The organism is Brevibacillus sp. MS2.2, assembly GCF_013284345.1.
In the GTDB taxonomy this organism is placed as follows: domain Bacteria; phylum Bacillota; class Bacilli; order Brevibacillales; family Brevibacillaceae; genus Brevibacillus; species Brevibacillus brevis_C.
The window spans coordinates 57672-115342 of record NZ_JABSUZ010000012.1; the positions used below are offsets into that span (position 1 = coordinate 57672).

54 protein-coding genes and 1 pseudogene (2 of these 55 cut by a window edge) are annotated in these 57671 nt (G+C 48.2%); 16 read left to right on the forward strand and 39 right to left on the reverse strand.

Annotated elements, in window-relative coordinates:
• A protein-coding gene (locus HP568_RS13410) for an MFS transporter (RefSeq protein WP_173629326.1) crosses the window boundary here: on the forward strand, positions 1-128 show its end. It extends 1156 nt beyond the left edge of the window; only the last 128 of its 1284 coding nucleotides appear in the window; the start codon falls outside the window, past its left edge; it ends in the stop codon at positions 126-128.
• 110 nt (positions 129-238) lie between these two features.
• Here HP568_RS13410 and HP568_RS13415 read toward each other — a convergent pair whose 3' ends face one another.
• Positions 239-739: a C40 family peptidase gene (locus HP568_RS13415; protein WP_173629327.1), complete on the reverse strand. Its 501-nt coding sequence runs from the start codon at positions 737-739 to the stop codon at positions 239-241.
• A 450-nt stretch (positions 740-1189) separates the two neighbouring features.
• Between HP568_RS13415 and trmB the strand changes: the two genes are divergently transcribed.
• On the forward strand, positions 1190-1834 hold the full coding sequence (gene trmB, locus HP568_RS13420) for a tRNA (guanosine(46)-N7)-methyltransferase TrmB (protein WP_048034100.1): 645 nt from the start codon (positions 1190-1192) through the stop codon (positions 1832-1834).
• Between the two features lie 370 nt (positions 1835-2204).
• Here the strand turns inward: trmB and HP568_RS13425 are convergent, their stop codons facing one another.
• The 8 genes from HP568_RS13425 to HP568_RS13460 form a co-directional block, all read right to left on the reverse strand.
• On the reverse strand, positions 2205-2903 hold the full coding sequence (locus HP568_RS13425; RefSeq protein ID WP_173629328.1) for a DUF977 family protein: 699 nt from the start codon (positions 2901-2903) through the stop codon (positions 2205-2207).
• Entirely contained in the window at positions 2881-4512 is a 1632-nt protein-coding gene (locus HP568_RS13430) for an ATP-binding protein (RefSeq protein WP_483862128.1), read from the reverse strand. The genes HP568_RS13425 and HP568_RS13430 overlap by 23 nt, the downstream gene beginning before the upstream one ends.
• Before the next feature lie 102 nt (positions 4513-4614).
• Entirely contained in the window at positions 4615-5940 is a 1326-nt protein-coding gene (locus tag HP568_RS13435) for a CitMHS family transporter (protein WP_173629330.1), read from the reverse strand.
• 276 nt (positions 5941-6216) lie between these two features.
• Entirely contained in the window at positions 6217-7083 is an 867-nt protein-coding gene (locus tag HP568_RS13440) for an ABC transporter permease subunit (protein ID WP_173629331.1), read from the reverse strand.
• The gene (locus tag HP568_RS13445; protein ID WP_173629332.1) at positions 7055-8017 is read right to left on the reverse strand and encodes an ABC transporter ATP-binding protein; all 963 of its coding nucleotides are present in this window, start codon (positions 8015-8017) and stop codon (positions 7055-7057) included. Before HP568_RS13445 ends, HP568_RS13440 begins: the two co-directional genes overlap by 29 nt.
• 89 nt (positions 8018-8106) lie before the next feature.
• Positions 8107-9282 (reverse strand): anti-sigma factor family protein, encoded by a 1176-nt coding sequence (locus tag HP568_RS13450; RefSeq protein WP_173629333.1) that lies wholly within the window; start codon positions 9280-9282, stop codon positions 8107-8109.
• On the reverse strand, positions 9279-9827 hold the full coding sequence (locus HP568_RS13455; protein WP_173629334.1) for an RNA polymerase sigma factor SigX: 549 nt from the start codon (positions 9825-9827) through the stop codon (positions 9279-9281). Before HP568_RS13455 ends, HP568_RS13450 begins: the two co-directional genes overlap by 4 nt.
• A gap of 101 nt (positions 9828-9928) precedes the next feature.
• Entirely contained in the window at positions 9929-10639 is a 711-nt protein-coding gene (locus tag HP568_RS13460; RefSeq protein WP_048034107.1) for an AAA family ATPase, read from the reverse strand.
• A gap of 96 nt (positions 10640-10735) precedes the next feature.
• Between HP568_RS13460 and HP568_RS13465 the strand changes: the two genes are divergently transcribed.
• Positions 10736-12160, forward strand: a complete 1425-nt coding sequence (locus tag HP568_RS13465) for a L,D-transpeptidase family protein (protein WP_173629335.1) — start codon at positions 10736-10738, stop codon at positions 12158-12160.
• Between the two features lie 143 nt (positions 12161-12303).
• Here the strand turns inward: HP568_RS13465 and HP568_RS13470 are convergent, their stop codons facing one another.
• The 4 genes from HP568_RS13470 to tkt all read right to left on the reverse strand — a co-directional run bounded on the left by HP568_RS13470 (position 12304) and on the right by tkt (position 21078).
• Positions 12304-15621: a collagenase gene (locus tag HP568_RS13470; protein ID WP_173629336.1), complete on the reverse strand. Its 3318-nt coding sequence runs from the start codon at positions 15619-15621 to the stop codon at positions 12304-12306.
• Positions 15622-15926: 305 nt separating this feature from the next.
• Entirely contained in the window at positions 15927-16277 is a 351-nt protein-coding gene (locus HP568_RS13475; RefSeq protein ID WP_007721499.1) for a hypothetical protein, read from the reverse strand.
• Positions 16278-16378: 101 nt separating this feature from the next.
• The gene (locus HP568_RS13480) at positions 16379-18901 is read right to left on the reverse strand and encodes a PBP1A family penicillin-binding protein (RefSeq protein ID WP_048034110.1); all 2523 of its coding nucleotides are present in this window, start codon (positions 18899-18901) and stop codon (positions 16379-16381) included.
• A gap of 170 nt (positions 18902-19071) precedes the next feature.
• Positions 19072-21078 (reverse strand): transketolase, encoded by a 2007-nt coding sequence (tkt, locus tag HP568_RS13485; protein ID WP_048034111.1) that lies wholly within the window; start codon positions 21076-21078, stop codon positions 19072-19074.
• 129 nt (positions 21079-21207) lie between these two features.
• Between tkt and HP568_RS13490 the strand changes: the two genes are divergently transcribed.
• Positions 21208-21363: a hypothetical protein gene (locus tag HP568_RS13490; RefSeq protein ID WP_235617525.1), complete on the forward strand. Its 156-nt coding sequence runs from the start codon at positions 21208-21210 to the stop codon at positions 21361-21363.
• A 15-nt stretch (positions 21364-21378) separates the two neighbouring features.
• Positions 21379-21837 (forward strand): NUDIX hydrolase, encoded by a 459-nt coding sequence (locus tag HP568_RS13495; protein ID WP_173629337.1) that lies wholly within the window; start codon positions 21379-21381, stop codon positions 21835-21837.
• A gap of 63 nt (positions 21838-21900) precedes the next feature.
• Here HP568_RS13495 and HP568_RS13500 read toward each other — a convergent pair whose 3' ends face one another.
• The 13 genes and pseudogenes from HP568_RS13500 to HP568_RS13555 form a co-directional block, all read right to left on the reverse strand.
• The gene (locus HP568_RS13500) at positions 21901-23421 is read right to left on the reverse strand and encodes an FGGY family carbohydrate kinase (protein ID WP_173629338.1); all 1521 of its coding nucleotides are present in this window, start codon (positions 23419-23421) and stop codon (positions 21901-21903) included.
• Positions 23422-23445: 24 nt separating this feature from the next.
• Complete coding sequence (locus HP568_RS13505) at positions 23446-24915, reverse strand: amino acid permease (protein WP_048034115.1); 1470 nt, start codon at positions 24913-24915, stop codon at positions 23446-23448.
• Positions 24916-24939: 24 nt separating this feature from the next.
• On the reverse strand, positions 24940-25710 hold the full coding sequence (locus HP568_RS13510) for a DeoR/GlpR family DNA-binding transcription regulator (protein WP_048034116.1): 771 nt from the start codon (positions 25708-25710) through the stop codon (positions 24940-24942).
• A 19-nt stretch (positions 25711-25729) separates the two neighbouring features.
• Positions 25730-26194, reverse strand: coding sequence for an SRPBCC family protein (locus HP568_RS13515; protein ID WP_056489603.1), 465 nt, complete (start codon positions 26192-26194; stop codon positions 25730-25732).
• 27 nt (positions 26195-26221) lie between these two features.
• A complete protein-coding gene (locus tag HP568_RS13520; protein ID WP_173629339.1) occupies positions 26222-27061 on the reverse strand; it encodes an NAD(P)/FAD-dependent oxidoreductase in 840 nt (279 codons plus the stop codon).
• Entirely contained in the window at positions 27058-28473 is a 1416-nt protein-coding gene (locus HP568_RS13525; protein WP_173629340.1) for an NAD(P)/FAD-dependent oxidoreductase, read from the reverse strand. The genes HP568_RS13520 and HP568_RS13525 overlap by 4 nt, the downstream gene beginning before the upstream one ends.
• 166 nt (positions 28474-28639) lie before the next feature.
• Positions 28640-30682, reverse strand: coding sequence for a methyl-accepting chemotaxis protein (locus HP568_RS13530; RefSeq protein WP_173629341.1), 2043 nt, complete (start codon positions 30680-30682; stop codon positions 28640-28642).
• 213 nt (positions 30683-30895) lie between these two features.
• The gene (locus tag HP568_RS13535; RefSeq protein ID WP_173629342.1) at positions 30896-31483 is read right to left on the reverse strand and encodes a DedA family protein; all 588 of its coding nucleotides are present in this window, start codon (positions 31481-31483) and stop codon (positions 30896-30898) included.
• A 188-nt stretch (positions 31484-31671) separates the two neighbouring features.
• Positions 31672-32403, reverse strand: coding sequence for a hypothetical protein (locus HP568_RS13540; protein WP_173629343.1), 732 nt, complete (start codon positions 32401-32403; stop codon positions 31672-31674).
• Positions 32404-32416: 13 nt separating this feature from the next.
• Complete coding sequence (locus HP568_RS30170) at positions 32417-33217, reverse strand: EndoU domain-containing protein (RefSeq protein WP_309142222.1); 801 nt, start codon at positions 33215-33217, stop codon at positions 32417-32419.
• Between the two features lie 102 nt (positions 33218-33319).
• Positions 33320-33739 (reverse strand): annotated as a pseudogene (locus HP568_RS29775) (DUF4280 domain-containing protein); the annotation flags it as partial.
• Positions 33740-33990: 251 nt separating this feature from the next.
• The gene (locus HP568_RS13550; protein ID WP_015892550.1) at positions 33991-34197 is read right to left on the reverse strand and encodes a YqgQ family protein; all 207 of its coding nucleotides are present in this window, start codon (positions 34195-34197) and stop codon (positions 33991-33993) included.
• On the reverse strand, positions 34194-34592 hold the full coding sequence (locus tag HP568_RS13555; protein WP_048034123.1) for a hypothetical protein: 399 nt from the start codon (positions 34590-34592) through the stop codon (positions 34194-34196). The genes HP568_RS13550 and HP568_RS13555 overlap by 4 nt, the downstream gene beginning before the upstream one ends.
• 22 nt (positions 34593-34614) lie before the next feature.
• Here HP568_RS13555 and HP568_RS13560 point away from each other — a divergent pair, with 22 nt between their 5' ends.
• Positions 34615-35952, forward strand: coding sequence for an MFS transporter (locus HP568_RS13560; RefSeq protein ID WP_173629388.1), 1338 nt, complete (start codon positions 34615-34617; stop codon positions 35950-35952).
• 54 nt (positions 35953-36006) lie between these two features.
• Here HP568_RS13560 and abc-f read toward each other — a convergent pair whose 3' ends face one another.
• The 4 genes from abc-f to HP568_RS13580 form a co-directional block, all read right to left on the reverse strand.
• Positions 36007-37932 (reverse strand): ribosomal protection-like ABC-F family protein, encoded by a 1926-nt coding sequence (abc-f, locus tag HP568_RS13565; protein ID WP_048034125.1) that lies wholly within the window; start codon positions 37930-37932, stop codon positions 36007-36009.
• A gap of 456 nt (positions 37933-38388) precedes the next feature.
• Positions 38389-39186, reverse strand: a complete 798-nt coding sequence (locus HP568_RS13570; RefSeq protein WP_048034126.1) for a stalk domain-containing protein — start codon at positions 39184-39186, stop codon at positions 38389-38391.
• A 100-nt stretch (positions 39187-39286) separates the two neighbouring features.
• Positions 39287-40225 (reverse strand): AEC family transporter, encoded by a 939-nt coding sequence (locus HP568_RS13575; protein ID WP_048034127.1) that lies wholly within the window; start codon positions 40223-40225, stop codon positions 39287-39289.
• A 13-nt stretch (positions 40226-40238) separates the two neighbouring features.
• A complete protein-coding gene (locus HP568_RS13580) occupies positions 40239-40640 on the reverse strand; it encodes a hypothetical protein (protein ID WP_056489624.1) in 402 nt (133 codons plus the stop codon).
• A gap of 816 nt (positions 40641-41456) precedes the next feature.
• Here HP568_RS13580 and HP568_RS13585 point away from each other — a divergent pair.
• From HP568_RS13585 to HP568_RS13605, 5 genes are all read left to right on the forward strand, one after another.
• Entirely contained in the window at positions 41457-42284 is an 828-nt protein-coding gene (locus HP568_RS13585) for an amino acid ABC transporter substrate-binding protein (RefSeq protein ID WP_173629345.1), read from the forward strand.
• A gap of 80 nt (positions 42285-42364) precedes the next feature.
• Complete coding sequence (locus HP568_RS13590; RefSeq protein ID WP_048034129.1) at positions 42365-43198, forward strand: amino acid ABC transporter substrate-binding protein; 834 nt, start codon at positions 42365-42367, stop codon at positions 43196-43198.
• Complete coding sequence (locus HP568_RS13595; protein ID WP_048034130.1) at positions 43185-43880, forward strand: amino acid ABC transporter permease; 696 nt, start codon at positions 43185-43187, stop codon at positions 43878-43880. The genes HP568_RS13590 and HP568_RS13595 overlap by 14 nt, the downstream gene beginning before the upstream one ends.
• Before the next feature lie 17 nt (positions 43881-43897).
• Positions 43898-44632 (forward strand): amino acid ABC transporter ATP-binding protein, encoded by a 735-nt coding sequence (locus tag HP568_RS13600; protein ID WP_048034131.1) that lies wholly within the window; start codon positions 43898-43900, stop codon positions 44630-44632.
• Between the two features lie 526 nt (positions 44633-45158).
• Positions 45159-45533 carry a YybH family protein gene (locus HP568_RS13605; protein WP_048034132.1) on the forward strand — a complete coding sequence of 125 codons (375 nt, stop codon included), beginning with the start codon at positions 45159-45161 and terminating at the stop codon, positions 45531-45533.
• Between the two features lie 91 nt (positions 45534-45624).
• Here HP568_RS13605 and HP568_RS13610 read toward each other — a convergent pair whose 3' ends face one another.
• Complete coding sequence (locus HP568_RS13610; RefSeq protein WP_173629346.1) at positions 45625-46395, reverse strand: ANT(4')-I family aminoglycoside nucleotidyltransferase; 771 nt, start codon at positions 46393-46395, stop codon at positions 45625-45627.
• A 165-nt stretch (positions 46396-46560) separates the two neighbouring features.
• Positions 46561-47484: a LysR family transcriptional regulator gene (locus HP568_RS13615; protein WP_056489638.1), complete on the reverse strand. Its 924-nt coding sequence runs from the start codon at positions 47482-47484 to the stop codon at positions 46561-46563.
• Positions 47485-47629: 145 nt separating this feature from the next.
• On the opposite strand from HP568_RS13615, the gene HP568_RS13620 reads away from it, so the two are divergent.
• On the forward strand, positions 47630-48109 hold the full coding sequence (locus HP568_RS13620) for a DinB family protein (protein WP_173629347.1): 480 nt from the start codon (positions 47630-47632) through the stop codon (positions 48107-48109).
• A gap of 40 nt (positions 48110-48149) precedes the next feature.
• Here HP568_RS13620 and HP568_RS13625 read toward each other — a convergent pair whose 3' ends face one another.
• Both HP568_RS13625 and HP568_RS13630 read right to left on the reverse strand, forming a co-directional pair.
• Positions 48150-48665 carry a DUF3841 domain-containing protein gene (locus HP568_RS13625; RefSeq protein ID WP_173629348.1) on the reverse strand — a complete coding sequence of 172 codons (516 nt, stop codon included), beginning with the start codon at positions 48663-48665 and terminating at the stop codon, positions 48150-48152.
• Positions 48666-48787: 122 nt separating this feature from the next.
• On the reverse strand, positions 48788-49339 hold the full coding sequence (locus HP568_RS13630) for a nitroreductase family protein (RefSeq protein ID WP_173629349.1): 552 nt from the start codon (positions 49337-49339) through the stop codon (positions 48788-48790).
• 157 nt (positions 49340-49496) lie between these two features.
• Between HP568_RS13630 and HP568_RS13635 the strand changes: the two genes are divergently transcribed.
• Positions 49497-50213 (forward strand): GDSL-type esterase/lipase family protein, encoded by a 717-nt coding sequence (locus HP568_RS13635; protein WP_173629350.1) that lies wholly within the window; start codon positions 49497-49499, stop codon positions 50211-50213.
• A gap of 45 nt (positions 50214-50258) precedes the next feature.
• On the opposite strand, the gene HP568_RS13640 is transcribed toward HP568_RS13635, so the two are convergent.
• Positions 50259-51041 (reverse strand): SagB/ThcOx family dehydrogenase, encoded by a 783-nt coding sequence (locus tag HP568_RS13640; protein WP_048034139.1) that lies wholly within the window; start codon positions 51039-51041, stop codon positions 50259-50261.
• A gap of 125 nt (positions 51042-51166) precedes the next feature.
• Between HP568_RS13640 and HP568_RS13645 the strand changes: the two genes are divergently transcribed.
• Entirely contained in the window at positions 51167-52048 is an 882-nt protein-coding gene (locus HP568_RS13645; RefSeq protein ID WP_173629351.1) for a LysR family transcriptional regulator, read from the forward strand.
• Positions 52049-52069: 21 nt separating this feature from the next.
• On the opposite strand, the gene HP568_RS13650 is transcribed toward HP568_RS13645, so the two are convergent.
• On the reverse strand, positions 52070-52849 hold the full coding sequence (locus HP568_RS13650) for a GNAT family N-acetyltransferase (protein ID WP_173629352.1): 780 nt from the start codon (positions 52847-52849) through the stop codon (positions 52070-52072).
• A 29-nt stretch (positions 52850-52878) separates the two neighbouring features.
• Entirely contained in the window at positions 52879-54306 is a 1428-nt protein-coding gene (locus HP568_RS13655; RefSeq protein ID WP_048034146.1) for an aminotransferase-like domain-containing protein, read from the reverse strand.
• A 164-nt stretch (positions 54307-54470) separates the two neighbouring features.
• Here HP568_RS13655 and HP568_RS13660 point away from each other — a divergent pair, with 164 nt between their 5' ends.
• Positions 54471-55373: a DMT family transporter gene (locus HP568_RS13660; protein WP_173629353.1), complete on the forward strand. Its 903-nt coding sequence runs from the start codon at positions 54471-54473 to the stop codon at positions 55371-55373.
• Here HP568_RS13660 and HP568_RS13665 read toward each other — a convergent pair.
• Positions 55338-56192, reverse strand: a complete 855-nt coding sequence (locus tag HP568_RS13665) for an alpha/beta fold hydrolase (protein WP_254551215.1) — start codon at positions 56190-56192, stop codon at positions 55338-55340. The two genes, HP568_RS13660 and HP568_RS13665, sit on opposite strands and share 36 nt — an antisense overlap.
• A 54-nt stretch (positions 56193-56246) precedes the next feature.
• Here HP568_RS13665 and HP568_RS13670 point away from each other — a divergent pair, with 54 nt between their 5' ends.
• Entirely contained in the window at positions 56247-57173 is a 927-nt protein-coding gene (locus HP568_RS13670; protein ID WP_173629355.1) for a helix-turn-helix transcriptional regulator, read from the forward strand.
• Positions 57174-57271: 98 nt separating this feature from the next.
• Here the strand turns inward: HP568_RS13670 and HP568_RS13675 are convergent, their stop codons facing one another.
• On the reverse strand, positions 57272-57671 hold the final stretch of the coding sequence (locus HP568_RS13675; RefSeq protein ID WP_173629356.1) for a glycoside hydrolase family 15 protein. It continues 677 nt past the right edge of the window; the window shows 400 of its 1077 coding nt (coding positions 678-1077); the start codon falls outside the window, past its right edge; it ends in the stop codon at positions 57272-57274.

Sequence of the window (57671 nt, forward strand, 5' to 3'; positions counted from 1 at the left end):
CCAAGGAGGTTATGCTGCTTGCCTCCATCCCTCTCTTCATTGCTTCCTGTTTCTTTTATTGGCGGCAAAAGTACGCACGGCCTGCAAAGAGATCCGATTGCGTTTTGCGCGAAAGCAAAAAGGGATGATCTGCAATGGATCATCCCTTTTCTTTCGTATTTACAAGACTTTCCTGTTCACTCATCGCAACTTTACCGCGTGCGAGACGTATTAGTAAGTAGAGAGCCAGACGAGTAGTTTACAAGACTCGCCGTGCCGAAACGAAGCGTTTCTCCCAGGTCGTACCCTTAAAGGTCGAATACGTCACTCCCGGTTTTCCATATGTATGTAAGAGTTTGTTGTTGCCTGCATAAATCGCCACGTGTGTAATCCGTTTGGACGTCGTCGTTGTACTCGCCTTGAAGAACACCAGGTCTCCTTTTTTCAAGTTCGACTTGGACACACTCGTTCCTACCTTGGCTTGATCGCGAGAAGTGCGTGGCAAGCTCTTGCCGACTGCGACTTTAAAAACGCGCTTTGTAAAGGAAGAGCAATCAAATACGGCTGTGGTATTACTGCTCGCACCGAATTTATAAGGAGTACCCATATACTTTCTTCCCGTGGCAATGACCTTGTCCGCCTTGGATTGCGTCCACGCTGCCTCGGCTACATTTTGCTCTCCCGGCAGTGGAGCGACAATCGTTGTGACTCCCAATGCTACTCCCATTACGATTCCTATGAGGGCTTTTTGTAATTTCATGCTGTTCATCCTCCCTTTTCTTTTGAAAAAAGATCCCTGCTCAACAAGGGACCATTTTATGCAAAGTTTGGCTGACCTCTCACTTGTTCTCTACTTTACCAAAGCTCACACTCTATGAAATTACCAAAAACTTACCAAAAACTATTTTTCCAACTGGATACGATTACCGCTTGACGCCTTCACGCTTGATTTAACAGGCATTCCTCAAATTTTCAGTCTATTTCCTTACCAGAATGTCCCTCGCAAATTGGCAAAATTTATCCAGCCCCCATTTGTTAAAACCCGCGTTCCATGCGACTTTTGTCCTAGATCCATTTACAAAAATCCCCTTTTGCCTCCCTTTTCACGTAATCTGCATTTGGAATCTCGCTTCCCTTTCTTCTCTCTCTACTTGCAACTAGCAGGGAGTCATCGTAAAGTAGATAGGAGTTCGTTTTGAAGGAGGCACATATGCGACTGCGTAACATTCCAGGTGCCGAAGCGGCCCTGAGAGAATATCCGACGTTCGTAGACAATCCCCTTTCCTATAAAGGAAATTGGAAGGAACGCTTCGGGAATAACAATCCGATTCACGTGGAGATCGGCTGCGGAAAAGGACGTTTCATTAATACATTGGCCGAGCGTCACCCTGACATCAATTTCATTGCGGTTGAACTGAAGGCGGAGGTCGTTCTGCGCGCTGTCCAGCGTACGGAGTACAAAGCTGTTCCGAATCTGGCTTTTGTCCAGTTCGACGCTTCCAAGTTGACCGAGTTGTTTGCCGATCACGAAATTTCTCGCATCTATCTGAACTTTAGTGATCCGTGGCCAAAAACCCGTCATGCGAAACGCCGTCTTACTTACAAAAGCTTCTTGAACACCTATCGTCAGGTGCTTGTGGCAGACGGTGAGCTTCATATGAAGACAGATAATGAGAACCTTTTTGAGTTTTCACTCAACCAATTCGCTGCGGAGCGCTTCCAGATGCGCAATATCACCTTTGACCTGCACCAGTCCAAGCTGGCAGCGGATAATGTGATGACGGAGTATGAGGAGCGCTTTTCTTCTCGTGGGCAACGCATTTATCGGGTGGAAGCGAGCTGTGTGATTAAGTAAATCTAAAATCCTATTGGTTTGAGTCAACATAGGGGAGGAGAAGAAAAAGCACAGTTCTCTTTGACTCTGACACGCCAGCAGGGGGATTCACTGGCCGTCTCCACTTCCAAAAGGGGACCGTCGAGCCAAAGCCACCCTATGGGCGGAAGTTTCTCAAGGAAGAAGTGTTCGACAAGCGTGGTCCCCTTTTGGAAGTTCCGACTGGGTAGGCGTTGTCAAGGTCTACGAGCCCTGCGCTTTTTCTTCTCGCCAGCTTTCGTTGGTTCATCGGAACCTTTTAAATGCTTAACAGAAATCATTATTATGCATAAAAAAACCCTCCACGCTCTTAAGTAAGCTTTGGAACTTACTTGATGACGTGGAGGGTTTTTTATTCTTTTTGCCGCCCGACGCTCTTGTATACGCGCTCTGGACGGCCGACGACACCGTATGAAAGGTCTGCGATGGCGTCTCCTTTGGCTACCAGATATTCTAGGTATCGCCTTGCTGTTGAACGGCTAATGCCTGTTTCTTTGCTGACCAAATCGGTCGTGGCCTCCTGTGTCTGCATGAGAAAGCCTGAAATCTTGTCCAGAGTAATTTGGTCGATCCCTTTAATTGCCCTTGTCTCGGTAGTCTTCTTTTGGCCAGTCCGGGCAATGAGCTCATCGATTTGGGCTTGACTGATCTGATCGGTGTCTTTTTTCCAATCGCTTACCTTTTGCCTGAACTCCTGATAATTCCGTAACGTTTGTTGCAGACGCGCAAAGATAAGTGGCTTGGTAATAAAATCGAATACGCCATAGCGGATCGCCTCTACAACCGCATCCACTTCTTTGGCAGCAGTGAGCATGATGACATCTGTTGTAGGGAACTGCTCCTTTATGATCGATAAAAAATCGAGGCCGTCCATATCCGGAAAATAAATGTCGAGCAACACAAGATCAGGCTGCAAAATTTCCATTTGGTCCTTGGCTTCTTGCCCATTCGTAGCAATGCCAATCACCTGGTAACCCTCTACTTTTTCCACGAAGCGTCGGTTTACTTCTGCAATTCTCAGGTCGTCTTCAATAATGAGTACCCGTATCACCTCTAACGGCCTCCTTCCGTTCTGCCGTACGTGCATCCTTTGGTATCGTCACAGTAAAAATCGTTCCGCCTACCGGATTTCCCGTATGCGAAATACTGCCGTGTACATGTAAAACAGCATGTTTGACTAAGTGCAGTCCGTAGCCATGATTCTGCTGTTGTTTGGTAGAGAAGCCCAGTTCAAAGATTCGTTCAGCATTTTCTTCGGAGATGCCTGGTCCTCGGTCCTCTACCTCTATGAGCAAGACCTCTTCCATATTGAGCAAAAAGATCGTGATTTCTGGTGCAAAAGCGCCTGGTGCTTTTACAGCATCCATCGCATTATCTATCAAATTGCCAAGAATGACAATCAGTTGCGAGCGATCAATCGAGGCAGGAATGTCACGGAAGTTACTTTCCGGATCAATTTTCAATTCCACTTTGCGTTCGTTGGCTTGATTCAGCTTCCCGAGCAACAAGCCACCTATCAGCGGGTCAGGGACTTCTTGCATAATAAACGTCGTATTGTGGACATGCACATTTAGCTCAGCAGAGATCGTTTCAATGGCTTCCTGGTACGATTCAAGCTGGATGAGGCCTGATATGAGATGCAGTTTGTTGGAATACTCATGCGTCTGGGAACGAAGGACTTCCGCATACTCCTTCACTCGTGACAGCTCCTGTGTGACCTCGAACAGCTCCGACCGATTGCGAAAGCTCGCTACTGCACCCATAACATGGCGCTCCTTATCCATAATCGGGACCCGGTTCACGACTAATACATGCCCGTCCACATTTGTTTCGCGGTCAAATTCGGCTTTCCCTGTCTCAATCACCTCATGAAGGCCCAGCGAACGAACCAGCTCGTCCTGTTTGTCCATGATACTGTCTTTATCCTTCGCTTTCCCCAGCATATGGAGCGCGGTCTGATTTGCGAGCGTGATCGCTCCTTCCTTATTGACTGCCACAATGCCTTCGCGAATCGATTCCAGTACAGCTTGATTTTCCTGATACAATCGCCCGATTTGTTCAGGCTCCAAACCAAATATCGCTTTCTTTACATTTTGTGAAAGAATGAGCGTAGCCACCACACCCAAGAGCAAGGTGACGATGCCGATGACGAAGATTCGATTGCGATACGATTCGATCGTTTCATTTATATCCTCAAACAAAAATCCGACAGAAACGACCCCCATCACCTTTCCTTCCTCATCATAGATCGGAGTCTTTCCTCTGAGTCCGGGGCCAAGCGAACCGACGGTCTCCGAGATGATGGATTGCCCCTCAAATACTGCTTCGTTGTCGCCTCCCACCATCTTTTTGCCAATCTGCTCTGGATCAGGATGTGAATAGCGGATGCTTTGCAAATTTCCTACGGTGATAAATGCCGCATTCGTGTCCACACGTATTTTTTCCACGATTGGATTGATAATCTTGGCAGGATCTTCTGCGTCAAACGCCTGTTTGATCTCGGACATCTGCGCGACGGTCTTGGCGGTATGCAGTGCGCGCGTCCCGATCTCATGCTCCAATACGCCTGCCAGCATCTGTTCAAACATCGTACCGAGTATGACAATCACGCCAAAAAGGAGCGAGCAAATAATCAACATCAGCTTGCTGTGAAAACGCACATCGTTCCCTCCTCTTCTTCTCATTGTATCTCATTTCGCTTGATGACGAAAAAAGAGGCCATGAGCAGGCCTCTTTTTTTATTTCTTCCTTTTTATAGTTGACTAGAACGAGATGACTCCGGTAAGAAGAGCAAGCGCAATCATCACGATCGATGTTCCAAACGCCCATTTCAGGATGAACTTTTGGGTTTCCGCATAATCGACCCCAACCATTCCGATCAACAGGTATTGTGCTGCAAACAACGGGCTGAGTACATGCAGCGGTTGACCCAGGATGGAAGCGCGACCAATTTCCGCCGGATCGATTCCGTAAGCTGCTGCTGCATTCGCCAGGATTGGAACGATCCCGAAGTAATACGCATCGTTCGACATGAAATAGGTGAATGGCATGCTTGTCAGCGCTACGAGCAGAGGCATATGGGAGCCAAGTGAATCCGGAATCCAGGAAACGAGTGTGCTCGCCATCGCATCGATCATTTTCGTTTCGGTCAGGATACCTGTAAAGATTCCCGCAGCGAAAACCATGGACACGGTAGCCAGTGCGTTAGCTGCGTGGGCTGCAATTCGCTCTTTCTGATCTTGCATTTTCGGATAGTTAATAAACAGGGCAATGGCAAAAGCGAGCATGAACATTGTCGGCAATGGCAAGAAGCTCGTAATCAGACCGACCATCAAGGCTGCTGTCAACAACAGATTGAACCAGATCAGTCGCGGACGTTTCAGTGCAGCAGTCTCAGCAGTCTCAGCAGTCTCATCCGTCGCCGCTACTTCCTGTCCTGCAAGCGATTGCAAATCTTCATCTGGTATCTCCATAATCCCCAGACGCTTACGCTCTTGTTTGCCCAGAATACAGGCTACGATCATCACCCACGCAATTCCGCCAATCATCACAGGAATAACAGGGACAAAAATATCGGAAACATCCATATGAAGTACACTCATGACACGGGCTGTCGGTCCACCCCAAGGCGTCATGTTCATGACACCGAGTGCGAGCATCGGCATGACTGCCAAAATCATCGGTCTGATTCCCAGCTTGCGATACAAAGGCAGCATCGCCGTAACAGTAATCATATAAGTCGTGGTTCCATCTCCATCCAGTGCAACCAAGGTAGCGAGAATCGCTGTACCTACAATAACCTTCAGTGGGTCACCCTTCACAATTTTCACGATTTTCTTAATTAATGGATCAAATAGACCTGCATCCATCATGACCCCAAAGTACAGAATGGCGAACAACAGCATAATTCCCGTAGGCGCAATTTTCTTGATGCCTGCAAGCATCATGTCGCCAATTTCTGTACCAAATCCGCTAATCAACGCAAAAACAACAGGAACAACAATTAAAGCAACTAATGCCGAAAGCCGTCTCGACATAATCAAGTACATGAAAACGGCTACCATGAGAAATCCAAGTAATGCCAGCATATCCTAGTTCCCCCTTGCAAGAATGCGCTTACAATGATGTTGTAGCAACCATGACGAATGCGCTTTCATATTGTGCTGTCATTATAACAATGTTCGTAAAAATCCGAATAGAATATGCGCATAAACTGTTTTAACCGCATTTCCTCTATTAACATCATAAAAATCACGAAATGCGCATATGGTGATCTGAGCTTGCATGTACATAAAAAAGAGGCCTTTCGTGAAAGGAAGAAAAGAAAAAGAACGGCATCAATCAGCCGTTCCCTCTTGTTTTTCTTATACATCTCGCTTTTGAAACACTCGAATGGACAGCCCCAACGCTACGACGCCATAAAGAATGGTGTAGATGAGCATCGCAGTACTCGGAGGCGAAGTCGTACCGAAAATGCCTTGCGAAGCAAAGGACAGCGGATCGTCAGCCGAATCAAATAACGAAAGTGTCGCTTGCCTGAACAATGAATCTGCTGGGAAGAGCAGACTGGAAATAATCCCGATGTTGGTAAGCGAGCTATTGCTAAAGACCGCACCGAGCTGCTCAATAAAGCCGCCAACGAAGCTGATCCCGTACAGAATGATCAGGATAATACCACCCGTCACCGTGGTGGTGATACTGCTTAAAAGCATAGCTACACAGACAAGAATGATCGGCATGCTAACGAAGAAAGCAGATGCTTTCAGGATTTGGCTAGCATCCACCTGAACAGCCAGCATACCTTCCCCCACCCATTGGTTGATCGCCAATAATCCGGTAAACATCAGGAGTGCGTACAACCCCAGCATACTCGCTAACCCGAAAAATTTTCCCAGTACATATTTGTAGCGAGGGAGTGCTCGTGCCAGCCACGTATCGATTTGATGGCTTTCGATTTCAGAGGCAATGCTTCCTACACTGCTCAAAATTGCCAGGAGTGCCGTAATGACAGAGCCAAAGTACAAGCCCATGCCCAGCATCTGCGTGGAGAGAACCTGCTTTTCCAACAATCTCTCCACGCCCGCTTCCCCTAACATATCCTTCATTTCTTTAACCGCATAGCCTGTGGCAAGTCCAAACAGCAACAGGAAGGCCAGCGACATGATCAGCGTAATCGTGAAAATACGCTTGGAGATCATTTCTCTATACGTGATTTTGATGATCGGCCACATGTCGTTCCCCCTCCTTTCTTTGCACCCAGTACAGGAATACGTCTTCCAGTGATTGCTGCTTGCGCACGACTTCGTGTACCCCAGCCCCGGATGCAATCAACTGTTGCAACAGAGCGGGTACCCGATCGTCCTGATCCAGCGTCATTAACCATGTAACACGGTCTTCCTCTTGTCTTACGAGACGACTCTCTGTGACGAAGGAAGGAAGCACGTTATGAAGACCTGCACTATCCTTGTCCACTGTCAATTCAATTTGTGGTTGGACGCTGCTCAGCTTTCGCCAGTCGCCATGTACGACCAGCTCACTGCGGTGAATGATCCCGACGTAGTTGCACACGCTCTCCATTTCACTCAGTAGATGACTGTTGAGAAAAATCGTCTTTCCCTGGTCACGCAGCCGCGCAATCAGCTCGCGTACTTCTTTTCGCCCGATTGGATCCAGTGCGGAGGTCGGCTCATCGAGAAAGATCAGCTCTGGATCGGACAAGAGAGCGCAGGCAATCCCGATACGCTGCTGCATGCCTTTGGAATAGCCTCGAATACGTTCACGCTCGCGTCCAGCCATTCCAACCAGCTCAACGACATTTTTTATCACGGAATTGCTCTCGCGATGTGTTAATCCACACAACTCGGCATGATGCTCCAAGAGCTGCTGGCCCGTCAACCAATCTGGATAGCGGAACAGCTCTGGCAAGTACCCCACCTTTTTCCTTGATTCTACACTGCCAATCGGCTGCCCAAGCATAACCGCTTTGCCATTCGTTGGGTGCAGTAACCCGAGCATCGTTCGGACAAAGGTACTTTTACCCGCTCCATTTTGCCCGAGGAAACCAAATACGGAGCCGCGCGGTACTTGTAGCGTAATATTTTTGCAGCCAGCTTTCCCGTTATATTGCTTGGTCAACTCCCAGGTCTCTATCACATAATCTGACATCGCTTACCTCACTTTCTCCATTGCAAACGGGACAAAGCAGAGCCCTCCCTTTTCAGGAAAACTCTGCCATTGCCCCACTACTTGTTTACTTATTTCAGTTGATTTGCAAAATCCAACAGCCCATCCGCGTTCTTTTCGCTGCCTTCCAGCATGTGAATCTGTCCATCCTGCTGCCACATCAGATGCGCATTGTATTTACCTGTGATCAGCATTCCGTTTTGACCATTCACTTTTACTTCCTTCATCTTGCTCTCGCCGTCTACCATGTATGGCACAGGGAGGGTATGCTGCCAGTCTTCGATGCTAATCATCTGCCTTTTCACTTGATCTGGAATGAACGGCAGGGCCAAAAGTGTCTCGCGAAGCTGTGCCAGATCGATTCCCTCTGGTGCGCTTAGCTCAGGAGCGCCTACGACAAAGTAGCTAATATTATCTTTTCCGGCAAGCATCCTGACCTGCTGCATCTGTGGAATCTTCAAGGAGAAGCGTTTGCCACTCAGCTTTTCATCAAAACGCGCCTCTACCTGCAATTGCGCCAGTAGCTTGTTTGCACGATCAGCATCGATTTCCATGTACATAGTGTAAGGAGAATTGACGTCTACGCTATCCACCGTGACATCTTTCGGCAGCTCAGGCAGCTTCACTCCAGCCTTTACAGCGGCTTCTTTGCTGTTGTAATAATGGTTTCTTTGTTCGAGCTTCTCTTGATCGTTTTCATCAATCCAGATTTTCCCGATCCCATTCAGTTCGATTTCGCCCACATTTCCGTTAGCGATCCATTGTTCGATCTCTTGCAGATCCTCTTGCGTCACTTTGACGAATTCAACTTTATCCATGCGGAAAATGGACAGAAAATCGTTCGCTGCTGCTTGTACTTGGGGGAAGGACAGGGACACAGCCAATACTGCTGCTGCCGAAGCACCTGTCACCCATCTTTTTGTTTGCTTGTTCATCTGATTCCAGCTCCTTCTGATTGTTGCTCGATTGGTTATCGCTTGTCGATCTTGTGCATTCGTGTTCGTCGGTTTCTCGATTGTTTGCGAAAAACGCTGCCACGCTGCTTCCGTATTGACCCTCACATCGTTTGTCTCGGAAAAAGCATGCTCCATCTTCTCACGCGTCCAACTATCCAAAGCGGACAGTTCGTCCAGCTGTGTACGGCAGGTTTCACAGTACTCCAGATGAAGCAGGAATTGCTTACTTTCTTTTGAGCTGCTTTCACCGTCCAAGAACGCCTGGACAAAGCCTGTATCGGCACATTTCATTCCTCTTCCCCCCTCATCCGGCCATAGATGGTACGAAATTTACTTTTCGCTCTCGCGAGGAGTGTTCCCACCGAGCTGATCTGCGTGCCAGTCGCTTTCGCCAACTCCGCATAAGGAAATCCGGAATATTTCATGACCAGCAAGGTTCGCTCCCGCTCGTCTAGCTCCTCTAGCACATCACGGACGACACTCTGGGACTCTTTTGCAAGCCACATCTCTTCTGAAGAAGGGCTGACATGTTCTTGCTCAGATGCACTTCGCTCTTGTCTTGCGTACCTGCGTTTTTCTGAACGAAGATAATTGTACGCTGCGTAGAGTGCGGACTTGGACAGCCATGCCGGGATATGTTCGATCACCGTGCGATCGGTATGGTAAAAGGAGAGAAATACATCCTGTGCAATATCTTCTGCCGTCTGCTGATCTTTCACAATTCGCATGATCTGTCTGACCACAAACGGATAATAGGTCGTAAACAATTCTTGAAAGGAATCTGTATGATCCTCTACTCGAGCATGGTTCATCACCAGGTTTGCTTGCACCTCCACTGGATTCCTCCTTCCTGCGTGCGCTATTGACGAATGCCTCTACTGCTTCGTTCATCTAATAGAAACCGCCAAGGAGATTTTTGTGACAGGAAAAATGAAAATTATTTTTCATCGAAAAATAGATCGGGCTTCTCCAGGAAACGACGCGTCAATTGATAGTGCTCTGTATCCCGATATTTCACCTCTTGAGCGGGCGATTCGTCAAAATTGAGGATAGTCGCTCCGGGATAACCCAACAGAATCGGCGAATGCGTCGCAATAATGAATTGGGCGCCTTCTTCTATCAAATCACGCATGAGATAAAGAAAAGCAATCTGCCGCTTGGGTGAAAGAGCAGCCTCGGGCTCATCCAGCAGGTAGATTCCCCTGCCGTTGAAGCGATTGGCAAACAGCGCGAAAAAAGATTCTCCGTGCGACTGCTCATGCAGCGAGCGTCCACCGTAGTTTTTATAGCTTTCGGAGCCCGTCTGATCTATATGACTGGCAAACTGATAAAAGCTCTCAGCCCGTAAGAAAAAGCCATTCGTTATTTTAGGAAGCCAGGAAAGGCGTATGTAGTCACCCAGACTCGCCTCCGAGCGATGCACTTCATAAAAATTGTTACGCGATCCGCCAGCCGTATGGAAACCACATTGATAGGCAACAGCCTCAAGCAACGTAGATTTACCCGAGCCATTCTCTCCTACAAAAAAAGTGACACTGCTATCAAGCTCGATTGCTTCCAACTTGCGCAAGGAGGGCAGGTGAAAAGGATATTCTTTCGTGTTCGGAAAATCCTCTCTCAGCAGCTTGATCGTTCGTAAATAAACCATTTTTGACCTCCACTCTCATTATTTTCCCGACTCCCGCCGATACATCCTTATAAGGGCGCCTTTTTAAACGCTCATTTATTTGGGGGAGAAGTATCCGTGGACAAGGTTTCCTTTCTTCAGGAAAAAAGTACATTTCATATGAAATATCCGGATCAGAGCGACCTCGCCTTTTACCGGTGGTATACGACTCAGTATCCAAACGAAGCCATCGGCTGGTTTCACCTTGGCCAAGAACGAGAAGCACAAGGCAACTCGGAACAGGCTCTCGAAGCGTACAGACGTGGTCTCGTATCCAAGCAAGGCTCGTATTACAACGAGACGCGTGATGCTTATCAAAGACTGCTGCGGGAGCGACAGCGCAATTCCTTGGGCAATCGAACACGTTTACTCTTGGCTTCGCTCTTGTTTCTCTATTTTCAATTCGCTTTTTCGCCCGGACCGTTGAGAGATGCGTCACCCAAGACAACGCCGCAAGCTGCCAAACAGCCCGTACTGACAACAGCCCAAACGCAGCCACATGTCGAGGTCATCGCAGTCCCTCCTACACTCAGTGCCCGTGAGCTATCTGAACAGGTCCGGCGCTATGTAGAGTCCCGGCGTCCTGCTCTTACGCAGCCTTTTACGGTGATGGTTGTCCCGGAAGTACCTGGTTCGCCGTTGTTCCGTCCCTTGCTGTTTTATCAGCCGCGCGAAGTCCGAGGCATCTTGCGTTACAATCCGACGAGTCGGACTGTTCTCAGTGAAAAATGGTGGGATAAACCTGTGCAGTTGGAACGAGAACCGACACTTGCCACAGGTAAGGCAGAACTCACGGATGAGCAGCTAACCCTCCAGCATGTACTGATCTTGCGAAACGCCTTGTACCGCTATTATCAGCAAACGGGTACATTGCCTGCCCAACTGTCTGATCTGGCTGGCGCTTATCCAGGCAATTATTTGCCGCAAATTCCAGTACCACCAAAGAGACTTTTGTTAAAAAGCTATCCGTATCATCCCAAAGCCTTCTCGCCAGAGTCCGCATGGGACAGCTTGCGCAATGTGCTGCCGCTTCCCGGCTATCCGGAGCCAGTGGCGCCTTTCGAACCGTTACAGCTTCACTTGACTACCTCGACACATACGATGCAGCTCATCAGCGGTTCCCATCTGGTGCGCAGCTATCCCGTCGCCATAGGCAAAAACGGTTCAACACCCGAAGGCTACTATACCATTCAACAAAAAATCAATCAGCCCCGCGGACATGACAATATTTATGGAACGAGGGGCATGGTCTTTCAGGAGAGCGGGTATGCCATCCACGGGACAAATCATCCCGAGAGCATCGGCTCATCAGTTTCACTCGGATGTGTTCGCTTGTACAATGCCGCTGTCGAGGAGCTGTACACCTTTGTTTCATTGGGGACAGAGTTCATTATTTCCAATGCCCCGTCCTCTGCCCAGCCTTGGAGCAATCCTGTTCCATTCGTTCTCCCGGCTGGCCCTGAGGAAGAGACGCCACAAGTCATTTACAATTGGCTCCATTGATTCTTTGGTTACGTAAAGAAAAGACGTGCGGAACGCCATACCGTTACGCGCTGATTTTTACCAGACGCTTATCAAACGAAAAAAGCCCTTCTATCCCGTTTTTAAAAAAGGGGTAGAAAGGCTTTTTCCTTTGAATGGAGAGATTACTCTGCGTTCACGATCACTTTGTACGGAATCTTCGTGTTGTTATTGTTGTAGACCAACAAGTAATATTTCCCTGGTTTTGCCTCAAATTCTCCCGTCAGTTTCTTACCTGTGTTTTCGGGGTAGGCGAAATACGTTTCGAGATCATCTTCATGAAACACCACCCAGTTTAAGCCTTCGTCCTTCTCGCTGCTCACCGTAACTTGAACGATCCCTTCCTCTTCAACCTGAATGATATACGTGTCCTTGTCATCTGTACGATCGGTTTGACCACTTATCTCTTCGCCCAACTGTAGCGCATTCGCGTCATCGAATGAATTGTTCGGCTCCGTTTCGGTTGGTTCTGTTTCTTCTTCTGGCAATTCCGCGGTTACTTTGTATGGAATGGTCTCACCGTTAAAGTTGTACACGGACAAATAATAGGTACCCGGAGTTGCTTCAAACTCACCGGAAAGCGTTTTTCCTGAGGTCTTGGGGTAAGCGAAATAATTATGCAGATCATCCTCGTGGTGAACGACCCAGTTCAAACCAGTATCGTGCTCACTCGTTACGTTGATTTTCACCGTTCCGTTGCTCAATACCTTCAAGGCAAAAATGTCCTTGTCGTCTTGTTTGCTTGTTTGACCACTCAACTCCACATTGCTTTTCAACCGATTTGCCTCTGAAAAGCTGTTGTTTGGCTCTTGTTCCTTTTCCCCAATTTCTCCACCCTGCTCCTCGATCGTAATTGTAATCGATTTCGCAGTAACGGCTCCTTTGTTATCCGTTACTCGTAGCTTCACGGTATATTCTCCCTGATTTTCGTAGACATGCATAGGATTGGGATCACTGCTGCTTTTGCCATCTCCAAATTCCCACAGATAAGATACGATGCTGCCATCCGGATCGGAGCTTCCGTTACTGCTAAACGTCACTTCCTCTTTTACGGCTGCTTTTGCCGGGCCGTTCATGACAATAACAGGCGGCTGATTCTCTCCATTTCCTTGTTCTGGAAGTATCCCGTGGAACGTGACATCATATTCAAACTGATTGGACGCATTTACTCTGTAGTTGGTAAAGTAGGCGGTTACGGTTTTGTAGCCGTTCCATGGATGAGAAGTAAGCGTGGTTAAAAACTCGTCTGTGATGCGACTCATCGTCTCCCAGTCTTGCTTCTCCCCTTCTGCCTGCGTACCCGTGTACGTGCCTGTTAACGTAAAGGTTTGGAAGAACTCTGAACCGTGCCTTTTGGTAGATACATTTTGCAATCCGGTGACATCTTCAATTTCCTGAAAGATTTCTGCACTTGCTTTAAGGTCTGGCGGGACCAGATAGTCGTCCGACACCAGCGGCACGGTCAGATCAGGATAGCTGTCTACCAACGATTCCATGGTACGGTGGTAATCCCGATTCAGCTCTGAATCATTGCTGAGCGTACGGATTAACTGGTCATAACCATCCACGTTATTGGCCTCTATGTAATCCATGATATCATCGAGCTTGTTCCAGTCCTCTTTCATCATGTGATACTGCAAGGCGTATGAATACGTATAAAAGTCCCATGTGCCGTAGCGTGCGTGCAAAGTTTGAGAGGCCGTATACCAATTATTTTGTCCAAAGCGAATCAGATTGTTGACCATGGATTTTCGAGGCAGAACACCTGTTGTTCGCGTGGAGCCTGCAAAGAGCTCCGCTCCGCCTTCTTCAAACCATGACAGTCTCTCATCTCTGTAAATCGGGCCTTCATTCCACAAGCCAGGGATAGCGTAGCGCCCCTGCAAATAGTGCGTGAATTCATGGCGGAACAATTCTTCCAGTGTGTACGTACTCTGCTGCGGTGTTCGCTCGTAGGTGAAGAAGGTTCCTTTCCCCTCGATATACATGCCTCCGTTGTCCGTTTCATAGCCGTACAGGGGGTTGTTCATCTTGTACTCTGAAGGACTATTGTAAAGGACAATGGTCAAAATATCGTCGGGGTTCCCTTCCTCCATCGGTTCATCTCGTCCTGCCATCCGATGAAACTGAGCTTTTACCTCTTTTGCCGCCCAATATAACCGTTTGACTTTTTCTTCTGTGACATCACCGCCTGTTTTCATGACGACGCTCCCGTCATCAAATGTGTACTCTTTGGGCAGATACTTTTCCATCGCATCCTCACGAATCTTGTTGAACTGAATGTCCCTTCCCTGCGCATCTTTTCCGCCATAGACCGTCTGGATCAGCTTCGCTACCTGCATATACTGAAGTCCCACATACGGATAAAGCTCTAACGCTTCTGTGAGGACCTCGTTACCCTTATTCGGATTGGAATGGTATTCTCCCAAATAAGCACTGTGATAAAAACCATTGTCGAGGACCCATTCTTTCGCTTCATCTGTATCGCCATGCAAGGCGAGATTTCCCAGCTCGTTCAGATACGTATCTATTTTGCCGTAAAACTCCTGTTGCTTGGTTGGTTCATCCACTCTCCACATCAGAATATAGCTAAACTGGCTCATGATACGGAAAACAGCATCACCCGCACTCCGCTGCGTAATGAAAGTATCCATTTGTTCTTCATATTGACGGATGATCGGTGCAGCTTTCTCTACGAGGGAAGCGCTTACAAAAGTGTTTCCGATGAGTCCACCAAATGCACCTATCACCTCATTTTGAGCATCTGTCCCTAATTTGAAATTCGGATTGTCTGCAATGGCATGCAGAGCAGGGAACACTTTTTGATGCTCACTTCTCTGATTGAGATAGGATAATTCCTGATGGTAGTACCCGAGGTAATATCCAGAGCGAAGCACCTCAACCAACGTGTCAATTCCTTTAGAATCGCTGCTGGAGTATTGTGTGCCTCTGACTTGCAATGCGTCAATGATGGCCTGAACGCGCTGACGATCGTTATAAAAGGCATACGAATCGGGGGTAAAGTCGAATAGTTCAGGAATCTGCTCCCAGTTGATCTTCACCAGTACATTGACTAATTCATCGTAGCTGAGCTTGTTCAAATCTGACATCGTGTACTTTTCGACATTTGCCTTCATGCTCCGCTGCTGTTCGTTAGAAGACTCTTGCTCCTCTACACTCCAGATTGGCTCCACTGGATGCGGATATTCCCCTGCTTCATCACTGGATTGATGCTGAAACGAGGTGATTGGGTCCAGCTTCCTCTCCACAGGTTTTCCTGAAGGCGGAACGTTTTGACTCCCATCCCTAGCGAGCGCACTTGAATAATCTTTGACTGCCAAGGCTTGGACAGGAGTTCCAACCGTCCCCACTAGAAATGATGTCGAGAGAAGGACACCAGCCATTATGCGGCCTGTGTGTGCCGTGTGACGCTTTTTCTTCATGAATGAGCAAACCTCCTTTGAATGGAAACCGCATTTTCGTTTGTTGCGTGGAAGCCGTATTTGGATTGGGCAAGTTCACCTTCTCTCCATTTGGAATGTAATAAAATACACGCTGTTAGAATTGCAATTATGGTGCCAATACATATTACTGAAAAGAAGAGGGAGAATGTATACATTTTTTTACAAAAATTCATGAACATGTATGAAATGTTAGACACTGTGACTATCAAAAGTGAGTTTTGCTTCGCGCACGCAAAAAAGCGCGTTCCCGCAAGTGGGAACGCGCCATGTTTTTACGATCACATTTATTTTTCTTCTTCCAATTCTCTCATCGATTCTTCTTGTTCTTCTTCCGGGTTCCAATAATCGAGCACTTTTCCTTGCAGAACCTTGCCTTGAATGAATTCTACCTGCTGCTCACTGAAATCCTCTGTCCACTCAATACCCAATTGTTCAGCTAGACGTACGACGGTCAGCAATTCTGACCAAGCCACGTAACGTTTGTACCAGAAGAACTGTGGCTGTTCGTTCATGTATGGGTAAAGATCATCGAAATCGGTGTGTTTACAGTCAAGAGCTCGCTCAAAATTCACCTTGGTTTGGCGTAACTGTTCTTTGAAAAATGTGGGTAGATCTCTTTGTGCGTAGCCAGACATGGACTGTCCCCCCTGTCTCCCGATTTATTGGTATTGTACCACGCGAAAGAACCTGTGCAAATAGTCGAATCGGTTTTGAATCGTTCTTGCTGGGCTAATCTTTAGCCGTTTGATGCATCTGGGAACTGGTTCTGCCCCTCCTCTTGTGGAGGTGGCGGTAATTGAATTTCATTGGAGGAACCATTTGTCTGACTAGGATCTGGATTCACAATGTCCGGTGGAACCTCACCTGTTCCCGGATTTGGCGATTGCCCACCATCTCCATTATTTGTATGCTCACCAGCTTCTCCGGTACCTTGGTCAGGTGGATTTTCACCGTTTCCATTTTCGGTACCACCCGGATTCTGCCCCTGATCGTTGCCTTCCTCGTTATGACCAGGATCTCCATTAAGCATATTCTCCAGCTTTTTGGAGTCGATTGGGACTTCTTTTGAAGGTGTGCCTTCCTCGCCTTGTGCATTTCGCGGAACGACTTGATAACGATACTGTTTCGGACTATCAAGGACATCTACATAAGAGGTTTCCTTCATACCCGCAGAGATGAGCTGTCTTTCGCCGTTTTCGCTAATGCGGTACAGATCGTACGTATTGCCGTCAGCTCCACCAATCCAGCTAAGCACGACCATCAATTTATTCGTACTTGGGTCCAATGACATGTCTGCAGCCATTTGGAGCTCTGGTTCTACTTCCACCTCTTTATGTTCTACCGCTCCTGCTGGTCGAACGAAGTCCGATGACGGTACACCTTTTAACGCTGTTGCCAACACTTTGGAGAACATTTGTGCCGTCATGCTACTTCCTTGATGCATCAAATGCTGTTTGTCCTCCGGATCGAAGCCCATCCAAACGGCACCGACATATTCCGGAGTATATCCAACGAACCAAGCATCCTTGTTTGCTTTACTATCTCCTGCAATCGATTGTGTCGTACCGGTTTTACCTGCAACATGGCGGCCAGAGATACGCGCTGCCTTCCCTGTACCTTCCTGAACCGCTCTCTCCAGCATGGTGTGAATCTCCCAAGCTGCTTCCGGCTTCAGTGCCTCAGTTTGTTTAGGCTTATATTCACGGACAACACCCTCGTCCTTGTTCTCCACCTTCGTGATCGAGTGCGTCTCAGACACTACCCCTCCATTGACAAAAGGCGTGTACGCCTGAGCCATTTCCAACGGGGACGTACCTACACTCAATCCCCCAAGGGCGATTGCCAGGTTTCGATCGTTCGGAGTCAGCTCAATACCGACTTTCTTGAGGTATTCCAAGCTTTCTGGTACACCAATTTCATTTAACAGCCATACCGGCGGGATATTCGCGGAGTCGATCATCGCCCGGTTCATGCTCATTGTTTCCGTGTATCGGTTATTGTAGTTGCGCGGCTCATAGCCATTGAAGCTCTGCCTTTTGTTACTCAACTGCGAATTCGAGTTCCATTTGTTAATATCTTTATTTACCGCCGGAGCGAACACCGCAATCGGCTTAAAGCTGGAGCCCGGCTGACGCTTCATGTCTGTCGCATAGTTAAAGCCTTTTGGCGCATAGTTGCGTCCGCCCATCATCCCGGCAATTCCGCCTGTTTTCGCGTCGATGACAATCATCGATGATTCTACACCGCGCTTGGCGCCGTCTTTCGGGAAGTTTTTGGCATTGGCATATTCCTCTACCATGGCATCCTGTACTTTCGGGTCGAAGGTCGTGTAAATGTTCCAGCCCCCGCGGTACAGTTCTTCTTCTGTCACGCCGAACTTGGCTTCGGATTCTTCTACCATATTGTCAAAAAACGCGCGATAGCCTTTTTTCAAGCTCGCACCCGCTACTTCATGCGGCTCTTTCGGCAACGGCTCTGCTTGAGCTGCCTCTTTTTGCTCATCGGTAATGATTCCTTGCTCATGCATCAGTCGAATGACGGTATCTCGACGCAGTTTCGCCTTTTCTGGATTGTTAAAAGGTGAATAAGTGGTCGGTGCTTTTGGAATAGCTGCCAGCATCGCTGCTTCCGCAACGGTAAAGTTCTCATCGCTTACCGATTTACCGAAGTAGTACTGGGCAGCATCCTCTACCCCAAATTCCCCTTCGCCCAAATAAACGCGGTTCAAGTACATCTCTAAAATTTGATCCTTGGAGTACTTGCGCTCCAAGCCAATCGCGATACTCATTTCTTTTGTTTTACGCCAGAACGTTTGGTCTAGGGTGAGAAAGACGTTTCTTGCCAGCTGTTGGGTAATGGTACTTCCCCCTTCAGCTAACGATCCTTTTTTAATATCATTGACGATGGCGCCACCGATCCGAACCATATCGACGCCCTTGTGTTCGTAAAAGCGCTTATCCTCAACAGCGAGGAAAGCATTGATCAAAGTCTTTGGCATTTCATTAATCGGTTTGTATACACGGTTTTTCTGACGAATCAGACTCGTCATCTCTTTCCCGTTTTTGTCGTATATGACAGTTGGTTCTGCTTTCAAGTCCTGTAGCTTTTGTACGTTTTGCTCAATCATCCGGTCTCCCGCATACAACAGGGCGAAGTAGCCTCCGATCACACTAAGGAAAAGGAATATTGCAAACGATACGGCAATCATCAGCAAGTTGTTCTTTTTCTTCCTGACTTTCTTCTTGGCCTTTGTTGCCATTATTTACCTCCTGATTTTCTCTCTCTCCCCCACATCTTATATAGACGGTCCCATTTCAAAAAAGTTTCTGTTTTGGGTTGTAGTCTATCATTCCATACAAAATTCCGTTTGTCACTGGAAAAGCCTATCTCCTGAAACAGAAGATAGGCTTTTTCCTAAAGGTTTACGATTTATTTCAGCAGTTTTTCTGCTTCAGCCACAACATTTTCTACCGTGAAGCCGTATTCCTTCATGATGCGCTCGCCTGGTGCAGATGCGCCAAACTGATCGATTGCGATGACTGTACCGCTATCGCCAGCGTAACGCTCCCACCCCATTGGAGAGCCCATTTCTACCGCCACGCGTGCTTTTACAGCCGGTGGAATCACAGCGTCGCGATACTCTTTCGGTTGACGCTCGAACAGGTTCCAGCTCGGCATGGAAACAACGCGTGTTTCAATACCTTTCGCGAGGAGTTGCTCACGCGCCTGCATCACGAGGGATACCTCAGAACCCGTTGCCAACAGGATGAGCTGCGGGTTGCCGCTTGGCGCGTCTGCGAGAACATACGCACCTTTGCTCACGCCTTCTGCCGCTTTCTCCATGGTCTCAGGCAGAACTGGCAAGTTTTGACGAGTCAGTACCAGAACGACTGGCTCATCTGTACGGGATACAGCATATTTCCAAGCCTCGTTCGTCTCCACTGCATCAGACGGACGAAGAATGGTCAAGCCTGGCATCGCACGCAAGGAAGCGAGTTGTTCAATCGGCTCATGCGTCGGTCCGTCTTCACCAACTGCGATCGAGTCATGTGTAAATACGTAGACAACTGGCTGCTTCATCAGTGCAGAGAGGCGAATCGCCGGACGCACGTAGTCGGAGAACACGAAGAATGTACCGCCGTATACTTTAACGCCACCGTGGAGAGCCATACCGTTGAGGGCTGCACCCATCGCGAATTCGCGAACACCAAACCAAATGTTACGGCCATCGTAAGAACCTGGCAGGAAGTTGCCCGCTTCTTTAATCACTGTGTTGTTGGAATGTGCCAAGTCAGCGGATCCGCCCAGGAAGAATGGAACGCTGTTTGCCAATGCATTGATCGCATTACCGGAAGCAACGCGTGTCGCCAACTTTGCACCAGCTTCATACGTTGGCATATGGTTGTCCCAACCAGTAGGCAGATGGCCTTCTTGTGCAGTCGTAAATTGCAGTGCCAGTTCCGGATACGCTTTTGCGTAAGCTGCAAACAGGTCACGCCAAGCAGCTTCTGCTTTTTCTCCAGCGTCAGCCAAGCCAGCATAGAAATCAGTCACTTCTTGTGGTACGTGGAACTCACTTTCATGGTGCCACTCGTAGTTTGCTTTTGTCAGCTTCACTTCGTCTTTTCCAAGCGGAGCGCCGTGAGAAGAGCTGGAGCCGCCTTTGTTCGGGCTTCCGTATCCAATGACGGTTTTTACTTCAATCAAGGTAGGACGATCCAAATCTTTTTTCGCTTCTGCGATAGCCGCGTCAATAGCAGCCAGATCATTGCCGTCTTCTACGCGAATGTATTGCCAACCATACGCTTGGTAGCGACCCGCTACGTTTTCAGAGAAGGAACGGGAAAGCTCGCCATCCAGAGAGATATCGTTCGAATCATAGAGCACGATCATTTTGCCCAGTTTCAGGTGAGCAGCCAGAGAAGAAGCCTCGCTGGATACACCCTCCATCAGGTCACCGTCGCCGCAGATTACGTATGTGTAATGGTCAACGATGTCAAAATTGTCGCGGTTGTAAACAGCTGCCATGTGCTTTTCCGCCATCGCCATACCAACAGCCATGGCGATCCCTTGTCCCAAAGGACCCGTTGTCGCGTCGACACCCGCTGTGTGTCCAAACTCAGGGTGACCAGGCGTTTTGCTGCCCCATTGACGGAAGTTATGTAGGTCTTCCAGTGAAACATCGTATTTCATCAGATGCAACATCGAGTATAATAGCATAGAGCCATGTCCAGCTGAGAGGACAAAACGGTCACGGTCAATCCATTTTGGATTGCTCGGATTTACTTTCATAAAGCGGCTCCACAGTACATGTGCCATAGGAGCTGCACCCATCGGCATTCCCGGGTGACCGGAATTCGCCTTCTCAATGGCATCAATCGCCAGCGTGCGGATGGTATTAATGGATAGCTGATCAACAGACGTTTGCTGAGTCATCTCGCAAAATCCTCCCTGCGTTTTCTAGAAATTACTACCGAGAATCAAGTAAAAACACACTGTGCCATTATAGCATAGTTCCCATTCATAATCATGTTCGCTTTGCATGAATTAAGGAGGTCTTTTTCAATGAATTGGCTGTATCTTACTATCGGGATCGTTTTAGGTGTTGCTGGAATTGGTATGCTGCTCTTTGCCTTGACCAGCTCTCCGATTTTGAAAAAAAACAGAATGGAACGCCGTAGACAAGCTGCCGAGAATCATCGCCCGGAAGAATATCATTAATAGAGGAGAATTCGCATGCAAAAAGAGCGCTTCTCGATGCAGGTAGCCGTTCACCTTTTCCTGGTGAAGGATGCGCAGATCTTGTTATTACGTCGCTACAATACCGGCTACGAAGACGGCAATTACAGTGTTCCCGCTGGACATCTGGACGGGAATGAAGAAGTAAAGACTGCCGCGATCCGCGAGGCCAAAGAAGAATGCGGAATTGACATCGATCCAGCGAGCTTGGAGATGGTAGGCGTCATGCATCGCCGCTCTAATGATGAGCGTATCGATTTTTTTGTCGCTGCCACAAAATGGCACGGAGAAATAGTCAATGCCGAGCCGAATAAATGCGATGAGCTCGTATGGGTGGACATGGATAAATTACCCCCGAACATCATTCCTTATGTGAGACAAGCTCTCTCGAACTTTAGACAAAAGCAGTGGTTTGACAGCTTTGGCTGGGAGCCTGCGCTCGAGTTGAAGAAGTAAAAAAAGCAACCAATCCGCCAAAAGCATTGTGCTCGCTTTGGCAGTTGGTTGCTTTTTTTTACGTTATCCTTCGCTTACCTGTAACAGAAGGTGAACCGCCTTGTTCCAACGCCCACGCAGTCTATTCCTCACCGATTCATCAAGTGTCGGTTCATAGCGACGCCCTACCTTCATTCGCGCTTCCAATTCTTTCACCGACCACCAGCCGCACTCTTCCCCGAGTAGAAACGCAATCCCCATCGCTGTTGTTTCATTGATCTGCGGCACCTCTACCGGAACACCCAGCAGGTCTGCCTGAAACTGCATCAAATACGGATTATCCGTCAAGCCGCCATCTACCCGTAAAACGGAAATCTTTTGTCCGACTGCCTGTTCCATTGTGACAAACACATCCGCTACACGGTGAGCGATCCCTTCCAGCATCGCTTTTGCCAGTAGCGGTCGGTCAGTATGCTGGGAGAGTCCGAGAAACACCCCTCTCGCCTCCGAGTTCCAGTACGGTGTGCCGATCCCATTCAATGCCGGGATAAATAAAAGGTTGGTTGGGGCTTCTCCCTTTTGCAGTTCTTCATACCACTGCTCCGACCATCGTTGTAGCTCGTCTATACCCTGATACAGCCCAAGCTGCTCTTTTCCCCATTCGAGAGCTGACCCCGCCGCATAAACCGCGCCATCAAGCGCATAAGTATGTTGCCCCCCGCGTTTCCAGACGAGCGTCGTCAAAAGTCCGCTCTCTTTCGTAGCAGGCGGCTCGTTTCCGACGTTCATGTAAGCGAAGCAGCCCGTGCCATACGTACATTTGGACATACCCGGCTCAATGCAGAGATGACCGTAAAGGGCCGCTGGTTGATCCACCTGGCTGACGAGAATCGGTGCTTGGATGCCGCAAAATTTATCAGGATTCGTCCTACCAAAAGAACCAACTGTTGGACGAACCTGCGGTAGCCAGTCTTCCTCTATTCCCAAATACCGCAATATTTCCTCATCCCATTTCCCCTGCCGATGAGCAAACAACAGCGTTCGAGCAGCAGTGGAAGCATCGGTTACATACGAGGCGCCTCCTGTCATCTGCCAGATCAGCCAAGAGTCAAGCGTGCTGCAATAAGCCTGCCGCTGTCGGATCTTTTCTTGCACCAGAGGCACTTCCTCCATCATCCACCTGATTTTCGTCGCAGAAAAATATGGGTCAATCAAAAGTCCGGTCTTCTCGGCCACCTTCTGTGCCCATTCGCCATCCTCCTTCCAACGCTCTGCGATTTGATCGGAGCGACGGCAGGACCAGACAACAGCCGGATAAAGCGACTCTCCGCTTACCGAATCCCAAAAGAGGACCGTTTCCCCCTGATTGGCCAGGCCTACCGCTTCCACCTGCTCAGGTTCGGTACGTCCCTTGAGCAGCACGTCGGCCACTCCCATCAAGACCTTTTCCCAGATCTCCTCCGGGTTATGCTCCACCCATCCGGACTGTGGATAATATTGTGCGTGCTTCTGATAGCTTTCAGCAGCAACCCGTCCATGGTGATTTACCAGTAGCACCTTGGTCCCAGTTGTCCCCTGATCAATCGACAGCAAATACTTCTCCATACTGCAGGCTCCTTTTTCATTATTCTAGGCGGAATGATCTTCTTTTTCTTCATCAAATCCGAATGTTCTGTCTTTTATACCGATACGGCCCTCCATAATCCCTTTGCGGAACAGCAGATGATACAAAATGACACCTATAGCCAGCAAGGTAGCTGCCACGATCGCTACGCTATGGAAATTTTCCGGAATGGTCAGGATGCCAATTTCAAAGATCAGCCATGCGATCGCAAGGAAAGTGAGCGGTGTGCGCCACTTGCCCAGGTCAAAGTACTTCGATTTGGGCAGTTCCTTGCGTTTCCATGCATAAGCAGCAATCGTTGTCAGATAGAGAAGGGCTGGCAGTACCGAGGTGGCTCCTACCAGAAGGGTCAGGGAATCGGCGAATAATACAGCGAGAATACCTAGCACTAAAACGAGTAAAACGGCGTTTGTTGGTACCGAAGTCTGAGGTGATACCTTCTTGAAGATGGAGGAAGCGAAGAATACATTGTCACGTGACAACGCATAGATGAGTCGGGAAGCGGAAGCCATGATGATCAAGCCGCACGCGAAGATGGAAATGAGGCAAAGCACCAGAAAGAAGCTGGATACAGCGGAGCCAAGACTTGTTTGCAATATGTACGGAATTGGATTCGCTGCACCGAGCACAGTCGGCAGATCCGTAATGGCAACAGAAATCACGATCAACAGCAAGAAACCAATCACACCACTCAGTAATACGGATAAAATCATGGCACGAGGCACCGTTTTCTTCGCATTGATCGTCTCCTCGGAGAGATTCGCAGCAGCCTCGAAGCCTACCAATGTAAAGGAACCCATCAGGGCAGCCATGATAAAAGCGCCTAGGTACGAACCGTCCGATTGAGTCGCAGCCGTACCGATATCGGTCAGCATGCTCCAATTTGCCCCGTTGTACATCACAACTGCTCCCAGCACCACAACGATCCCAACCATACCGATCACTTCCGTGTACACGGCGATATCATTAATGCGAGTAGCCAGCTTCACTCCATAAATGTTTAATAAAGCTTGTACGACTAGCGTACCAATCACGATCCAGACCAGTGTCTTGGAGCCTGTATCCCAGCCAAACATCTCGGCAATAATGGGAGCCAGCGCATAGTCGACAGTTGGAACTACGATAACGAGAAAGCAAAAGGCAATCCAGCCAGCAAACCAACCCAGCCCCGGGTTGGCAAGACGTGTCACCCATTGATAGGAATAGCCGCTCAATGGAATTCGTCCAGCCAGCTCTGCAAAAATAATGGCTACTAACAAATGCCCAATGGTTACAATCGGCCAGGTCCAGATACCAGCCGGCCCAGCTGTACTAAGCACAAATCCATAATTGCTAAAAATGCCTGTGGTAATGGAAATAAAAGAAAACGCGACGGCAAACGAACTGAACAGTTTTAATGTCCGTCTCAATTCTTGCTTATAATGATACGTTTGCATATCTTGCGAATCATTTGCTTGTACCGATTGTTTCACCATGGATTGCCTCCCTCACCATTTGCTTTACACGGATGTCTTAGCAACGATGACTTGCAATCCTTCCTGAGCGAGTCGCCCAGCAAGAGATTGGGGTAGTTCCTCATCTGTAATGACTACGTCGATGTCGGATAACTCTGCCACCCTCATAAAAGCGGTTACATTTATTTTGGAATGATCAATCAGTACATATGTTTCTTTGGCGTTTGTAAGCATCAACTGCCTGATGTCTGCCTCGCCCACATGGTAATCCGTAAAACCAGTTTCTGCTGCCAATCCCCCCACACCAATAAACGCTTTGTCCACAAACAAGCCCTCGAGGCTTTTCCTGGCGATCGGACCGGACATGGCCAGATCCCCTGCGCGCAATTCACCTCCACTCATGATCACCTTTGCATCCGGGTGATGAGATAGTTCCAATGCCACCAGTAGCGCATTGGTTATCACCGTAATCCCCTTTTTATGATAAAGGTGTTTGGCGAACAATTGTGTCGTCGTGCCCAAATCAATATAGATTGCGTCGCCGTCCTCCACCAAGGAGGCGGCGGCGACCGCAATCGCCTCTTTCTCCGCCAAGTTTAATCCACTCCGCTTGGCATAAGGAGGCTCCACGTTGGTTTTATTCAGAATAGCGCCACCATGCACCTTCTTGAGTAGTCCCTGCTGCTCCATTTCATACAAATCCCGCCTGATTGTTTCGCGTGTCACCGTTAATCGGCTGCATAGCTCTGCAATACGAACGGATTGATTTTCTTGTAGCATTTGCAGGATCAGCTGTTGTCTTTCTTCTTGTAGCATGGATGATCACCATCTTCTCTTAATTGTATATCTCTTGACTAGACTGGAACAGGGTCTGGACGTTCGTCGCAAATTCTTCTGCCTTTTTCTTCACAGTCCCCTTCATTAGTATATCTCCTAACGATGCCAGTCGCCCTGTCATTTGCAAATCCATCTCGTATTGCACTCGCGTGGTTCCCGGCTGCTCCTCTTTTAGCTGAAGGTGCAATTGATTGCGGAACACGCCAGCCAACGCTACCGGTTGTCCGGTCATCTCCACTTGCAGCGCTTCTCCGTCTACCGCTTCTTTTAATTCCCCCGTCACTCGGAATTGAATCGTCATAAACTGTATCTTCACTTCCATGTTCGCTTCATAACGGGTGGGACTGCTCATTTTTACTTCTTTGCAGCCTGGTACGCAACCTGACAGCTTTTCAACATCCATAAAGACGGACCATACATCTGCTTTACTTGCCTGAATCGTAAACGAGTCGGATAGCTTCATCGTAAACTCTCCCTTCTGATGCTCGTTTTACAAGAGGTGCTTGGCTGTTTCTTTTGCCCATTCCATCGAATTCGTGTGATCATCGTCACCAAGGCAGGTACAACTCCCTGCTGCATAAATATCTGGCAGATTCGTTTTCCCTGTGGCATCTACGATAATCGCATCGTGATGATCTCGCTCGATCGGTGTTCCTTTCAAGAAAAACGTACAAGGCACCCGACCCTTTGCAAAAATGAGCGTATCGCACGCCACTTCGTTTATCTCATCCGTCATCCGATTCCGCAGTTGTACTCCTTCTACCCGGGACAATCCCTTGATAGAGGTAAGCTCCCAATCTGACTCAGCATATTTGACCAGATTGCTCGTCTCTTTTTCCAGAAGGGTCGCTGTACTGCGAGAGATTCTGCCATTCTCGATCAACACAATCTTGCGGCCCGGCTGATATCCTCGCTCTATTAGCTGCATCGCCATCATCGGAGTCATGACTCCTGCCGGACGTGTCCCCGGGATTTTATGCGCTTCACGCGGTTTTTCCAGTGAGCCTGAGGCGATCATTACCTTTTTTGCCTCAATAGAATAGGTGCCCATCGGCGATTGGACGTACAACTGATGCAATTGACCGTTTCCGCCTGGGAAAAAACCGACGACTGTTGATTGTTCGTGAATCTCGTAGGGTAGCGACGCGGCTTTTTCCAGAAGCTCCCGTTCTGGAGCAAACTCGTCTGAGCTCCAATACGGTAAGGTGAAGCCACCTCTTCTCTTCTGGTAATCGATCATCAGAACAGAGCTGACTCCTCCTTCCCATGCTGAAAGGGCTGCCGTCAATCCCGAGATTCCTGCTCCAATGATCACCAAATCATACCTCATGCCTGCTTCTCTCCTTGTACTACAGCTAGATAAGAGTTTCTTACTCCTTTTAAAGGCTGCTTCCCGGTGTGTTCAGGATAGGTCTCGGCCATAACATCGATAATTTTGGGAATACAGCAGTTTCCTTGGCATTCTCCTAAGGTGGCGCCCGTCCGCCGCTTTACTCCATCAATGGTCTGCGGGGTGAGGACACGCTTCAAGGAATGGACGATCTCACTCCGGGTAATGGAGCGGCACAGACAAATGATTTCTCCTGTTTCCTGCTCCTCTGAAAAAAGATCCGGCAGGGCATGCTGTGCCTGTTCGTTTACTAGCAGCTCAAGCCCGGCTTTCTGAAGAGTTTCCGCTACCAGCTCTGCGATGCCAGGAGAAGCAGAGAGTCCGGTGGAACGTATCCCGGCGGCATGAATCATGCGTGGCTGTACAGTGGATGGACGGATGACAAAATCTCCCTCGCTGCAAACTGCCCTGACCCCGGCAAACTGACGAATCGTAGAAAACTTTCGAGAGTCGGGAACCAGTTTCTCACAGCCTGCCAGTACCGTTTCCATGCCTGCCTGTGAGGTGGAACGATCCCATTTGTCTGCTTGATCCTCTGCCGTTGGCCCAAGCAGAAAACCGCCGAACACGACTGGCGAAACCAACACGCCCTTGGAGGTTTTCGTAGGAACAGGCAAGATGATTGAGGAGATGGATACCGCCTCTTCAGTCAGGATAAACTGGCCTTTACGTGGTGAAATCGAGAAGCTCTCATCTCCCACCATCCGGGCAATTTCATCGGACCATAATCCGGCCGCATTCACCGCATAACGGGTCGTAACCGTTTCACCATTTTCCAGCGTAAGGAGCAAGTCCTCTCCATCCGGTACAGTCTCGATGCGGGAGACGCCTTGCCCTAGCACAACCTCCGCACCGTTTAGCACTGCTATCTCTCCGAAGGCTCTGGTGGCCCAGAATGGATCGCAGATCGCTTCACCCGGTACTGCCAATCCGCCTGTTACGTTGGTTGTCACAGCGGGATTCATTTCCAGAATCTCCTCAGCAGACATCCAGTGAACATCTACGTCATTCGCCTTTGCATGGGGAACATAGGTGGTTTCGATGATCTGCTTTTCTTCGTCGTTTGTCGCCACCATGACGGCGCCACATGGAAGGAAGGGGATTCTCAGATTCTCAACCAACATCGGCCATAAGCTGCGGGAGCGGCGAAGGCACTCTGCCTCAACCGTGCCTGGCTTTGCATCAAACCCGGTATGAACAATCCCACTGTTCGCCTTGCTCGTCCCTTCACAAACATCAGGCTGCTTCTCGATTAAAAGCAGTCTCAGTTGATAAAACGAAAGGGCGCGTAATATGGCTGTACCGACTACTCCACCACCAATCACCACAACGTCATACTTATGGTTTTGCATTCTGTTCCACCAGCCTCGGATTTTTGTTTGCAAAATATTGCTTTAGTTTGCTTTATGTAGTATTCATTATATTCCGACTTGTATTTTTCTGTCAATAAATGAACTGCTCCCATCGGATGACAGCAGCAGTTCATCATTTTGCATTTTTTTGCAAACAAACAAGTGGTTAGAGAGTGAAACGATTGATCATTTGCTGTAATTCCTTTGCCATCTGGTTTAGCTGCTCTGCGGATGTAGAGAGCTGGTTCATCGAGATGCGTTGCTCTTCCGTTGAAGCAGCCACACTCGATGCACTTTCGGCAGATTCCTTTGCAATTGAGGACAACTGCAAAATAGATGCCGTCACCTGTTCCGTTGCCGCTGACATTTGCTCCGCAACGGAGGAAATCTCCTGAACCTGATCGGCTACATCCTGGGTAGAATCCATGATCCGGCGGAATGCTTCCCCTGTCTCATGGGCGATCTGGATTCCAGCTTCGACCTCTCGCGTTCCCTCATCCATGGCTTGTACCGCTGAAGTCGTTTCCCGTTGGATTTCGGTAATCAGGTTGGCAATTTGGTTGGCCGAGTCGTTGGACTGCTCTGCCAGCTTGCGCACTTCATCCGCTACCACTGCGAAACCTCTTCCCTGTTCACCTGCACGTGCAGCTTCAATCGCCGCATTGAGTGCCAAAAGATTCGTCTGGGAAGCGATGCTTGCGATTACTTCCACGATCTGTGAGATTTCTGCTGAGCGGCTATCCAGCGAACGAACGACATCGGCAGAATGGCTTACAGATCGGTTGATCGAATCCATCTGTCCTGACACCTTTTCTACGGATTGGTTGCCCGCCACCGCTTCGTTTGCCATATGTTTCGATGATTCGGCCATCGTGGAGGAAGCTTCGGCAATACGCTGAATACCGATCGCCATCTCTTCCATAGCCCGCGCACTTTCTTCGGCACTATGCTGTTGATTCTCCGTGCCGGTTGCTACCTCTTGGAACGACGAGGCAACCTGACCAAAGGCAATTCGTGCTTCGTGGGCCTTCGTTGCGGAGGTTTCCGAGACTGTTCCTACTTGACCGGTATAGCCGTTAATATTTTGCATCATTCCGTGCAGATCTGTAATGAATGCATTTACCGCTGTCGCTACGTCGCCAATCTCATCCTTGCGCCGGATTGGGATCGTCTGGGTTAAATCCTTTTTCTCCACCAAGTTCACGATGCCTGCTTTCAGTTGCAACAGTGGACGTGCTACCTGTCGATTGACAAACCAATACAAGAGCACGAGGAAAATACTGATGGAGACACCAAAAATAATCAGGCTGATGTAAAAATATTGGGTAATCGGTCCGTTAATCTCTGCTGCTGGCATGACAGTAGCTAGCGTCATACCTGTTTCCCCGATTGGAGCGAAGGTGACGTATTGCGTTTGTCCAGCTATGGTTGCTTGCGTCATACCCGTAGCGGTTGCTTCTGTTATGTGATTGGCAATATCCCGCAATCCCGTTTCAGACTCGTCCGTTATTTTCACCTGCAAGTTCTTTTGTGCATCGCGATGAGAAATGTAAATACCCGACTTGGAAACGATAAAACCATAACCTGTTTCGCCAACCTTCAGATTTTCGATGCTTTTGTTAAGCTCCGTAAGCCCGATATCCAATGTCGTCGTACCACTGATCTTTCCTCCCACTTTAATGGGCGCAATTGCTGTAACCATAGGAACTTTGGAAATGGGGTCGGCATACGGTTCTGTCCACACATATGGTTTGTCCACCATCCCCGCCTTGTACCAATCCTGTGCGAGATAATCATAGCTGCCGTCGCTGTAAGCCGGATCGAGCTCTACCTTGTCGTTATTGCGGATAGCATACCTGCCATACAGCTTTTGCGAGCTGTCGAAGCTGTATGGCTCCATCCAAAATCCACCGCCCACAATCAAAGGTTCAGATGCTACGACATCGACCAGCGTCCCTTCCATTTGCTTGATTGTTTCCTTGGAGCCATGCGAGACAGAATAAGTGAGTGTTTCCGAGAGCTTGCCTGTCTTGTCCAGCATCCCATTCAGATAAGCCGCCTCTTTGGCTACCTGCATTTGTAGCTTTGCTTCTACTTCGTTCGAAATAATTTGCTCAAACTGGAGAAAACCAAACACTAGCTGAAGAATAAAAATACCGATGGTGATGGCAGCCAAAATGGTTACCAACACATTTTTTATGCTCCTCATGCAAAAGCCTCCAATCACACAAATTGAAAAAATAGAAATCTATGACACGACGACATTTGGTAATCTACCCTATTATTACCATATGTAAACTTCTTCTTTACAAACTTTTAAAAACATCAGAACATAACGACAATCTATCCACATAACAAAAAGGCGCCTGCCATCCGAAAAGTTCGTGGATAGTAGACGCCGTATTCTAGTAATTCGTATCGATTACGAAACAGGTGGCTGCTTATTCGTACGAGGTTCTTTCATTCCGCCAAGACGCTGCAACTGGCGAATCATGAGGAACGAAAAACCCGCGAAACAAACAATCGTCAATGTAATTTTGCTATATTGATAAACGCCCGCAACCATTATTTCCAGTTGATCGGAGAACCAATAGCCTGCTAAAAAGTAATGCATGGTCCAAACGATACTGCTCGGCAAAAAGAATAGGAGGAACTGCCGAAACGGCATTCGGCTGGCACCGGCGAAGATTGGCACGATATGACGAATAATCGGAAGAAAGATACCAAAAGCAAGCAGCCAGCCCATTGACCCGCGTAATGCATACAGCAAATCAGCACGCAAGCCCAGCTTCCGGGCCATCCAGCCAAATGCCTTCGCTCCCAGTAAGTACCCCGTGCAAGAAACGATGAAAAAAACGGGGTATATGACGGCATATGCTGTAAAAAAGTCCGCTCCTGTATTGGCAACCTGCGCCCCCACGGTCATGACCGTAATCTCATCAGGAATGAATTTTCCCAGCAGGCCTGTAACCATCTCCCAGAATAGCTCGTAATACCCTGTAAGCTCCACCTGTGCCGCCTCCTTTCTCTCTGCACTCTATCCTAACGGGTAAACCTTTCAAAAGAAGACAGAAATCCTTAAGAAAAGGATAAGTATTTCTGAAGAATTTCTTACGAAGTACGCAAAAAAGCTCATTCCTCCAAAATGGAATGAGCCTTTTAAGTTTATCAAGTCATTTCATTGAGGAATCAGGATGATTACCCCTCATTCCAAATATAATCCATTAATTCAAGCGTCAGAGAAGAAGTGATGAAGCCTTCCTCCGCTAGTTTGTGCGCTAAAAAGCTAGTTGCTTCATTTGACCTTTTCATTGACTCTTCTTTAAACTTTATATAAAAGCCACTTCTATCATACTCATAATCTGCTATTTTTAGTTCTTTTAGTAATTCTGCCAAATGAAATCCAGAGACTCCGAATAAAAATAACTCCTCTTTGTAATTGATAAATTCTATGTTGATAGGAATTGATTGGCTGTAAATTTTAATTATGGTGTCTTTCAAATCATTGACGTTCTGTTTATCCTTCATTTTAGAATACAATTCAAAATCGTTAATGATCATAGAATCAAGTGAAATTTTCTGGCCTCTAGATAATATTTGTTTTTGGGCTTCAGGATCCGCTTCCAGGTTCTCTTTAATAATATGTGTGATCTGACTTAGCTTTAAAATAATGCTATCCATGACAATATAGTCAATATTCATGCCCTTACACATATTCTCGAATACAGGTGAAATATAGATTCCTTCAGTGTACTGCTCTATATTCAGCATTATCTTAATCGATAAGCCATTTGTATTCGCAATGAATTTCAATTGTTTTAGATTCCTAGAAGAATTCAAGTTTTTTTCGTCTATGCATATGATTTGCTCATTTTCACTACAACTTATCATATCTTTTAAATTCATTCTCGAAAAATCAAGAGTGCTCATTATATCCTCCTATTTAAGGCAATAAAGATTCATGCAATGGGTACGCAGTAATTATATCTTTTATATTCGTTCCATCACCAGCCAAATACATTTCAATGGTCATTCCGTTATCTGCTTGTCCTCTATATCTATTAGTCGGTCTACCTAGGGAATCTAATTGCCTACTCTTATGCATATGAGCCTCCATAATCTTGTCTACTACTTCATCTGGCGTATATTTATTGCTAAAAAAAGATGAATACTCCGTTTTTTCTACTCCATTAATTTTAACTCTTCCTATTTTTGTTCCATATTTATCTGCCTCTCGAACAATTTCAATAATCTCGTTTCCTGGCGAGAGAACTTCGTCGGCATAGTGCCATCCCGATGCTTTAGCGTTTTTGACTTCTCCCTTAAATATATGTTCAGCAGTATTATCTAAAAATTCATATGGCTGCCTAACTTTTGGCATTTGCCATCCATTACCATTTCCAGTCCCCTTCTTCTTTTTCTTAGCCGCATCGAGTAAATTCCCGATGTTTTTACTTCTCCCAAAAGTTAGTGCTTGCAAAGCAAGCCCACCAACCGCAAGTCCGTCCGCGAGATTGATTTTATCATCCCGCAACGTATTCAAGTCCTCCTGCATCGGCTCAATATAACCTTCCCTCACAAACACGTTAACACCCTTAGGTAAATCCTCTGCCGCCTTTTGCAAACCTTTCGGCAAATCATTTGCGGCTTTCTCCAAAGCTCCTGGCAGCTCACTTGCCGCTTTTTGCATTGCAGCAGGAACATCTCCCAGCTTTGATATTCCTTTGACGAAGTTGTCCCACATGGTTGGCTTTTCCTGTGGCTTCTCGCAAGCTGGTCCTTGTCCAAAACTGGCATCTGAAGCTCCACTGTTAGCTGACGATTGAATCCCTATCGTGACACCACCCAAATCCTGCCCATCGTCTTCAATCTTGATCAGTCCGCAATGGAAACACATATTCGTGGATTTGTTCAGCAATGCGGGGTGTCCGCCGACCATTTTGTCCGCTTTACCATCGATCCATGGCATGGTCATCACAGGTGTGCAAGGCATCGGTGTCAATACACCATTATTAGCTGAAGTGGCAGAGGCGACGGTGGGATTCTTCAAGTTGCTGCACTTTCCAAATGGCATGATATTGACGTTAGGAACGAAGTCCATGATGTTCATTTGCGGCTTCCCTTTTACAAAAACACCATGACTGAACGGCATTTTCAGCCGACTTAACTGACTTCCGCTACTGCATGATAAAATGGCGCCAACAACCACATAACTCTTGCGTTCCGCATTCGATTGTTGGACGGAGATACCTTCAATATTGGGCATACAGTCTCCTCCTCTCTGTAAGGTTCCTATACAGATGGAAGATGCTCGTGCTAATAGATGAAGACCAATATCCACTCTATATATAAAAAGGAAATAATGCCCATATGCTAGGTATCGTATACTGGACTGATAATAAAAAATAGGTATAAAGTTGCGAAATTACATTCCACGATAGGGTATCGACCACAAAAAAACGCGTTTACCATCTCCCGTATACACTCGGCTTGGTAAACACGTTCTTACTCTTTATTCTATTCTCTTCCCTCAGCCTTACGCTTGCTGCGCAACGCTGACATGGCTTCAATGAACTCTTCCTTGTCAATGACATTCAGCTCATATAGCTCCCGAATTTCATCTTCTATCAACAGCAAATCCCCTTCAGGATCGCCTGTATAAATAACCAATCCGAAACGGTGCAGAAACGCCTTCAAATCGAATTCATTCGGGTTTATTTTCAATGAGCTCCCTCCAGATCGATTTCCATCCTTGCGAGGACGGCATCGTAATCAAACTCGACAGCAAAGCCGGTAATGACGATGATCTTCGCGTGTGGATACGCTTCTTGCCACGCCTCCTCCTCTTCCGGTTTCAATCCGACGATATACAAAGGGTCCGCGGATAACTGTGGGTGTTCTTGACACAGGCGTAAAAACTCCCTGCATCTCTCCTGTTCGACAGCCGCATTCAGAACGAGGACAGCTCGCTCAATTTCTCCGGACTCTCTTTGTTTAGCCAGCAGCTCAAACGTTTTGACTGAAGGCACAATGGCATTGATCTCAGGAAAACGATCGAGCACTTCATCTAGCCAATCATCTTCTTGCCAGGCCAGGTAGTAAAGCATCGCAGTAGACATGTAACAAACACCTCATGGATATATACTTGACAATATAGGTAGCCATTCTTATTTCTTTTCTATTATAGCACGTCTCGCTATAACTGCCCACGTTGCTAGCTTGACTTCGCCTTTTCCTTCACGTAAGGTGGAAAAAGTAAACAATCCGCTTGAACAGATTTTTGTGCGAAAAGAGGTAGACGTAGTGAATAAGAAGCACCTTGCCCTCTTGTTCTTTATTGCTTTTTTCATCATGCTCGGTTTTGGTATCATTATCCCCATTCTTCCCTTTTTCGCGGAAAAATTGGGTGCGACTTCGTTTCAAATCGGCGTGCTTTTTGCCAGCTACAATATTATGCAGCTGGTGTTTGCACCGATTTGGGGAGCACTTTCAGACAGAATTGGTCGAAAGCCACTCATCTCATTCGGGCTGTTCGGCTTTTCCATCACCTTTATCCTGTTTGGACTAGCTGACAGTTATACAGAAATGCTCCTGTATCGCATTTTGGGTGGGATCGTCTCGGCTGCCGCATTGCCAACCGTAACCGCTATGGTGGCGGATCTCTTCCCTTCAGAGGAACGGGCAAAAGGGATGGGAGTCATTGGCGCCGGGATTGGACTTAGCTTTGTCTTCGGTCCGGTAATTGGTGGACTCCTCAGTGAATTCGGCTTTGCCGTTCCCTTCTACGCTTCGGGTATCGTGGCGTTGCTTACGTTTTTCCTGATCCTGTTTGCCTTGCCAGAGAGCTTGCCGAAAGAAAAACGGGCGAATCTGCAAAAAGAACAGCGACAAAATCCACTTGTCTCTTTGTTTGGTTCCATGTCCTTGCTGTACGGTATTTTGTTCACTGTCTCCTTTGCTTTTTCCGGACTGGAAACGACTTTTGCCCTGTACATAAGTGATTTGTACGGCTTTACCTCCAAAGACCTCGGCTATATGTTTCTCGTCATGGGCTTGATCGCTGCTGCGGTACAAGGCGGGCTCATCGGAAGAATGGTCAAGCAGCTAGGGGAAGCAAGTGTCCTCGTCATTGGGATGATTCTTTACGGCATTGGCTTTTTTGCCATTCCACTGTCGGGTAACTTTTGGGTGCTGGCGCTGATCCTCTCGTTATTCGGAGCGGGTCAAGGGATGATCAGAGCGACAGCTACAGCAATGATCACTCAACGAACCACGCAAGGCCAAGGCGTGACGAGTGGGGCAATCAGCTCGATGGACAGCCTTGGACGCATCTTGGGTCCATTAGCTGGTGGAGCGGTTTACCAAGTCTCGCACAGCGGTCCGTTCTTCCTCGGAGGAGTCTTGATGGTACTTCTCCTCCTCTGGTTCGTCAGCAGCTATCGTCGCCTGCCAGAACCAAGCACACAAGCGCAATCGTAAGCCATACAAAAGGCAGCACCGCCAGCATTCTACACTTTGCTGACGGTGCTATTTTTATTGTTCCTGTAGCTCCATCCAAGCCGAAAAGGTTACCTCTATCTCCTGCTGAACCTGATCGATCGCTTGTTGCCAAGCCACTAACTGCTCGTAATCGGCGCCTTCACTCTGGAGCAAGGAAGTCAGTTCACCTTTTCTTCCTTCTAATGAAGCTATTCTTTGTTCAAGCTCTGCCAGCTTATATGGATTCGGGCGTTTGGCTGTCGCATTCGTCACGGCCGTCTCTTGGACCTGCTTGACGGCTGGCTGCTTTCGCTCTATATCCTCCGGCCTACTGGCACGAGCAGCGATCCGCTGTTTTTGCTTTTCCCTTGCTTCCTCATAGGAACCCACATCGTGAACCAACCGCTTATTTTCCACCCAAAACACACCATCTGCCATCTTTTGCAGGAAATAGCGATCATGCGAGATGATGAACAACGACCCGCGAAAATCCGCCAATGCTTCCTCCAATGTTTCTCGCGCTTCAATATCCAGGTGGTTTGTCGGTTCGTCCAGAATGAGCAGGTTGATTTCTTGATGCATCATTTGGGCCAAGCGCAGTCGCATCCGCTCTCCACCGCTCAACTGCCCGATCCGCTTGAAAACTTGTTCGCCGTAAAACATAAACCGTGCCAGCAAATGTCGTGCTTCTGGCTCCGTCACTCTGGCTACTTCACGGAAAACGTCAATCAGCCGCTGATTTTGATCCCCTTCCAAAGCCTGCTGTGACAAGTAACCTACCTTCACGCTGCTACCAATTTTCAGCGTACCTGCGTCTGGCTCTAACTCACCAAGCAGCATACGAATCAGCGTAGATTTACCGCAGCCATTTGGTCCAAGCAGCGCTTTTCGCTCCCCGTAGCGCAATAAAAAGCTAGCGTCCGCAAACAACTGTTTTCCGCCAAATGTTTTCTGTACCCCTGTCGCTTTCAGCACATCCTGCCCGCTTCGGTCGGTCTTCATAAACTGCAAGCCCATGCGATCCGCTTCCATTTTCGGTCGCTCGATACGCTCAATTCGCGCCAGCGCTTTTTCCATGCTTTTTGCCCTTCGGTGAAAAGCCTCGTTCGGCGGATTGGAGCGATTGCCCCACTCCTTGAGCCGTTTGATTGTCTCTTTCATTTTCTTGATTTGCTTTTGCTGTTCCTGATAAGCGGCAAACTGGCGTAGCAACCGCTCTTCACGCTCCGTAACGAACGCGCTGTAATTGCCGATATAAAATTCGGCTTCTCCTCCGTCCACATGATAGACAGACGTGACGACGGCATCCAAAAAATAACGGTCATGGGAGATGATCAGGATCGTGCCCTGATAATTTTTTAAAAACTCCTCCAGCCACTCCATCGACTCTACATCCAGATGGTTGGTCGGCTCATCCAAAAGTAGAACATCGCTTTGTTGGCAGAGTAGCTTGGCAAGGCCAGCCTTTGTCTTTTCCCCACCGCTGAGTTGTGCAAAAGGTGTCGCTAACAATTCTGAACTAACTCCCAAGCCCTGTGTCACCTGGGTCATTTTCGTCTCCCACTGATAGCCATCCAGTTGTTCAAATTCATCTTGCAGCTTTTGATAGCGCAGCATGAGGCGGTTTAGCTCTTGTTCATTCTCGTAAAGCAATCCCATCTGTTGCTCGAGCTCGCGCATCTGCTCTTGCAGCTTGATAACATCGGCAAACGCGCTGGCTACGACATCCGCCCCCGTCCATTCAGCCGGATACTGCGGAGTTTGCGGCAGGTACGCCCATATCGTTCCTTTTGCCCGAAAAAGCTCACCAGAATCGGGGCTTTCGATGCCTGCCAGCAGCTTGAACAACGTGGTTTTGCCTGCTCCATTCGGTCCGACGATCCCGACACGTTCTCCTACTTTGATTTCCAATGTAATATCTTGTAAAACCGGATCTGCTCCGTACGATTTCTGCAATTGCTGTGTCGCGACAATAATCATGATTATTTCCTCCTTGAAAAGTTGGTAACGGTTCAAAACAATGGATTTCCTGGTGGCCCCGGCACAATTTTGGAGACCACACCGCACGTGCGAGTGGACGCAAAAAAGCCGCAGGCCATTACCTGCGGCATCGTGAAAGGGACCGACCTTACGTCAGTTACCCATTATAGACAAGAACAAACCGCCCCTGATCGATGCATGGTACGCCTATGGAAACTCCGTTTAGTTGTATGCGCAAAAAAGGACAGACTGGTCCCGTTGAATGCAAAATCATGCGTCATACTGGAAGTTTCTACCACAAACCATGCTTGCAGAGTTCCGAACACGTACACACACCTCCATTTCTCAAGGGATAGGAAATCACAACCATATCTTACATCAGGCGTCACACAAAAACAAGAGGGCCTGCTACGTGCTCCTCACTAGCAGGCCCTGTACGTCTTTTACCCGATTTTTTTATCGACTGCCGTTGCCTTCTGTGGCAAATAGCGGCTTTTTCGTCTCTGCATCCAGGAAGACAATCGTCGTGTAAGGTGGCAGCTTCACTTTTGCCGCCAAATACGGATAGGAAATCACTTGCGGGTACATTTTACCTGGATCAGGCAGCGTTTGTTTGACATACACAAAAACCTGCTCCCAGCTCTGCTCTACTTTGGTTACTTGCAGTCCGTAGCCAGGGTTCGGTGAGGCCCCGCGTGCGATGACGTAAAGATCTCCCTGCTTGTGAATGCCTTGCTGTTCTTTTACCGAGTCAATAAACGTACGTTCCTGTTCCGTCAGCTTATCGGCGTCGACAAGCGTAAACGCACTCTCTTCCCCAGCCATCACAATTTCCACCGCCTTTTTCTCGGCATTCCACGTGATTTGATGTCCGGCCTGCTCTGCCATCCATCTCAACGGCAGATACACTTGCTTGTCACGCACGATTGCGCCCTGCCCATCTAGCAGCCACTTGCCATTCAACGCTACTTTTCCTGTAACGAGGTGGAACGTCAGCGTACCTTTTGCCAGCTTCATTTCTCCATTCGTTGCATCTTGCTTCCAAGTGCCTTCTAAAATCCGGCTCGCATCCTCGGCGGAAACATACGTACGCTGCTGGACGAGAATCGGTGCTTTTGCCAAGGAAGATTGCTCTCCGTTTACCAGTATCGGAGCAGTCGTTGTTTGGGGTGTGCTAGACACTGCCGCCTGCACAGGATAAGCCGCCAACACTTGCAGTGTCAGGGCAACAGCCAAAATCGATTTGCCTTTCATTGTTGTTCCTCCATCCATTCATCATCATTTTCGCCATTCTTTACTTGTTAGACATAGGTTTCCTCTGATTCGTTTCACTATGACTGAGATTGGCGAGAGATTAGTGCAAGAGCCAATTCCCCATGACCAGAACAACCGGGATGGACAAGAGCGCCAGCAAGGTGGAACAAACCGTCGTCATGGCACCCATCTCCTCATCCGCCGCATAGCGCCCGAACAAGATCGAGGCCAATGTCAGGGTGGGCATTGCTACTTGCACAAGGGAAACGCTGACGATATCGCTGTCGATTGAAAAAACGGACAAAAGAACCGCCGTCATCAGCGGGAAAACAACTAATTTAAACGCGAGTGGCATACTCAAAAGCTTCAATGACACTTGCGGTTTGTTGCGCAAAAACATCGGCAAGAGCATACCGATGTACATCATGGCTAACGGAGAGGCGAGCTTGGACAGCGTTCCAAACAGCTGCTTCACAGGCTCAGGCGGTACAAACCCGATGATGGCAGAACCGAGTCCAAATACAATCGCAATCATCGGAATGTTGATAAGTGTCTTGAGCCCTTTCAAGGAGAAGCTTCCTTTTTCCTGGAGCATCATCACGCCTACTGTCCATAGCACGACATCCACGCCTGCGTCGAAAATAGCTGCCAAGAGCGCCCCTTTTGGCCCAAACAAGGCGGCACAAAGCGGCAAACCGATGAAGCCTGTATTCCCCAAGCCGGACAAAAGCGCGATCTCCCGACGTTTTTTCACCGGAAGAGGTAGTGCACGCGCACCTAACCAGCCGATAAAAATGCCCAGGCAGTTCAGGATAATCGAAATGAAGAATATTGCAAAAATTTGGTATAAAATTTGCTGGTCAATGGTTGTCTGAAAGATCCCGTCTAAAATAATGCACGGCATGGCTACGTTTACAATAATCGTGATGACGAGCTGGCGGGAGTCCGCAGTCAAGGGTTGCCGGTAGCCGATTAAGCTACCGATCCCAATGATGACGGCCATGATGAGGATGGACTGCTGCAACGTTTGTAGTTCCATGCTGCCCTCCTGCCTACATTTCTACCGGAAGCCATTCGAGTTCGGTCGGCTCCCCTTTTTCACATGTTCTGAGCAAATCTCCGCACAAAGGAACAACCTGCTCAAGCGGAACACACCAGGAAAGGGGGAAGGCAACCTCACTACCCTCGATGACGAGCGTGGACATCACCGCCGATTGCTTGTCTGCCGCAAGGACAAAGTGCTGCTCCGCCGGCTCGTGTTCTTTCCATTGCACCAATACTTTGCCGTTGTTCCCGCCTGCCACGACCAAATCCACATGATCTCCATACGCTGCGTGAACCAACGTCCGCGTTACTCCATCCAATTGAGCGATTTCCTTCAACACTTCATGCCAAGCTACATGCTTTTGCTCCATTCCACTTCCATCTGTATACATACGCCAGTCGTTTAACATGATGATTGACTCCTTTTATCGGTGCGCTCTCCTATGAAGAACAAGCACGTCATTGCTTGTAGGCCTTTCAATTCGTACTAATTGTACGCTTCTTGTCGAGGAACCTCAACCACTACTTCTGCGCCAAGTTTCGTCTCATGCACATACCTCCCACATGAATGGAGAATCTTAAAAGAGAGAAGAAGTGTAAACGTTACTGTAGGGGTGGAGAGGAAACAGGAGAAAACGCTCAGCTTCTAGGTTCACCCCCTGTGGGCTTGACTGCCCGGCTCCATGAAAAAAAGCGAAACCCGCGTCCAAAGTCGTCCATTCAGGAGGCGTCTCAGAGGTGGACGCTAAGAGCTTGTTTCTCTTTTTTTCATTGCGCCTCGGTCGGTGTCCCTAAGATCTTCGCTTATTTCTCCTATTTCCTCTACAAGCTGTCAATTTGATTCGATTTTTTAATGCCTTAATAGACGGAAGATCGTAATCCGTTACGACAGAGAAGAATATTTCCAGACGTAGCGACTTGTGGAGTCCTACCGAGCTCCGAAGCGATTAGCGGGCAAAAGAAACGCAACGTGCCCACACGACGAAGCGGCTACCACTTTTGCGTTTCCCCGCTAATTGCTTCGGAGCGGACAGTCTCAGCCCCCAGCAGGACGGAGCCTGGAGCCTAGACTGGAAATATTCTTCTCCCCACCGCAGCTACATAGAACCTTGTCCCTTCTAATTCATAGTAATCAAATGGGATTTAACAATTTAAAGATTGACAAAGGCATGAACGACCACTACTATGTATCCATGAAATCCGATTAACATAAAGGGGATTACAACATGAAAAAAGTCATTCTGTCTACCTTACTATCTTGTCTGCTACTGGGAATGGTTGGATGCAGCACTTCGGGTTCTCCTTCTCAGCCAAATCATACAACCCCGCCTTCTGATCAAGCAGCTTCGCAAAATTTGCTGGAAAAAGTGAAAGCCGAGAAGAAGCTCGTTATTGGTACGGAAGGTACATACTCTCCGTTTACGTACCATGATCAGTCGGGCAAATTGACCGGGTATGATGTGGAGGTTGTCACAGAAGTTGCCAAGCGACTCGGTGTAGAGCCTGTGTTCCAGGAAACCCAGTGGGATGCCATGTTTGCGGGACTCGACTCCAAGCGCTTTGACGTCATTGCCAATCAGGTAGGAATCCGTCCTGACCGTCAGGAAAAGTACGATTTCTCCAAGCCATATACGATTTCCCGTGCGGTTTTGGTCACGCACAAGGACAATAACACAGTCAAAGACTTCAAGGATATCAAAGGGTTAAAAGCCGGACAATCCATGACCAGTAACTACGCTGACCTCGCACGCGCCAATGAGGCGGAAATCGTCGGTGTAGACAACTTCAATCAGGCAATTGACCTGATCGCACAAAAACGAGTGGACGTTGTGCTTAACGATAATTTGTCGGTGCTTGATTTTCTGAAACAAAAGCCGGATACGCCAATCAAAGTCGTGGCAAAAAATGCAGATGGACAACCAACCGCTTTCATGTTCCGTAAAGGAAGCACAGAACTGACCGACGCGATTAACAAGGTGCTCGATGAGATGCAGCAGGACGGCACCATTTCCAAAATTTCCATCAAATGGTTCGGCGAGGATATCACGAAGTAATACTTACTCATTGACAAAATTGTCTGTCCCTTTTAGTATGATCCTATTCAATTTCACATCGGTTTAGTGGGGGTTAATTTATGAAAAAACTATTATTTTCCCTTCTCGCTTCCACTCTGTTAGTCGCATTGGCAGGTTGCGGGTCGTCTCCAACGGGACAACCACCGCAAAATAGTGCCGCTCCTGCCCCAACAGAAGAGAAAACAGAACCAAACTTGTTGGAAAAAGTAAAAGCTGACGGTAAAATTCTGATCGGAACGGAGGGCACATACGCGCCGTTTACGTTCCACGATCAGTCTGGCAAGCTGACGGGCTATGATGTTGAAGTCGTGACAGAGGTAGCGAAGCGCATCGGTGTTGCGCCTGTGTTTCAAGAAACACAATGGGATGCGATGTTCGCGGGTCTAGACTCCAAGCGCTTTGATGTCGTAGCGAATCAGGTAGGCATTCGCCCTGATCGTCAGGAAAAATACGACTTCTCCAATCCATATACCGTATCCACAGCGGTCCTCGTCACCCATAAAGACAACACGACCGTAAAAGGCTTCGAGGATATTAAAGGTCTGAGGGCAGCACAAACATTGACGAGCAACCTCACAGATATCGCAAAGAAAAACGGAGCGGAAATTGTCGGTGTGGAAGGCTTTAACCAAGCGATTGACCTGCTTGTTTCCAAGCGTGTAGACATTACGATCAACGATGGGATTTCCCTGTTGGACTTCATGAAGCAAAAGCCTGATGTTCCTATCAAAATAATCGCAAAAGATCCGAACGTAGCGAAAAACGGCTTCCTCTTCCGCAAGGGCAGCACAGAGCTGGTTGATGCATTCAACAAAGCACTGGATGACATGACGAAAGATGGTACCCTCGCAAAAATATCAGAGAAATGGTTTGGTGCAGATGTCTCTAAGTAGCTTCTTTGAAAACCCAGAACGCCTGAACCGATGGATCGATATCGCGCAAAGCTCCTTTCTTCCTCTGTTGAAAGGAGCCTTGCTCTATTCTTTGACAATCGCCATCGCATCCTTTTTCATTGGTCTGATCATTGCGGTTCTCACTGCGCTGGCACGTCTATCCGGCATAAAGCCGCTGATTGCCATCTCGCGCTTTTATGTATCGATTATCCGCGGTACCCCTTTACTGGTCCAATTGTTCATTATTTTTTATGGCTTGCCGAGCATCGGCTTGATGATCGATCCGATACCGTCGGCAATCATCGGCTTCTCTCTCAGCGTCGGTGCCTACTCCTCTGAGGTGGTACGTGCCGCTATCTTGTCCATTCACAAAGGGCAATGGGAAGCAGCCTACTCACTGGGGATGACCTACTGGCAAGCACTGCGCAGAGTCGTGCTCCCACAGGCAGCTCGCGTCTCCATTCCTCCTTTGTCCAACTCGTTTATTAGTTTGGTCAAGGATACTTCCCTGGCTTCGGTCGTTCTGGTACCAGAGATGTTTCGCAAAGCCCAAGAAGTTGTCGCTGCTACATATGAGCCGCTGCTGGTCTATGCGGAAGCAGCCCTTATTTACTGGGTGATTTGCTTCGTACTCTCCATTATTCAGGATCGCATCGAAAACAAGCTGGACCGCTATGTCTAAAAAGCAGGTGAAAACGTATGATTACGATTACGGATGTGCATAAACAATTCAACACCTTACATGTACTCAAAGGCATTTCCCTCTCCGTGGAAAAAGGAAAGGTAGTCGTTATCATCGGTCCTTCAGGCTCCGGGAAAACAACCTTGCTTCGCTGCCTGAACGCACTCGAGGTTCCAACTAGCGGCAGCGTCCAAATCGGCGACGTCAAGCTGGACTTTTCCAAAAAAGTAGAGAGAACGAGCATTCCAAAGCTGCGAAAGCAGACCGGGATGGTGTTTCAAAACTACAATCTATTCCCGCACATGACAGCCGTTGAAAATGTGATGGAGGGACCTGTCACTGTCAAAAAAGAAGACAAAGAAAAAGCACGTGCGAAAGCCGCTGCTCTCCTGACAAAAGTAGGGCTCGGTGACAAGCTCGACCATTATCCAGCGCAGTTGTCTGGTGGACAACAGCAGCGTGTAGGGATTGCTCGGGCACTGGCGATGGACCCGCAAGTCATGCTATTTGACGAGCCTACCTCCGCCCTGGACCCGGAGCTCGTTGGCGAAGTGTTAAAGGTGATGAAGGAGCTTGCCCAGGAAGGGATGACGATGATCGTCGTCACGCATGAGATGGGATTCGCTCGGGAAGTTGCCGACGAGGTTATTTTCATGGACCAAGGCGTCATCGTGGAACGAGATACACCTTCCCATTTGTTCGCAAAACCGCGTGAGGAACGCACACGTCAGTTTTTGCAGCATTTGAAGTAGTGACGAGAAAAAGACTCTGTCTCTTGTATAAGAGCACAGAGTCTTTTCTTTACAAGTACCTTAATCATCAATAAAGCAAATCACTAGGAAAATAATAATGAGAATCCAAATGAACCCGCCACCAAAAAAGCCGAAGCCGCCGCGATCGCAACCCATGATCTTCCTCACCTCTCATAGAAATCAGATGGACGCACCGATCTGCTGGCAAGGATCAGTACACATTCAGCTTATGACAGCCGCATCTCTCCTGTATGGATGCCTGTCTATCCCAGCGATTAAAAAGAAAAAAACGGGTGCTTGCCCTCCGCATATATATAAAGCCTAAAATTAACAAATGCTTCATGTTCTCTCTACTCTTCCTTAACATCAGACAACTATCATGAATGTGTCAGACCCTACGATGGACATTACGTCCTCCATTTCCGCCCGAATAGCCCCCTTCTACATCGGGCGGGCTTTTTTTCATTGCCGCAAACCTATAAAATATGGATAAATAGACCATTTTCAGCGGAGAGAGGGATCATTTGTGGAAGGCTATAAACAGGCGTTAGCGCAATATATTGACGCTACTAATACACATGACTTTGACAATGTAGAAAAAATGCTTCATCCGAATGCCATTTACTGGTTTTCCAACAAGACTTGTACATCCATGAGTGAGATCCGCGCTTATTTTGAAAATGCATGGCATCTGATCAAGGATGAAGTCTATGCGGCTACGGATGTCCAGTGGATTGCTATCGATCAAAGGTCCGCTAGCTGTGTATATACGTATCAATACCAAGGCTATTACAACGGGGAATTCGTCACGGGAAGTGGTAGAGCCACGAATATTTTTACGAAAACAGAGACAGATGAATGGAAGCTCATTCATGAGCATTTGAGCGGCAAAGTTGAGTAAGCCCCAAAAAAAAAAAGCCTCACTAGGTAGCAAGGCTTTCTTGGTAAGTCGAGACCCCACGTGCAAGGGGTCTCGTATTGTTTTTTATCGATTAAAAAGGGATTCGTTCTGAATGAATCACATACTGATGCTGTGCAGCCCAGTCTTGAAGACCCTCCCAGAATGCTTCGCAAGCGCTAACGATTTTTGCTGGATCAGTCAGATCTCCCGTCATCACCAATCTGGCTACCTGATCGAAGCCAGCCGGACGATGCGGCAACTCCAGTGCTTCCGGCAAAAGCTTGGCCCCAGTCGAGTAAAGCTGTCGGTTATGCAGCCCGATCAACATCGCACCGTATTGGGCAAACTCCATAGCCAAGTAGGGCAGATAGGTATGCGGGCCGTTTAGATTTACGTTTCGCAACTTACCTATAAACTCGTACATTTCTCCTACGAGAATACCGTTGATTCCCTCTGTGAACTCTTCCTTCGATGGTGATTCTGCTGCTTTTTTGAGCGTTTCAAAAAAGCCCTTCGGATCGTACAGACTCATCGGAGAAAAGAAGGGGCCATGTGTCAGCGGCCAATCATCCTCGACCGTAGCGGCAATGTTCAGCAAAACATCTGCACTGCACACATTCACTTCAGCCTTCCAAGGTCCTGCTGACCATTCGTAGCTAAATTCTATTTCTTCCCCTGATTCTTCTAGTACACAAAACATCTCGATATCCGAGTAAGGGCCGTCTGTCCCTCGAGAAATGGAACCATACACCCCAATGGCCAGAACCTTTTCTTTGTACACTTCCTGTAATCTCGCAGCAATTTCTTGGCAGGTTTGCAATCGTTCACTTCGAGATATTTGTACAGGTCCATTCATGTTCATTTACGTACATCTCCCTTGATATATTGTGGGGTGAGCTGACACAAATACATGAATGGAGGACCTCGGGATTAACGGGGGACTTTTTTTGGATGCATGTGAACTTCCTCCCATCTAGCAGATCGTAACGTTCGTAATGATAAGCATTTTACCAAAGAAAGGAAAATCTTACGAGTGATTTTTATTCGTGGTGGGAGCATGGGCGTTGTCGATGGCCGATTGAATATATGCTTGTAGCGTATCGATGAAGGTACGAGCGGCGAACCCCATATATTTGTCCCTGCGATAAACCAGACAGATATCTTGGCTGGGTGTCGGATGCAAGAGGTTGATGATCGCAATCTCATCGTCGTTTACGTTTTGCAACAATAAGCTAGGCAGGATACAGCCCCCGATCCCCTTTTTTACAAGAGTCAAAAGAGACAGGAGCGTGGTCGTTTCGATATGAGGCTGCAAGCGAAAGCCTTCCTGTATGCAATAGCGATTGATGAGCTGTCTCGCTTGATGATCCGGCGGAAACATCACCATTTTTACATCTTGAAGCTGATCAAACTTGATTGCCTTTTCCTTTGCAAGTGGATGTGCGGGATGAACCGCCAATGCAAACTCTTCGTGAAAAAGCGGAATGACAGTGATTCTCTCATCCGGCTCAGGTAACACAGTCACGCCCAAATCAATCTCACCGGATATGATTTGCTCTACTATTCTTGTAGACTCCATGACGGATAAGGATGTTTTGGGATACAAGCGGTGGAATTCTACAAGCAGAGCATCAAACAACAAATCGGCATCGCCAGGCAGGACACCGATTGTGAGCGTGCCCCCTTCGTTGTTTTTCATGGCTGCAATCGCTTCGCGTGCGTAGTCGATATGGGAAAAAACATGCCGACTCTGTTCCAGCAATACCTTTCCTGCTTCCGTCAGCTTGATTCGCTTGCCTAAGCGGTCAAACAGCGGGACACCCAGCTCACTCTCTAAAAACTTGATTTGCTGGCTGAGATTAGACTGCGAGGTACACAGCTTTTCTGAGGCCCGGGAAAAATGCATTTCCTCACATATTGCCATAAAATACTCCAATTGCCTGAGCTCCATTGCTTCACCTCTTGCGACCATTATCATTTTTACTAATCATTCTAATCGGAAAAGCATGATTGTTGCGATTTTCCCTACGACGTACACTTTAGTTGACGGTAAGATTGCTGTCAATCACAGGAAAATGATAGGGAGGTTTTGTCTCATGTCTCAAAGCATGATCACTACAGCCACATCCGTTCGTCAAATTGGCCTGCAACAGATTCCCATGATTCCTGAGGAGCTATTGGATGTTCAATCCCCCGCTTTTTCAAATACACTTCGCTGGAATATCGGGCATATCGTCTTTTGTTTTCAGCATTTCCTGTCCATCGGCTTGCCTTACCAATCTGACCTGCCCGCTTCTTACGCTACTTTTTTTCAGACAGGAACGAAGCCTTCTGACTGGACGACTGCACCACCCTCGAAAGATGAGCTGATTCACTACTTGTCTGTACAGCTTGAACAGTTGGCCTCCGTGACCCCTGACGAGCTAGAGGCAGCTTTGCCGGCCCCCATTACAATGGGTCCCTTCCAGTTTACGACGGTAGGAGAAGTCTTTAACTTTGCCGTCATGCACGAGTCCATTCATCTGGGGATCATTTCAAGCATGGTAAAAGTCGTAGGACTGGAAGCAGCCAGATAATCACGAAAAAACGAGACCTTCCCATGGTCTCGTTTTCCCATTACCTCGCGATAAAATACTCGACGCTTTTTACGTTCGCTAGACTTATTTTCCCCGTTGTCCCTTGTAATTCTCTATCCTCGTCTGTATCCCAACTGGAGTCTCGCTTTCTATCCCACGCAAAGATACGTTCCCAGCTTTCCTCTTTTGAAATCATCCCTTTTCCTTGATGGTAATCTTCATACTCTTGTTCACTGTTAGCTAGGAAGTCATTATTTAATACCATGTGCCATTCATCATAGTCAGATAGTAAAACCGATTGTTCGTCCAATTCAACTTTGATACGGACGAACTTTACACCACTTTCAAAATAGCCTGTACGCCTCAAATCAGGTTTGTTCACCCACAACCATATTGGAGATTCTCCCTCATATTTTGACAATCGCTTCTTCATTTGGTGAATCATCCATTCATATTCTTTAGGGAACATCGCGTACTCTCGTTCCCCTTGCAAATATCCCCGATCTTGAGACATATCCCATACTTCTTGGTTTTGGAGCGTCCAAAAAACTCTCATACCATACACCCTACTCCCATATTTCAAGTCGCGCTCATTAAGCAATGATCAAGCAATAGTGTAACCGAAGTCGTGCAGTCTACACAAAAAAACGAGACCCTCGAATGGTCTCGTTTTTACATTTATTCGAACCGAGTGAACTTTTCTTCGGCGGGTGTGCGAGTGCGTGCTGCTGGTACATTTTCCTGATCGAAAAAACCGAGGTGCAGGAAACCAACGACTTTCTCTCCTGGTGCAACACCCAAGATGGCGTGTGCCTTCGGGTCCCAGTTGTGCGCGTTTGTTTTCCAGACGACGCCTAATCCACGCTCCCACGCGAGCAACTGGAAGTTTTGAATGAGAGCTGCCGTCGCACTGAAATCTTCTTCCCATTGTTTTTGGCGCGGATCTTCTTTCATGATGACAACCAAATAAGCGGCTGGTTGGTTGTACATGTCTCTGCGCGCCTGATGGGCTTCTGGAGGATAGCAGGTGATCAGCTTCTCTACAAACGCTTCTTTTTTCTCTGACGATACAAACATAAATCTCCATGGCTCACGAATACCATGGTTCGGCGCGTACACTGCGTCATTCAACAGCTCCAGAACAAGCTCTTCGGACACAGTATCTGGTTTATAGTCTTTTTTAATAGAGCGGCGCTCTCGAATGATTTTGGCAATGGACACAACGGTCACCCTCTTCTCTTCGACTTTCACACTTTGATAATGGTTATCACTCTTATTCAGAACATATGTTATCGCGTACACTCGGCAAAATCAAGTAAGAAGTAAACGAAACTGCACACCACGCTTACAGGGATATGGTAAACTTTTGGTCGAGGAGGGATGTAGCTTGGACGGACAGCGCCCAGCTCTCATAAAGCCCGGATTTTTCAGTATCGATGCGCCAGCAGACAGGCGACGCAACGAATTTGATTTTCATAATGAAGCGCTGCTCTTCCATCAGCAGCCAGTCGATTTTGTTTTTTTCGGCGATTCCATCACGCATTGGTGGGATCTCGCTACCTTTTTTGGCCGGTCGGGTCAGACGATCGTCAATCGTGGAATCGGCGGTGACACAACCGAGCAGGCCCGCAGACGTTTTGCCGCGGATGTCCTCCAATTGAAGCCACGTTACGTGGTGATCATGATCGGGATTAACAATACGTGGGCGTTGGATACATTCTTGCCTTCCGACCGACTGACACCCCAAGAGATTTACCAGCAGGTGACCACTGATGTAGAAGCAATGGTGCATGCGGGTCTCGAGCAAGGCATCCAGCCCATTCTTTGTTCCCTCCTGCCTACATGTATGGACCGATACGCACGCAATCGTGAGCGAAACGAGCTCGCCATCACTATCAATGAACGGTTTCAAGCGATTACTGAACAAACAGACTGTCTCTATGTCGATTATCACTCCCGCATGACGGACGCAGATGGCATTACACTGCGCAAGGAATTGGCCGACGACGGACTTCATCCGCATGTCCTCGGTTACCAGCTCATGGCGACCGTTCTGCGCGATACACTTTCTGCACGTGACATCGCACTTGGCACACCATCATGAATGAAAAAAAGGATGCGGCTTCTTATGCCCATCCTTTTTTGCTGCTTATTCCGGTCGACGGTCCGTCAGCCAATGCCCACCTGCGATTTTGCCTACTGAAGCCATCAAAACAGACAAATGGGACGTGCCATCAATGCCTAAATATTTATTCATGTCGTGATCCATCCAGTGACCAATCGTCGTTACCCCAAGCCCCAGTCCGTTTGCTACCAAATGCAGGTTCTGCGACACGTGCCCGGAATCCCACCAAATATAGCGGTACGCACGCTCTTTGTATTTGTCTTTCGTGCGATCCACCATGGCTGTCCAAACAAAATTGACAGCGGCCCGTCTTGTCACTTCTTGTTCTTCCGTGAACAGATAGGCGATCTCGGACGTGTCTTCTCTCTTCAGTCCCTCCAAGCACCAATTCTGTACATCCAGGTGATACAGGCCTTTCTCCAGCCCCTCCACGTTGTTGATCATCAGGTACGTCTCAATCGGATACAGGGCGCCGGCAGACGGCGTTGTGCGTAATTGATAGTCTCCCAGATCATCTGTGATGCCCTGTGTACCCCACAGTAGGAGATTCAATTCGTTAAGCGTCATGGGCTGCTTCAAGAAATTACGCTTGGATCTTCGGTTGGCGAGGACCTCCCACAAATCGACGGACGCCGGAAACTGCGGCTTGCCCAAATCAATGCGAATAAATACCTCTTCATAGCGCAAATACGTCGCCGGTCTTTTCGAAAAATCGTAACGAGAGGCCCAGCCTTTTTCCAGCTCGCCTACTCGGTAAGAGGTCGCCTCGATAAATTCATTTGCAATTCGCTGCCATTCGGGATGCATCTATGTTCCTCCTCGTATGTTCTTGGTGGTGATGTCTTTTACTATACGAAGCTCTTTTCCATTAGTAAAACAATGATTTATAATATTTTTCATAAGATAAAACTAATGAAAAGGAACGAGGAGACATGACGCTTACCCAACTGCAAGTGTTTGTCGCCGCAGCAAAAGCTGGTAGCTTCACGCGGGCAGCAGAAGAAATCGGCTTTACGCAATCCGCCGTCTCGCAAATGATTCAGACCCTGGAAAAAGAGCTAGGCGTCAGCCTTTTTCAGCGAAGTCGCAGCGGAATCACTCCGACGAGCATCGGAGAGCGAATGCTTGCGCACGCTCGCGACATTTTGAACATTACATCCTGCATGACGGAGGAAGCAAACGTGGCCCGCGGGATTTCGTCCGGTACCCTGCGTATTGCCTCGATCCCCAGCGTCGCCTCCCGCTTTTTACCCGGACTTTTGGGCAGCTTTCGCAAGCGGTTTCCGGCCGTGGACATCCTGCTTTTGGAAGGCGATAGCGATGAAATTAGCAACTGGCTGCATAGCTCGGTTGTCGACATTGCCTTTACCGTTATGCCTGATAAAGAAATGCAAACGTTGCCGCTCTTGCAAGACGAAATGATGGTCATTTTGCCAGATACCCATCCTTTGAAGGACAGTCAAACCCTTCGTTTTTCCGAAATCGCGGAGCGTTGTTTTATCATGCCAAAGGATGGCTGTATCCGAAAAATGCTGCAAGAGAATCACATCACCCCAACGGTTACGTTTGAAGTACGTGAGGTGTATACGATTCTGACCATGGTGCAGGAGTATATCGGCGTCACCATTATGCCTGAACTGTACATGCCACCTGTCATCCCCAAAGTCGTAGCGATCCCTCTGTCGCCCCCGATTACAAGGGAAGTGGTGCTCGCAGTGCGCAATTGGCAGTCGATCTCCCCACTCACGGCAGAGTTCGCCGTTCACAGCCAGCAATATGTAAAAGGTATAGACTTCAAGCCAACGAGCAAGTAGCCACACGAACAAAGCCCTCGCCTATTGGGATTGGCGGGGCTTTTGGTGTGCGAGAAGCTCGGTTAGCCATTTTTCAAATTTGTTGGCACTCATGATTTCATGGGTAATAAACTCACCCTGATAAAACAAGCCAAAGGTCGTCCATATGACAGGCGCGTTCCGTGCTGCTTCCCTCGTTGTCAGCCTATACGCATGAAAGGGGACACTTTTCGCTTCCGCTACTTTTCTCAGCTCTTCCAAAACACCAACAGCAAATGGACACTGCGCTGTGTAATAAATGGTGACGCCTTTCTCCATTGGAGAAGTCGTTCCTATTTTCTTAAAGGACGGCATAGCAGCTTGTTCATTCCATTTCCATGCCACTAATTGAAAATACGGTTCTGCCTGGTCTGCCAGCTCAAACCCCATATGTTCAAAAAAACGCCTCTCACTCAAATACGGGTACTTGTTTTTCCCAACGATATGAACGATTCCGTCCATACCACGTTTGACCGCATCTTCCTTGCAATGATGCAACAATTGTTTTGCATACCCGTTCTCTTTATATCTGCCAGACACCCACAAGCAGTTGATATACATATAATTGGGCGCTTCAATAGGAACCCATGCCATTTCCGCAGGCAAGTACTCAATAAACACTTTTGCCCGCTCATCCAAGCGATAAAAAACCAATCCTTCATCCATTCGCTCTGTCAGCCATTTCTTCTTCTCGGCTACTGCATGTTCGTATTGTTTTGCACCTAATGCACAGCATATGTGCTCCGTTTCTATATTCTTTTTCGTTATTTCTAAATACCCCATTTTCCTCCATCCCCACCTTTCTTCTGCTTTTATCTACGATCGCGGACGATTTGACCCAGTCTTTCGATGCCAGATTCAAAATCGGCGATCGACGAGTACCCATATGACAGCCGCACATATCCTTCTTGGGTCTCCCCGTAAATCTTGCCCGGATTCAGCAGAATGCCCTGGCGTTTGGCTGCTGTAAAGAGCTCCATCATCGAGAGATCTCCTTTCATTTTCAGCCAAATGAAAAATCCTCCGGCAGGCACTTCCCACGTCGCGACTTCACTCATGTGCTTCGTAAGTGCCCGGACAGCAGCCGATCGTCTCGTAACCAACTGCTCTCTGACCTTGTCCATATGACTCTCATACAAGCCACTCGACAGCCACTCCTCCGCCACACGTTGCGATAACGAGCTAACCCCGTAATCCGTCTGCATCTTGATATCGGCCAGACGTTCGATTACTGGCTCAGGCCCCACTACCCAACCAATCCGCAAGCCGGGGGTCAGTGTCTTGGACAGGCTCCCGATGTACAGGACATGTCCGTGTTTATCTCTTGCCTTGAGCGGCAGCGGTGGAGGCTCTTTTGTCCACAGCTCGCGGTAAATGTCATCCTCGATAACCGGCAGACGCTCTTCTTCACATACCCGTAGTAGCTCCAACCGACGTTTTTCTGTCATCAGGATGCCTGTTGGATTATGAAAACAAGGATTGGTGTACAGAATCGCCCCATGCTCCTCTTTTCGCCTCTCATAGATCGCCTGTGCAATCATTCCCTGGCGATCCATCGGCAATCCCGCAAGCTCCATCCCCGCCGACTGGAACACATGCAAAGAATTGAGATACGAAGGCTGTTCCAAAAACACAGTTGAACCTCGATGCAGTAACCCAACCGAAATTAATTGGAGTGCCTGCAATGCACCAGACACGATTAAGACAGAAGATGGCGAGGTTGTAATTCCGTGTCGTCCGACATAATCACTGACCGCTTGGCGCAAGGGGAGGTATCCTCTCGGCTCTTCATATCCAAATCCGCTTAGGTTCCTCGTCACCCGCTCCATGACTTGCTTCATCGCTTCGACTGGAAACATGTCTGGGGAGAGCTCTCCTTTGCTCAACTGAATCAGTTCGGTCTGGAATTCACGCTTGTTGATTTCTTGAACCGCCGTCATGCTTGGCTTGTGCAATCCGGATCTGACGTACTCACTCCAATCCGGAGGTGGTGTCGTAGCCAGCAGCGTCCAGGTGTTATTGACGACGACAGTGCCCATCCCCAGCTTTCCCTCAATCAATCCGTCTGCGGTCAACTCCTCCAATGCCGCAATGACCGTGCTCCGATTGACTTCGAACGATTGTGCCAATTCGCGTTGGCTGGGGATTTTGCTGCCAATCGGCCATTCTCCGCTCGAAATTTTTCCTTTGATAAAATCAATAATTTTCCGATATTTCGGCAACCGTTTCTCTCTGTACAACCTGATCGATCCCCTTCGTCTTCCTCATCTTTCTAGGTAAAAGTGGTTGGTTTTTTTGATAGCCGAGTGGTTGCAGATATTTTACCATTTCTTGATTACCATGGAAAAGATAGAAGAAGCAATGAATAGCTGGTTGGTTTTTCATTTAAAGGAGGGAAGTTATCTTGTTTCATCATGTCAGAAGTCGTATTTTCGCTGCACATGCTATCAGCATTTTGTTATGGGCCTCGGCCTTTGCCGGTATTCGCGTTGGGCTGCAAGCCTACTCGCCGGAGCATCTCTCGCTGCTTCGCTTTCTTATCGGCTCTCTTTTTCTCGGGATACTCGCACTCTTTTTCCGCACCCGTCTGCCGGAGTTAAAGGACGTCCCAGCTATCCTAATGCTTGGGGGCTTGGGTTTTGCCGTTTACCATACAGCGCTCAACTACGGGGAGATGACTGTAAGTGCAGGTGTAGCCAGCCTTTTGGTCACGACGACGCCGATCTTTTCCGCTCTCCTCGCTCTCCTTTTTTTCCGGGAGCATTTCGGTGTGAGAGGCTGGTTAGGTGCACTGATCAGTTTTCTCGGAGTCGCCATCTGCACGATTGGTACAGGAGAAACCCTGTCTATATCAGACGGAATATTCTTGATTTTATTAGCAGCCATTAGCGAAAGCATTTACTTTGCGTTTCAGAAGCCATTCGTAGAAAAATACGGCGTTTTCGCATTTACCGCCTACACCTTGTGGGCAGGTACCTTATGTATGCTCTTCTTTTTGCCCGGGCTTGGCACAGCGATAGCCCAAGCGCCATGGGATGTGACACTCAGTGTTGTGTATTTGGGGATTTTCCCTAGCGTTGTTGCTTATTTGTCCCTCGCCTATGTGACTTCTGTCGTTGGTACCTCAGAGGCTACTACCTCCCTTTATATGACGCCAGTGCTCGCTTTTTTGATTGCCTGGGTGTGGCTGGGTGAAGGTCCTACGCTTGTGACGATGGCCGGTGGCGTTGTGACGCTTGTCGGTGTCCTGCTTGCAACGATGAAGCCTCGGTTATCCAGAAGGACCGTCAAGCACCAAGGCTTTTAGAAATGCCAGTATTTCCATGCTTGTCACTAGCGGCGCATCGATCGGCATCAAGTGCTTGGAACCTGGAATGACTACCGTCTTGCTTTGCGGATGTCTCGTAACCTTTTGAATGAGAGAGAGCTTTACATCGAGCTTGGGCTCTGTCTCCGCCGGGAGAAACAGAACCGGGCATCTCATTTGTGCGTAGGCATCTTCATAGTGCAGATCACAGACTGTCTCCATGATTTGAAGGTTAATGGCAGTGGGTATCTGATACGTGATCAAACCATCAGACAGAGGGTAGATCGTCACATGCTGAAACCATTTTTCATAATACGGGTCCCACGGCTGCCAATGCTGCCTCGCGTATGGCGCAAACTCTTCTCGATGCTGAAACGCTGGCACTGCACGCTTGCTATACTGCTCCAAAATTTCAGCTTTTGATCCTTCCCGCTCGCCATTTGGGCCCACGAAATCAATCATGCCTGAATCCAGATTGATCAGTGAACGCACACGGTCAGGGTACCTTGCTGCAAAAAAGGTGGCGAAATCTCCGCCGAGAGAATTGCCAATCAGATGCGCTCTATCTACCCCAGCATGATCGAGAACTGCCCGTATATCCTCGCATTGCGTACTGATATCGTAGCCAGTAGCCGCATGCTCTGACTGGCCATGTCCACGCAGATCCATACAAATGATGTGGAAATCCGCTGAAAAATAAGGTAACATGTCGTTCCAGATAGATGAGGTCCCGCCTTGGGGGTGCAAAAACAAAATCGTTTCACCCTTTCGCGCACCTTCCCATACATGTAACCTTGTCCCCTGCTGATAAACTGTCATTGACTTCACTTTGACTCATCCCTTCATTCGTTTTAGCTAAAGCGAGGAATACGTATGAACCGAACAGGTCGTTTACTAGAACTGCTTGCGCTTTTCCATACTGGAAAAACCTTTACCGTGGGTGATTTAGCCAATACGTTGTCCGTGTCCAAACGAACGATGCTGCGTGACTTGCACTTGCTCAGCGAGGCTGGTGCACCCTTGCAAGCTTCCCCCGGTCCTGGTGGTGGTTACAGACTGATTCGATCCCATCAGCTAGCGCCCCTTGCCCTCACGACAGAGGAAGCCGTTGCTCTGATTTTGTCGTATGAAGCCCTTCTCTCCTACACGGACAAGCCATTTGCAAAAGAAACCTTGTCTGTGATCGCCAAGCTGCTTGCGAGTCTTCCAACAGACGCTTTGACTAGGGTAGAGGGGTTGCGCAAAAAACTGCGGGTGACGAACCCGAGCAGAAGTGTGGAGGCGCCGTTTTTGCGACCGCTCTTGGATGCTGCTCTATCACAACAAGCTGTGGAGATTACGTACGACTCCCTGAACCGACGAAGCACCCGCATCATTCAACCCGATTATTTGTACGCCTTCGATGGCTACTGGTACTGCAAATGCTTTTGCTTTCTCAGGCAATGCACGATCAAGCTGCGCGTTGACCGCATCCAAGCCATGACGATTGTAGATGTCCCATCTGTCGTGCCTGATCCGCATGTCTCGCAGCATGAAGAACCAGAGCAGCTTCCCCTGCGAATTCGTTTGACGAGAAAAGGCTGCAAACTCGCCGAAATCCACCATCAATTCGGCAATCAGATTACGCTTCTGGCAGATGGCTCTGGCTTCATTACTGATACCATTGCTCCCTCCGACATAGATTGGGTAGCCCGGTTTGTACTTAGTCTGGGAAGAGAAGCGACAGTAGAGGAGCCTGCTGAGCTTATCAATTGGCTACATGAAGAGCTTCATGCTCTGTGTCACTTTTATCCCGGTTGAACACCACTCTGTTTGCTCCTGAAATGAGCATAGCAACAAATGGTGTCAATAGATGTCAGTAATAAGAAAAGCCAGGAAGACCCTCTTCCTGGCTAGTGTCAAATGCCGAGCTCTACCGCCAACACGAGAAACATCGCATGCGACCAAAGGAGCGGCACAGCAGGACGGCCTGCCCTCTCCACCCACATCTCATAATGAGCCGGAGAAAGCAAATGCTCCTGCACTTGTTCAGGCAGTCCGCTCGCTTGGCGCTGGGACATAATCCACACAGCTATCTTTTCAGCTTCTTCACGCTTGCCCGTTTTCACGTAATACCAGCCCAACCACGCGGATAACAGCAGCCACTGCCCTCCGCCGTAATACGTATCGGCTGGATAGCGATGCACCCCGTTTCCTGCGCGCAGCTCCTCTTCTATGGCCTGCACGGTTCGGATCATCAGTGGATCATCGACGTCGAAGATCCCATACGGCAGTGCCAGCCAGAGCATACTTGCATCT

Bases quoted from the DNA above. Each gene is read 5' to 3' on its own strand.
- HP568_RS13415 (WP_173629327.1), bottom strand. From the start codon at position 739: ATGAAATTACAAAAAGCCCTCATAGGAATCGTAATGGGAGTAGCATTG.
- trmB (WP_048034100.1), top strand. From the start codon at position 1,190: ATGCGACTGCGTAACATTCCAGGTGCCGAAGCGGCCCTGAGAGAATAT.
- HP568_RS13435 (WP_173629330.1), bottom strand. From the start codon at position 5,940: ATGCTGGCATTACTTGGATTTCTCATGGTAGCCGTTTTCATGTACTTG.
- HP568_RS13440 (WP_173629331.1), bottom strand. From the start codon at position 7,083: ATGTGGCCGATCATCAAAATCACGTATAGAGAAATGATCTCCAAGCGT.
- HP568_RS13445 (WP_173629332.1), bottom strand. From the start codon at position 8,017: ATGTCAGATTATGTGATAGAGACCTGGGAGTTGACCAAGCAATATAAC.
- HP568_RS13450 (WP_173629333.1), bottom strand. From the start codon at position 9,282: ATGAAATGTGCCGATACAGGCTTTGTCCAGGCGTTCTTGGACGGTGAA.
- HP568_RS13460 (WP_048034107.1), bottom strand. From the start codon at position 10,639: ATGGTTTATTTACGAACGATCAAGCTGCTGAGAGAGGATTTTCCGAAC.
- HP568_RS13470 (WP_173629336.1), bottom strand. From the start codon at position 15,621: ATGAAGAAAAAGCGTCACACGGCACACACAGGCCGCATAATGGCTGGT.
- HP568_RS13475 (WP_007721499.1), bottom strand. From the start codon at position 16,277: ATGTCTGGCTACGCACAAAGAGATCTACCCACATTTTTCAAAGAACAG.
- HP568_RS13480 (WP_048034110.1), bottom strand. From the start codon at position 18,901: ATGGCAACAAAGGCCAAGAAGAAAGTCAGGAAGAAAAAGAACAACTTG.
- tkt (WP_048034111.1), bottom strand. From the start codon at position 21,078: ATGACTCAGCAAACGTCTGTTGATCAGCTATCCATTAATACCATCCGC.
- HP568_RS13490 (WP_235617525.1), top strand. From the start codon at position 21,208: ATGAATTGGCTGTATCTTACTATCGGGATCGTTTTAGGTGTTGCTGGA.
- HP568_RS13495 (WP_173629337.1), top strand. From the start codon at position 21,379: ATGCAAAAAGAGCGCTTCTCGATGCAGGTAGCCGTTCACCTTTTCCTG.
- HP568_RS13500 (WP_173629338.1), bottom strand. From the start codon at position 23,421: ATGGAGAAGTATTTGCTGTCGATTGATCAGGGGACAACTGGGACCAAG.
- HP568_RS13505 (WP_048034115.1), bottom strand. From the start codon at position 24,915: ATGGTGAAACAATCGGTACAAGCAAATGATTCGCAAGATATGCAAACG.
- HP568_RS13510 (WP_048034116.1), bottom strand. From the start codon at position 25,710: ATGCTACAAGAAGAAAGACAACAGCTGATCCTGCAAATGCTACAAGAA.
- HP568_RS13515 (WP_056489603.1), bottom strand. From the start codon at position 26,194: ATGAAGCTATCCGACTCGTTTACGATTCAGGCAAGTAAAGCAGATGTA.
- HP568_RS13520 (WP_173629339.1), bottom strand. From the start codon at position 27,061: ATGAGGTATGATTTGGTGATCATTGGAGCAGGAATCTCGGGATTGACG.
- HP568_RS13525 (WP_173629340.1), bottom strand. From the start codon at position 28,473: ATGCAAAACCATAAGTATGACGTTGTGGTGATTGGTGGTGGAGTAGTC.
- HP568_RS13530 (WP_173629341.1), bottom strand. From the start codon at position 30,682: ATGAGGAGCATAAAAAATGTGTTGGTAACCATTTTGGCTGCCATCACC.
- HP568_RS13540 (WP_173629343.1), bottom strand. From the start codon at position 32,403: ATGAGCACTCTTGATTTTTCGAGAATGAATTTAAAAGATATGATAAGT.
- HP568_RS30170 (WP_309142222.1), bottom strand. From the start codon at position 33,217: ATGTGGGACAACTTCGTCAAAGGAATATCAAAGCTGGGAGATGTTCCT.
- HP568_RS13555 (WP_048034123.1), bottom strand. From the start codon at position 34,592: ATGTCTACTGCGATGCTTTACTACCTGGCCTGGCAAGAAGATGATTGG.
- abc-f (WP_048034125.1), bottom strand. From the start codon at position 37,932: ATGATTATTGTCGCGACACAGCAATTGCAGAAATCGTACGGAGCAGAT.
- HP568_RS13570 (WP_048034126.1), bottom strand. From the start codon at position 39,186: ATGAAAGGCAAATCGATTTTGGCTGTTGCCCTGACACTGCAAGTGTTG.
- HP568_RS13575 (WP_048034127.1), bottom strand. From the start codon at position 40,225: ATGGAACTACAAACGTTGCAGCAGTCCATCCTCATCATGGCCGTCATC.
- HP568_RS13580 (WP_056489624.1), bottom strand. From the start codon at position 40,640: ATGTTAAACGACTGGCGTATGTATACAGATGGAAGTGGAATGGAGCAA.
- HP568_RS13585 (WP_173629345.1), top strand. From the start codon at position 41,457: ATGAAAAAAGTCATTCTGTCTACCTTACTATCTTGTCTGCTACTGGGA.
- HP568_RS13590 (WP_048034129.1), top strand. From the start codon at position 42,365: ATGAAAAAACTATTATTTTCCCTTCTCGCTTCCACTCTGTTAGTCGCA.
- HP568_RS13595 (WP_048034130.1), top strand. From the start codon at position 43,185: ATGTCTCTAAGTAGCTTCTTTGAAAACCCAGAACGCCTGAACCGATGG.
- HP568_RS13600 (WP_048034131.1), top strand. From the start codon at position 43,898: ATGATTACGATTACGGATGTGCATAAACAATTCAACACCTTACATGTA.
- HP568_RS13610 (WP_173629346.1), bottom strand. From the start codon at position 46,395: ATGAACATGAATGGACCTGTACAAATATCTCGAAGTGAACGATTGCAA.
- HP568_RS13615 (WP_056489638.1), bottom strand. From the start codon at position 47,484: ATGGAGCTCAGGCAATTGGAGTATTTTATGGCAATATGTGAGGAAATG.
- HP568_RS13620 (WP_173629347.1), top strand. From the start codon at position 47,630: ATGTCTCAAAGCATGATCACTACAGCCACATCCGTTCGTCAAATTGGC.
- HP568_RS13625 (WP_173629348.1), bottom strand. From the start codon at position 48,665: ATGAGAGTTTTTTGGACGCTCCAAAACCAAGAAGTATGGGATATGTCT.
- HP568_RS13640 (WP_048034139.1), bottom strand. From the start codon at position 51,041: ATGCATCCCGAATGGCAGCGAATTGCAAATGAATTTATCGAGGCGACC.
- HP568_RS13645 (WP_173629351.1), top strand. From the start codon at position 51,167: ATGACGCTTACCCAACTGCAAGTGTTTGTCGCCGCAGCAAAAGCTGGT.
- HP568_RS13650 (WP_173629352.1), bottom strand. From the start codon at position 52,849: ATGGGGTATTTAGAAATAACGAAAAAGAATATAGAAACGGAGCACATA.
- HP568_RS13665 (WP_254551215.1), bottom strand. From the start codon at position 56,192: ATGACAGTTTATCAGCAGGGGACAAGGTTACATGTATGGGAAGGTGCG.
- HP568_RS13670 (WP_173629355.1), top strand. From the start codon at position 56,247: ATGAACCGAACAGGTCGTTTACTAGAACTGCTTGCGCTTTTCCATACT.